Source organism: Paractinoplanes toevensis (assembly GCF_018332695.1).
Lineage (GTDB): Bacteria > Actinomycetota > Actinomycetes > Mycobacteriales > Micromonosporaceae > Actinoplanes > Actinoplanes toevensis.
This window is the reverse complement of the sequence record NZ_BOQN01000010.1, coordinates 112,190-166,547: the sequence shown is the minus strand read 5'-3', so window position 1 is coordinate 166,547 and position 54,358 is coordinate 112,190. Positions and strand designations below refer to the sequence as shown.

59 protein-coding genes (1 of these 59 only partly in view) are annotated in these 54,358 nt (G+C 71.3%); 38 read left to right on the top strand and 21 right to left on the bottom strand.

Going from position 1 to position 54,358, the window contains the following annotated elements; genetic code table 11:
• Nucleotides 1–76 precede the first annotated feature (76 nt).
• Together hrcA and dnaJ are read left to right on the top strand one after the other, a co-directional pair.
• The gene (gene hrcA / locus Ato02nite_RS04290; RefSeq protein WP_213005023.1) at nt 77–1,099 is read left to right on the top strand and encodes a heat-inducible transcriptional repressor HrcA; all 1,023 of its coding nucleotides are present in this window, start codon (nt 77–79) and stop codon (nt 1,097–1,099) included.
• Nucleotides 1,100–1,136: 37 nt separating this feature from the next.
• On the top strand, nt 1,137–2,282 hold the full coding sequence (gene dnaJ, locus Ato02nite_RS04285) for a molecular chaperone DnaJ (protein ID WP_213005022.1): 1,146 nt from the start codon (nt 1,137–1,139) through the stop codon (nt 2,280–2,282).
• 206 nt (nt 2,283–2,488) lie between these two features.
• Here dnaJ and Ato02nite_RS04280 read toward each other — a convergent pair whose 3' ends face one another.
• Nucleotides 2,489–3,121 carry an FMN-dependent NADH-azoreductase gene (locus Ato02nite_RS04280; protein ID WP_213005021.1) on the bottom strand — a complete coding sequence of 211 codons (633 nt, stop codon included), beginning with the start codon at nt 3,119–3,121 and terminating at the stop codon, nt 2,489–2,491.
• A 95-nt stretch (nt 3,122–3,216) separates the two neighbouring features.
• Here Ato02nite_RS04280 and Ato02nite_RS04275 point away from each other — a divergent pair, with 95 nt between their 5' ends.
• A complete protein-coding gene (locus Ato02nite_RS04275) occupies nt 3,217–3,744 on the top strand; it encodes a MarR family winged helix-turn-helix transcriptional regulator (protein WP_246606058.1) in 528 nt (175 codons plus the stop codon).
• The gene (locus Ato02nite_RS04270) at nt 3,741–4,139 is read left to right on the top strand and encodes a nitroreductase family deazaflavin-dependent oxidoreductase (protein ID WP_246606057.1); all 399 of its coding nucleotides are present in this window, start codon (nt 3,741–3,743) and stop codon (nt 4,137–4,139) included. The genes Ato02nite_RS04275 and Ato02nite_RS04270 overlap by 4 nt, the downstream gene beginning before the upstream one ends.
• Nucleotides 4,140–4,242: 103 nt before the next feature.
• On the opposite strand, the gene Ato02nite_RS52940 is transcribed toward Ato02nite_RS04270, so the two are convergent.
• Nucleotides 4,243–4,458, bottom strand: a complete 216-nt coding sequence (locus Ato02nite_RS52940) for an SEC-C metal-binding domain-containing protein (RefSeq protein ID WP_213005020.1) — start codon at nt 4,456–4,458, stop codon at nt 4,243–4,245.
• 323 nt (nt 4,459–4,781) lie between these two features.
• The gene (locus Ato02nite_RS04260; protein WP_213005019.1) at nt 4,782–5,093 is read right to left on the bottom strand and encodes a hypothetical protein; all 312 of its coding nucleotides are present in this window, start codon (nt 5,091–5,093) and stop codon (nt 4,782–4,784) included.
• 164 nt (nt 5,094–5,257) lie between these two features.
• Between Ato02nite_RS04260 and Ato02nite_RS04255 the strand changes: the two genes are divergently transcribed.
• Nucleotides 5,258–5,950 (top strand): GH12 family glycosyl hydrolase domain-containing protein, encoded by a 693-nt coding sequence (locus tag Ato02nite_RS04255; protein WP_213005018.1) that lies wholly within the window; start codon nt 5,258–5,260, stop codon nt 5,948–5,950.
• A gap of 738 nt (nt 5,951–6,688) precedes the next feature.
• On the opposite strand, the gene Ato02nite_RS04250 is transcribed toward Ato02nite_RS04255, so the two are convergent.
• Entirely contained in the window at nt 6,689–7,492 is an 804-nt protein-coding gene (locus Ato02nite_RS04250) for an IclR family transcriptional regulator domain-containing protein (RefSeq protein ID WP_213005017.1), read from the bottom strand.
• A gap of 21 nt (nt 7,493–7,513) precedes the next feature.
• Complete coding sequence (locus tag Ato02nite_RS04245) at nt 7,514–8,920, bottom strand: amidohydrolase family protein (RefSeq protein WP_213005016.1); 1,407 nt, start codon at nt 8,918–8,920, stop codon at nt 7,514–7,516.
• Between the two features lie 208 nt (nt 8,921–9,128).
• Here Ato02nite_RS04245 and Ato02nite_RS04240 point away from each other — a divergent pair, with 208 nt between their 5' ends.
• From Ato02nite_RS04240 to Ato02nite_RS04220, 5 genes are read left to right on the top strand one after another with little or no spacing between them, the layout of a single operon-like run.
• Nucleotides 9,129–10,256, top strand: a complete 1,128-nt coding sequence (locus Ato02nite_RS04240; RefSeq protein WP_213005015.1) for a CaiB/BaiF CoA transferase family protein — start codon at nt 9,129–9,131, stop codon at nt 10,254–10,256.
• Nucleotides 10,241–11,020: a citryl-CoA lyase gene (locus Ato02nite_RS04235; RefSeq protein ID WP_213005014.1), complete on the top strand. Its 780-nt coding sequence runs from the start codon at nt 10,241–10,243 to the stop codon at nt 11,018–11,020. The genes Ato02nite_RS04240 and Ato02nite_RS04235 overlap by 16 nt, the downstream gene beginning before the upstream one ends.
• A 2-nt stretch (nt 11,021–11,022) precedes the next feature.
• Nucleotides 11,023–11,886: a DODA-type extradiol aromatic ring-opening family dioxygenase gene (locus Ato02nite_RS04230; RefSeq protein WP_213005013.1), complete on the top strand. Its 864-nt coding sequence runs from the start codon at nt 11,023–11,025 to the stop codon at nt 11,884–11,886.
• Nucleotides 11,883–12,245, top strand: a complete 363-nt coding sequence (locus Ato02nite_RS04225) for a hypothetical protein (RefSeq protein ID WP_213005012.1) — start codon at nt 11,883–11,885, stop codon at nt 12,243–12,245. The genes Ato02nite_RS04230 and Ato02nite_RS04225 overlap by 4 nt, the downstream gene beginning before the upstream one ends.
• The gene (locus tag Ato02nite_RS04220; RefSeq protein ID WP_213005011.1) at nt 12,242–13,201 is read left to right on the top strand and encodes a quinone oxidoreductase family protein; all 960 of its coding nucleotides are present in this window, start codon (nt 12,242–12,244) and stop codon (nt 13,199–13,201) included. Before Ato02nite_RS04225 ends, Ato02nite_RS04220 begins: the two co-directional genes overlap by 4 nt.
• Before the next feature lie 6 nt (nt 13,202–13,207).
• Here the strand turns inward: Ato02nite_RS04220 and Ato02nite_RS04215 are convergent, their stop codons facing one another.
• Nucleotides 13,208–14,038 (bottom strand): sigma-70 family RNA polymerase sigma factor, encoded by an 831-nt coding sequence (locus Ato02nite_RS04215; RefSeq protein ID WP_213005010.1) that lies wholly within the window; start codon nt 14,036–14,038, stop codon nt 13,208–13,210.
• Between the two features lie 82 nt (nt 14,039–14,120).
• Between Ato02nite_RS04215 and Ato02nite_RS04210 the strand changes: the two genes are divergently transcribed.
• Entirely contained in the window at nt 14,121–14,579 is a 459-nt protein-coding gene (locus Ato02nite_RS04210) for a carboxymuconolactone decarboxylase family protein (RefSeq protein WP_213005009.1), read from the top strand.
• Between the two features lie 32 nt (nt 14,580–14,611).
• On the top strand, nt 14,612–15,286 hold the full coding sequence (locus tag Ato02nite_RS04205; RefSeq protein ID WP_213005008.1) for a hypothetical protein: 675 nt from the start codon (nt 14,612–14,614) through the stop codon (nt 15,284–15,286).
• Nucleotides 15,287–15,302: 16 nt separating this feature from the next.
• On the opposite strand, the gene Ato02nite_RS04200 is transcribed toward Ato02nite_RS04205, so the two are convergent.
• The 3 genes from Ato02nite_RS04200 to Ato02nite_RS04190 are packed head-to-tail and all read right to left on the bottom strand — an operon-like array spanning nt 15,303 to nt 18,203.
• Complete coding sequence (locus Ato02nite_RS04200) at nt 15,303–16,373, bottom strand: hypothetical protein (protein WP_213005007.1); 1,071 nt, start codon at nt 16,371–16,373, stop codon at nt 15,303–15,305.
• Entirely contained in the window at nt 16,345–16,950 is a 606-nt protein-coding gene (locus Ato02nite_RS04195; protein WP_213005006.1) for a class F sortase, read from the bottom strand. The genes Ato02nite_RS04200 and Ato02nite_RS04195 overlap by 29 nt, the downstream gene beginning before the upstream one ends.
• Entirely contained in the window at nt 16,950–18,203 is a 1,254-nt protein-coding gene (locus Ato02nite_RS04190; RefSeq protein WP_246606056.1) for a hypothetical protein, read from the bottom strand. Before Ato02nite_RS04190 ends, Ato02nite_RS04195 begins: the two co-directional genes overlap by 1 nt.
• Before the next feature lie 127 nt (nt 18,204–18,330).
• Between Ato02nite_RS04190 and Ato02nite_RS04185 the strand changes: the two genes are divergently transcribed.
• Both Ato02nite_RS04185 and Ato02nite_RS04180 read left to right on the top strand, forming a co-directional pair.
• Nucleotides 18,331–19,743, top strand: a complete 1,413-nt coding sequence (locus Ato02nite_RS04185; protein ID WP_213005005.1) for a serine/threonine-protein kinase — start codon at nt 18,331–18,333, stop codon at nt 19,741–19,743.
• 15 nt (nt 19,744–19,758) lie between these two features.
• Nucleotides 19,759–20,493 (top strand): 16S rRNA (uracil(1498)-N(3))-methyltransferase, encoded by a 735-nt coding sequence (locus tag Ato02nite_RS04180; protein WP_213005004.1) that lies wholly within the window; start codon nt 19,759–19,761, stop codon nt 20,491–20,493.
• Nucleotides 20,494–20,502: 9 nt separating this feature from the next.
• Here Ato02nite_RS04180 and Ato02nite_RS04175 read toward each other — a convergent pair whose 3' ends face one another.
• Nucleotides 20,503–21,339 carry a hypothetical protein gene (locus Ato02nite_RS04175; RefSeq protein WP_213005003.1) on the bottom strand — a complete coding sequence of 279 codons (837 nt, stop codon included), beginning with the start codon at nt 21,337–21,339 and terminating at the stop codon, nt 20,503–20,505.
• Nucleotides 21,340–21,341: 2 nt separating this feature from the next.
• On the bottom strand, nt 21,342–21,749 hold the full coding sequence (locus Ato02nite_RS04170) for an S-adenosylmethionine decarboxylase (RefSeq protein WP_213005002.1): 408 nt from the start codon (nt 21,747–21,749) through the stop codon (nt 21,342–21,344).
• Nucleotides 21,750–21,898: 149 nt separating this feature from the next.
• On the opposite strand from Ato02nite_RS04170, the gene Ato02nite_RS04165 reads away from it, so the two are divergent.
• The 5 genes from Ato02nite_RS04165 to Ato02nite_RS04145 are packed head-to-tail and all read left to right on the top strand — an operon-like array spanning nt 21,899 to nt 27,975.
• Complete coding sequence (locus tag Ato02nite_RS04165; RefSeq protein WP_213005001.1) at nt 21,899–22,927, top strand: iron chelate uptake ABC transporter family permease subunit; 1,029 nt, start codon at nt 21,899–21,901, stop codon at nt 22,925–22,927.
• Nucleotides 22,924–23,958, top strand: coding sequence for a FecCD family ABC transporter permease (locus Ato02nite_RS04160; protein ID WP_213005000.1), 1,035 nt, complete (start codon nt 22,924–22,926; stop codon nt 23,956–23,958). The genes Ato02nite_RS04165 and Ato02nite_RS04160 overlap by 4 nt, the downstream gene beginning before the upstream one ends.
• A gap of 17 nt (nt 23,959–23,975) precedes the next feature.
• Nucleotides 23,976–24,734: an ABC transporter ATP-binding protein gene (locus Ato02nite_RS04155; RefSeq protein ID WP_213005054.1), complete on the top strand. Its 759-nt coding sequence runs from the start codon at nt 23,976–23,978 to the stop codon at nt 24,732–24,734.
• Complete coding sequence (locus tag Ato02nite_RS04150; protein WP_213004999.1) at nt 24,731–26,254, top strand: ABC transporter transmembrane domain-containing protein; 1,524 nt, start codon at nt 24,731–24,733, stop codon at nt 26,252–26,254. The genes Ato02nite_RS04155 and Ato02nite_RS04150 overlap by 4 nt, the downstream gene beginning before the upstream one ends.
• Nucleotides 26,251–27,975, top strand: coding sequence for an ABC transporter ATP-binding protein (locus Ato02nite_RS04145; RefSeq protein WP_213004998.1), 1,725 nt, complete (start codon nt 26,251–26,253; stop codon nt 27,973–27,975). The genes Ato02nite_RS04150 and Ato02nite_RS04145 overlap by 4 nt, the downstream gene beginning before the upstream one ends.
• Here Ato02nite_RS04145 and Ato02nite_RS04140 read toward each other — a convergent pair.
• Nucleotides 27,972–28,964 (bottom strand): ABC transporter substrate-binding protein, encoded by a 993-nt coding sequence (locus Ato02nite_RS04140; protein ID WP_213004997.1) that lies wholly within the window; start codon nt 28,962–28,964, stop codon nt 27,972–27,974. The two genes, Ato02nite_RS04145 and Ato02nite_RS04140, sit on opposite strands and share 4 nt — an antisense overlap.
• 35 nt (nt 28,965–28,999) lie before the next feature.
• Nucleotides 29,000–31,372, bottom strand: a complete 2,373-nt coding sequence (locus Ato02nite_RS04135; protein ID WP_246606053.1) for a beta-glucosidase — start codon at nt 31,370–31,372, stop codon at nt 29,000–29,002.
• Between the two features lie 23 nt (nt 31,373–31,395).
• Between Ato02nite_RS04135 and Ato02nite_RS04130 the strand changes: the two genes are divergently transcribed.
• From Ato02nite_RS04130 to Ato02nite_RS04080, 11 genes are all read left to right on the top strand, one after another.
• Nucleotides 31,396–31,749 (top strand): HIT domain-containing protein, encoded by a 354-nt coding sequence (locus Ato02nite_RS04130; RefSeq protein ID WP_213004996.1) that lies wholly within the window; start codon nt 31,396–31,398, stop codon nt 31,747–31,749.
• Nucleotides 31,746–33,125, top strand: a complete 1,380-nt coding sequence (locus tag Ato02nite_RS04125; RefSeq protein WP_213004995.1) for a serine hydrolase domain-containing protein — start codon at nt 31,746–31,748, stop codon at nt 33,123–33,125. The genes Ato02nite_RS04130 and Ato02nite_RS04125 overlap by 4 nt, the downstream gene beginning before the upstream one ends.
• A gap of 108 nt (nt 33,126–33,233) precedes the next feature.
• A complete protein-coding gene (locus tag Ato02nite_RS04120; RefSeq protein WP_213004994.1) occupies nt 33,234–34,307 on the top strand; it encodes a PhoH family protein in 1,074 nt (357 codons plus the stop codon).
• A 23-nt stretch (nt 34,308–34,330) separates the two neighbouring features.
• The gene (gene ybeY / locus Ato02nite_RS04115) at nt 34,331–34,801 is read left to right on the top strand and encodes an rRNA maturation RNase YbeY (RefSeq protein WP_213004993.1); all 471 of its coding nucleotides are present in this window, start codon (nt 34,331–34,333) and stop codon (nt 34,799–34,801) included.
• Nucleotides 34,802–34,808: 7 nt separating this feature from the next.
• Nucleotides 34,809–36,200: a hemolysin family protein gene (locus Ato02nite_RS04110; RefSeq protein WP_213004992.1), complete on the top strand. Its 1,392-nt coding sequence runs from the start codon at nt 34,809–34,811 to the stop codon at nt 36,198–36,200.
• Nucleotides 36,193–36,576: a cytidine deaminase gene (locus tag Ato02nite_RS04105; protein WP_213004991.1), complete on the top strand. Its 384-nt coding sequence runs from the start codon at nt 36,193–36,195 to the stop codon at nt 36,574–36,576. Before Ato02nite_RS04110 ends, Ato02nite_RS04105 begins: the two co-directional genes overlap by 8 nt.
• A 210-nt stretch (nt 36,577–36,786) precedes the next feature.
• Complete coding sequence (locus Ato02nite_RS04100) at nt 36,787–37,236, top strand: hypothetical protein (protein ID WP_213004990.1); 450 nt, start codon at nt 36,787–36,789, stop codon at nt 37,234–37,236.
• 35 nt (nt 37,237–37,271) lie between these two features.
• Nucleotides 37,272–38,192 (top strand): GTPase Era, encoded by a 921-nt coding sequence (gene era, locus Ato02nite_RS04095; protein ID WP_213005052.1) that lies wholly within the window; start codon nt 37,272–37,274, stop codon nt 38,190–38,192.
• Between the two features lie 68 nt (nt 38,193–38,260).
• The gene (locus Ato02nite_RS04090; RefSeq protein WP_213004989.1) at nt 38,261–39,280 is read left to right on the top strand and encodes an acyltransferase family protein; all 1,020 of its coding nucleotides are present in this window, start codon (nt 38,261–38,263) and stop codon (nt 39,278–39,280) included.
• A 36-nt stretch (nt 39,281–39,316) separates the two neighbouring features.
• Nucleotides 39,317–39,604 (top strand): hypothetical protein, encoded by a 288-nt coding sequence (locus Ato02nite_RS04085; protein ID WP_213004988.1) that lies wholly within the window; start codon nt 39,317–39,319, stop codon nt 39,602–39,604.
• Nucleotides 39,601–40,095 carry a GAF domain-containing protein gene (locus tag Ato02nite_RS04080; RefSeq protein WP_213004987.1) on the top strand — a complete coding sequence of 165 codons (495 nt, stop codon included), beginning with the start codon at nt 39,601–39,603 and terminating at the stop codon, nt 40,093–40,095. Before Ato02nite_RS04085 ends, Ato02nite_RS04080 begins: the two co-directional genes overlap by 4 nt.
• Here Ato02nite_RS04080 and Ato02nite_RS04075 read toward each other — a convergent pair.
• On the bottom strand, nt 40,082–40,828 hold the full coding sequence (locus Ato02nite_RS04075; RefSeq protein ID WP_213004986.1) for a thioesterase family protein: 747 nt from the start codon (nt 40,826–40,828) through the stop codon (nt 40,082–40,084). The two genes, Ato02nite_RS04080 and Ato02nite_RS04075, sit on opposite strands and share 14 nt — an antisense overlap.
• Entirely contained in the window at nt 40,825–41,610 is a 786-nt protein-coding gene (locus Ato02nite_RS04070; protein WP_213004985.1) for a DUF4097 family beta strand repeat-containing protein, read from the bottom strand. Before Ato02nite_RS04070 ends, Ato02nite_RS04075 begins: the two co-directional genes overlap by 4 nt.
• A 111-nt stretch (nt 41,611–41,721) precedes the next feature.
• On the opposite strand from Ato02nite_RS04070, the gene recO reads away from it, so the two are divergent.
• On the top strand, nt 41,722–42,510 hold the full coding sequence (gene recO / locus Ato02nite_RS04065; RefSeq protein WP_213004984.1) for a DNA repair protein RecO: 789 nt from the start codon (nt 41,722–41,724) through the stop codon (nt 42,508–42,510).
• Nucleotides 42,510–43,292: an isoprenyl transferase gene (locus Ato02nite_RS04060; RefSeq protein ID WP_213004983.1), complete on the top strand. Its 783-nt coding sequence runs from the start codon at nt 42,510–42,512 to the stop codon at nt 43,290–43,292. The genes recO and Ato02nite_RS04060 overlap by 1 nt, the downstream gene beginning before the upstream one ends.
• Here Ato02nite_RS04060 and Ato02nite_RS04055 read toward each other — a convergent pair.
• Both Ato02nite_RS04055 and Ato02nite_RS04050 read right to left on the bottom strand, forming a co-directional pair.
• Nucleotides 43,285–43,959, bottom strand: coding sequence for a haloacid dehalogenase-like hydrolase (locus tag Ato02nite_RS04055; RefSeq protein ID WP_246606050.1), 675 nt, complete (start codon nt 43,957–43,959; stop codon nt 43,285–43,287). The two genes, Ato02nite_RS04060 and Ato02nite_RS04055, sit on opposite strands and share 8 nt — an antisense overlap.
• Nucleotides 43,956–44,249 (bottom strand): MTH1187 family thiamine-binding protein, encoded by a 294-nt coding sequence (locus Ato02nite_RS04050; protein WP_213004982.1) that lies wholly within the window; start codon nt 44,247–44,249, stop codon nt 43,956–43,958. The genes Ato02nite_RS04055 and Ato02nite_RS04050 overlap by 4 nt, the downstream gene beginning before the upstream one ends.
• 94 nt (nt 44,250–44,343) lie before the next feature.
• Here Ato02nite_RS04050 and Ato02nite_RS04045 point away from each other — a divergent pair, with 94 nt between their 5' ends.
• Nucleotides 44,344–45,027 (top strand): TetR/AcrR family transcriptional regulator, encoded by a 684-nt coding sequence (locus tag Ato02nite_RS04045; protein WP_213004981.1) that lies wholly within the window; start codon nt 44,344–44,346, stop codon nt 45,025–45,027.
• A 1-nt stretch (nt 45,028) separates the two neighbouring features.
• Here the strand turns inward: Ato02nite_RS04045 and Ato02nite_RS04040 are convergent, their stop codons facing one another.
• Nucleotides 45,029–45,829, bottom strand: a complete 801-nt coding sequence (locus tag Ato02nite_RS04040; protein WP_213004980.1) for a glycerophosphodiester phosphodiesterase — start codon at nt 45,827–45,829, stop codon at nt 45,029–45,031.
• A gap of 58 nt (nt 45,830–45,887) precedes the next feature.
• Between Ato02nite_RS04040 and Ato02nite_RS04035 the strand changes: the two genes are divergently transcribed.
• The 4 genes from Ato02nite_RS04035 (at nt 45,888) to Ato02nite_RS04020 (ending at nt 50,448) form a co-directional block, all read left to right on the top strand.
• Entirely contained in the window at nt 45,888–46,538 is a 651-nt protein-coding gene (locus tag Ato02nite_RS04035; RefSeq protein ID WP_307853577.1) for an aldo/keto reductase, read from the top strand.
• Nucleotides 46,539–46,654: 116 nt separating this feature from the next.
• Complete coding sequence (locus tag Ato02nite_RS04030; protein ID WP_213004979.1) at nt 46,655–48,367, top strand: histidinol-phosphatase; 1,713 nt, start codon at nt 46,655–46,657, stop codon at nt 48,365–48,367.
• Nucleotides 48,364–48,852, top strand: a complete 489-nt coding sequence (locus Ato02nite_RS04025; protein WP_246606048.1) for a hypothetical protein — start codon at nt 48,364–48,366, stop codon at nt 48,850–48,852. The genes Ato02nite_RS04030 and Ato02nite_RS04025 overlap by 4 nt, the downstream gene beginning before the upstream one ends.
• Nucleotides 48,853–49,008: 156 nt before the next feature.
• Entirely contained in the window at nt 49,009–50,448 is a 1,440-nt protein-coding gene (locus Ato02nite_RS04020; protein WP_213004978.1) for an Ig-like domain-containing protein, read from the top strand.
• Nucleotides 50,449–50,491: 43 nt separating this feature from the next.
• Here Ato02nite_RS04020 and Ato02nite_RS04015 read toward each other — a convergent pair whose 3' ends face one another.
• The gene (locus Ato02nite_RS04015) at nt 50,492–51,379 is read right to left on the bottom strand and encodes a LysR family transcriptional regulator (RefSeq protein ID WP_213004977.1); all 888 of its coding nucleotides are present in this window, start codon (nt 51,377–51,379) and stop codon (nt 50,492–50,494) included.
• Between the two features lie 78 nt (nt 51,380–51,457).
• On the opposite strand from Ato02nite_RS04015, the gene Ato02nite_RS04010 reads away from it, so the two are divergent.
• The gene (locus Ato02nite_RS04010) at nt 51,458–52,414 is read left to right on the top strand and encodes an aldo/keto reductase (protein WP_438873009.1); all 957 of its coding nucleotides are present in this window, start codon (nt 51,458–51,460) and stop codon (nt 52,412–52,414) included.
• 21 nt (nt 52,415–52,435) lie between these two features.
• Here the strand turns inward: Ato02nite_RS04010 and Ato02nite_RS04005 are convergent, their stop codons facing one another.
• Both Ato02nite_RS04005 and Ato02nite_RS04000 read right to left on the bottom strand, forming a co-directional pair.
• On the bottom strand, nt 52,436–53,236 hold the full coding sequence (locus Ato02nite_RS04005) for an energy-coupling factor transporter transmembrane component T family protein (RefSeq protein ID WP_213004976.1): 801 nt from the start codon (nt 53,234–53,236) through the stop codon (nt 52,436–52,438).
• Nucleotides 53,233–54,358: the 3' portion of an ABC transporter ATP-binding protein gene (locus tag Ato02nite_RS04000; protein ID WP_213004975.1), read on the bottom strand. 290 nt of this gene lie beyond the right edge of the window; the window shows 1,126 of its 1,416 coding nt (coding positions 291–1,416); its start codon lies off the right edge, out of view; its stop codon occupies nt 53,233–53,235. Before Ato02nite_RS04000 ends, Ato02nite_RS04005 begins: the two co-directional genes overlap by 4 nt.

The window sequence follows — 54,358 nt, the reverse complement described above, 5'->3', positions numbered from 1 at the left end:
GACTGGCACTCTGTCGCCAGGAGTGCCAGCGCGAGAGTTGCCGGGAGAGTCGGCGCGAGACGAGGGAGGGGTCACAGTGAGTCTGGATGACCGCAAGCTCGAAGTGCTGCGGGCAATCGTCGAGGACTATGTCGAGACGCAGGAGCCGGTCGGCAGCAAATCACTGGTCGAGCGCCACCAGCTCGGCGTCTCCCCGGCCACGGTGCGTAACGACATGGCCGTGCTGGAGGAGGAGGGTTACATCCGGCAGCCGCACACCAGTGCCGGCCGGGTGCCCACCGACGCCGGCTACCGGTTGTTCGTCGACCGCCTCTCCCGGGTCAAGCCGCTCAGTCCGGCCGAGCGCCGGGCGATCGAGCGGTTCCTGATCGGCGCCGTCGACCTCGACGACGTGGTGCACCGCACGGTCCGGCTGCTCGCCCAGCTGACCCGCCAGGTCGCGGTGGTGCAATATCCGTCGCTGGCCCGCTCCTCGGTGCGCCATCTGGAACTTGTCCCTATCTCCACCACCCGCATCATGCTGGTGATGATCGCCGACACCGGCCGGGTCGAGCAGCGCCTGGTCGAGCTCCCGGGCCCGGCCACCGCCGACGACGTGATGGAGCTGCGCCGCAAGGCCAACGAGAAACTCGCCGGTCAGCGGCTCTCCGACACCCCGCCGCTGGTGGCGGCCCTGGTCGACGAGTGCGCGCCGGACCGCCGCGGCACGATGGCCTGCCTGGCCAGCGTGCTGCTGGAAACCCTCGTCGAGCGCAGCGAGGAACGCCTCATGCTCGCCGGAACGGCGAACTTGACTCGGGGAGGTGTGCTGGACTTCCAGGGCACACTTCGTCCCGTGCTCGAGGCCCTCGAGGAGGAGGTCATCCTGCTCAAGCTCATCGGCGACCTGGAACCGAGCAAGACCCGGGTGCGCATCGGCGACGAGAACGAGATCGACAACCTGCGTTCGACCTCGGTGGTCAGCACCGGCTACGGGCCGGGCGCGACTATCGTCGGTGGGCTCGGCGTGCTCGGCCCCACCCGGATGGACTACCCCGGCACCATTGCCACGGTGCGAGCGGTGGCACGCTACGTGGGCGATCTGCTGGCACAGAATTGACGACGGAACCGCGCTGACATTGAGGACTCCAAACCCCGTGGCCAAGGATTACTACGGCATTCTCGGCGTGAGCCGGGAGGCGACCGACGACGAGATCAAGCGCGCCTACCGCAAGCTGGCTCGTCAGTACCACCCCGACGTCAATCCGGACCCGGAAGCGCACGAGAAGTTCAAGGACATCAACGCGGCGTACGAGGTTCTGTCCGACGACCAGAAGCGGCAGATCGTCGACCTCGGGGGTGACCCGCTCGCGCCCGGCGGCGGGGTCGGTCCCGGCGGTCCCGGTGGCGGTCCGGGCGGCCCGTTCGTGGGCTTCCAGGACATCATGGACGCGTTCTTCGGCACGGCGGCCGGCGGCGGCAACCGAGGTCCACGACCGCGCACCCGCCCCGGCGCCGACGCGATCCTGCGCCTCGAACTCGACCTGGTGGAGACCGCGTTCGGGGTCGAGGCACCGATCACCGTCGATACCGCGGTCCTGTGCACCCAGTGTTCCGGCGCCGGCACCGCGCCCGGCACCCACCTGGCCACCTGCGAGACCTGCGGCGGCCGGGGCGAGGTGCAGAGCGTGCAGCGCACGTTCCTCGGCCAGGTCGTCTCGTCCCGCCCCTGCTCCACCTGCCAGGGCCACGGCACCGTGATCCCGCACCCCTGCCCGACCTGCGCCGGCGACGGCCGGGTGCGCACCCGCCGCTCACTCACCGTGAAGATCCCGGCGGGCGTCGAGGACGGCATGCGCATCCGCCTGGCCCAGCAGGGCGAGGTCGGCCCGGGCGGCGGCACCGCCGGTGACCTCTACGTGGAGATCAGCGAGCGGCCGCACGACGTCTACTCACGCAAGGGCGACGACCTGCACTGCCGGGTCACCCTGCCGATGACCGCGGCCGCGCTCGGCACCCGCCTGACGATCAAGACGCTGGACAGCGAGGAAGCGATCGAGGTCAAGGCCGGCACGCAACCCGCCAGCACGCTGCGCATCCGCGGCAAGGGCGTGCCGCACCTGCGCGGCCAAGGCCGCGGCGACCTCTTCGTGCACCTCGACGTGAAGACGCCCACCAAGCTGACCGCGGAGCAGGAACGCATGCTGCGCGATTTCGCGAAGACCCGCGGCGAGGACGTGGCCGAGCTGAGCAAGCAGGGCGGCTTCTTCAGCCGCATGCGAGACGCCTTCAACGGCCATTAAATTCAGATCGAGTTCGTCGGACGTGACGGCCCGGAGTGGCACGGACCTGCTCCCGCCGAGGCCGGGCCGGGGCCCAGCTTCGCCGGCCCTGGCCCTTCATTCTGCGTGAGTGGGAAAACCCGGCAACGCGAACGCCGCCGGTGAGCCGCACTGCTTGGTGCGGCTCACCGGCGGCGTCCGTCAGCGGGCCCGGCTCTGTTTTCTGGTCAGCGGTCGGCGAGGGTGCGGCCGGCGTGGGCGGCGGCTTCGTGCGCGGCCTTCTTGAGCAGGTCGGCGGCGTCCCGGAGCGACTCCATCGCTGGGCTGACGTGGGCCAGGGTCAGTTCCCGCTCGACGAGGGTGAGGTCGGCGCCCCACACGTCCTCGACGATCCGCCGGATGTACGAGGTGTTGTGGTCCCAGCCCTCGCGCGGGGTGCCGGGGCTGTAGCCGCCGCCTCGGGTGGTCACCACGAGGGCGGGCTTGCCGTCGAGCAACCGCTCGCCGTTGGGGCCGCCGGCCAGGACGAGGTCGATCCAGATCTTGGCGTGCTGGGAGACGCCCCAGTTGTAGAGCGGCAGGGCCAGGATGACGGCCTCGGCGTTGCGGACCTCGTTGTTGAGCTGCTGGGCCAGCGCCACGGCGGCCTGCTGGTGCTCGTTGCGCTGATCCTCGGGCGTGAAGCTGCCGCCGATGGCGTTCTGCCAGGCGTCCGCGGGCAGCGGCTCGGCGCCGAGGTGGCGACGGACGAACTCGGTGCCCGGGCGGACCGCGAGCCACTCGGCCTCGGCCACGTCGGCAAGCTCGGAGCTGGCCGAGTTGGGCCCCTGGATGCTGGCGTCGATACGCAGAACGGTCACGGTTCTCCCTAGGTGGAGCTATTGAATGTTCAACTCGATAGTGCCACGGTTCGTGTTGAATGTTCAAGTCGCTTGGGTGGGTTACAGTTCGGTCTGTGAACAGCGCCACCCCGCCACCGGACCCCGACGAGGTCCCCTGGTTGTCGAGCGAAGAGCTTGCCGCCTGGATTTCTCTGACCGGCATGCTCATGACGCTGCCCGGAGCCATCGACGCGCAGCTCAAGCGCGACTCCGGTCTGAACTTCTTCGAGTACTCGATCCTGGTCTCGCTGGAGCGTCCCGAAGATCACAAGGTGCGGATGAGCGTGCTCGCGATGATGGCCGGCGGCTCGATGTCCCGGCTGTCGCACGCGGTGAGCCGCCTGGAGAAACAGGGCTGGGTGCGCCGCGTGGCCTCCGACGGCGAGCCGCGCTGCATCTCGGCCGAGCTGACCGAGGAGGGCCTGGCCGCGCTGGTCGCGGCGGCCCCCGGTCACGTGCGCGAGGCCCGCCGCCTGGTCTTCGATCCGCTGACCGCAACCCAGGTCAAGCAGATGCAGCGGATCTGCCGCGAGATCGTCGGCGTCACCGATCCGGCCTCGGCCGCGACGATCGACGAGATAAGCCGGCGGGTCGAGGGGTGAAAGCGGCCTGGCTCGGCCTGCTGAAACACTCGCTGAACCGCGTCACGGTCCCGCTGGCCCGCTCCGGCCGGGGCCCGTTCGCCCTGGTCCGGCACGTCGGCCGGCGCTCCGGCCGACCCTACGAGACTCCGCTGCTGCTGGCCCGCCTCGGCGACGACTTCGTGGCCGAGCTGACCTACGGCCCCGACGTCGACTGGTACCGCAACGTCGTCGCCGCAGGTCACTGCCAGGTCATCACGGGCGGCATCGTGCACGAGATCGACCGCATCGAGATCCTGCCGGCTGACGACGGCCTGCGGGCGTTCGGAAACCCCGCGGCCGTCGTCCTGCGCCTGCTACGGCGCCGCGACTTCCGCCTGCTGCACGTCGCGACGACTCAGTCGGGCATGCCGTAACGCGCATCGCGCACGCTCAGTTACGCACGCCGTAGCGCGCATTGCGCACGCCGTAGCGCCCATCGCGCACGCTCAGTTGCGGGCGCTGCAGCGGACATCGCGGTCATTCAGTCGCGCACGCCGTAGAGGTGTTTCGCGGTTGTTCGGTCGCGGGTGCCGTAGTTCGCGTGTCGCGGTCGTTCAGTCGCGGACGTAGTGGTGGCCGTTGGTGTCGTCGAAGTGGCCACCGGGGCGGCAGCATCGGCGGAAATCGCCGCCCGGAACCGCAGGGGCATGGGTCGTTGCCGCCGAGTTTCTCTACCAGTTCCTCGCCGCGCACCTTCCGGACGCCGCGTTTGACCTGCGTCTCGCTAGAGGGAACCCCCGGCGGCGCTTGCTGGTCGGCTCAAAAGGACGCCGCGGCGTCGTGGTCGAATCGCATGACTGCCTCCTCGGTCGGTGACGAGCGAGCAGACCGTAGCGAACCGCTCTCGACCGCCGCGACGGGTTTTCCGCCGGGCCGCAGGGTGATCTCGTTCGACGCGGCCGGCGATTCGCGCGAAAGGCGCGCTGCGGCCTTGCGTGGCAATGGGTCGCGTTGCGCGGCGGGAAGTGTGCCGGTTTGGCGGGGGAGGGGTCGCCTCGTACTTGAAGGATCTTTGTTTATAGGAGGGATTGGGCGCGCTCGACCAGGAGGGGTAGCAGGTCGATTCGCCAGGTGAGCAGGTGGACGTGGCCGCTGGAGGCGCCGCCGTGGGCGAACTCGGCGCGGTAGACCGAGGGCTCCAACTCGGAGAACAGGTCGACGCCGACGATGCGGTTGAAGGCGGTGTAGAGCATCGCCTCGACCTCGCCCAGGGTCGGCGGCAGGTAGGTGTCACCCAGGTGATCGCGCATCGCCTGCCACACCCAGGGATCCCCGCGCAGGCCCCACACCTGGGGCTCGGGATCGAAGAGGTCGGCCACCGTCTTCATGAGATCAGTTTGACTCCCCGCGCGGAGGTCCGCACGCCGGCGGATGAAGCAAACCTTAAATAGATTTGCATCGCTTGCGGGGATTGCGGTGGGGCGGCCTAGCGTCGATTTGTCCTCGGCGTCCGAAACAACCGGCGCGTCCGAAACAACCGCAAGGAGGCACTGTGCTCCGTTCCCTCCGCCTCGCCCTCGGGGCGTTCATCGTCGCGCTGACGCTGGTGTTCACCGCCGGCGCCGCCAACGCGGCCGTCTGGTCCTCGACCGACCGCTGGGGTACCTGGTCCAGCGGTGGTTACACGCTGTACAACAACGTCTGGGGGTCCGGTTACGGTCCGCAGACGATCTGGGCCAACTCCACCAGCAACTGGGGAGTCTGGGCCAACCACCCGAACACCGGCGGAATCAAGTCGTATCCGAACGCGACCCGCTACATCGGCCGGACGGTCAGCTCGCTGGGCACCGTGACCAGCAGTTTCAACGTGACCGTGCCGACCAGCGGGGTGGCGTTCACGACGGCCTACGACATCTGGTCGTCGGACAACGCGCACGAGATCATGCTGTGGATGAACTACTACGGCGCGGTCGGGCCGCTGGGCACACTGCAGACCACGGCCACCGTGGGTGGGCACACCTGGCGGATCTACCGCGGTTCGAACGGGTCGAACAACGTCTACTCGTTCGTCCGGACCAGTAACACCAGCTCCGGCACGGTGAACGTCGCGCAGATCGCGCAGTGGATCCGGTCGGCCGGCTGGTTCGGCAATGTCACGATCGGTAACGTCCAGTTCGGATACGAGATCACGTCGGCCTCGGGCGGCAAGGACTTCGTCACGAACTCGTTCTCGGTCACCGGCTGAGGGTTGCCGGCGGGCGCGGGGGCGTGGGAACCCCGTGCCCGAATGAGGTCTGCTCCACGCCCTGTCCTCACGGTGAGTCCACAAGATCGGGTGCGGGCCCGCCCGCAGCCGGCGCGCGGACACCGTTAACAACCGCAACCACCCCCGACCGCCGCCACCCCGCGACCAGTCTGCAACACCGGCACGTGCCGCGACTCTCGCGCAACCACACAGCCCTACCCGGCCCGGCCCTACCCGCCGCTCGGCCCGGAGGGGTTCTGCGGGTATCCGGCCCGCGGTCACGCGGTCGATGCCCTGCCGTGGCGCCCGGCATCGCAGATCTTGTGGAGTTGCCGCTCTGTCCGCGCGAAAAGTCCACAAGGTCGCGTCCGGTTGAGTGCCGACGTCGGACATAAGCGGTATGTCATGTTCTTCTGACCGCTGGGTGGCCCAGGGTGTGGAAGCGCTGCTCATCAGGCGGATGGGGGACAACTATCCGGTGTCCGAGAGCTGGCGACTCCCTGCGGGAGGTCGATGGCACTGTTCGGTGGGCCGGTTGGGGTGGCGAGCTTGGGCCGGGCCCGCCCGCAGCGGGCGCGCGGAGGGTGAGTTGCACCTGCCGGACCGCGTGCCACGGGACTGAGCCGGCGCGTACCCAAAGATCTTCCGCTCGAAAGCGTCCCGCCCTCCGTTTCAAGGACGCCTGGGCTGGGTCCCGTCCTTTTCTGGAATTGGCGGGACCCCGGCTCGAGAAGATCTCTAGACGGTGACGGCGGGGACCGCGGCGGTCAGTGACCAGTCGTGGCTGATGTCGGCGGCGGCCCGGAGCAGTTTCGGGAGGTGCTCCTCCAGCAGGGTCTCCACCGTCGTCTCGGCGGCGTGGACGGTGACGTTGATGGCGGCCACCACGTTGCCGTCGCCGTCGCGCACGCCGGTGGCGATCGAACGCACCCCCGGCGCCAGGTCTTGGTCGGCCAGGGCCCAGCCCTTGGCGCGGACCTCGCGCAGGGACGCCTCCAGCTCGGTGGCCGACGGCTGCCAGCGCGGGGTGATGCCGGAGCGGGACGCCTCCTCCACGACCTTCAGCAGCGTCGTCGGTGGGAGAGCCGCCAGCAGCACCTTGCCCATGCTCGTGGCGGGGGCCGGGAAGCGGGTGCCGATGGTGACCGACAGGGTGACGATCTTCGGTACGGCCACCCGCGCCACGTAGACGATGTCGGCCCCGTCGAGCTGGGCCATCGACGTGGACTCGTTGGTCTGGGCGACCAGTTTCTCCATGTGCGGGCGGGCCACCTCCCACATGCTCAGCGAGTTGACGTATGCCATGCCCAGCTCCAGGACGCGCGGGGTCAACGCGTAACCCCGCGCGGCCTGGCGGACGTAGCCCAGCGCCTCGAGCGTGATCAGGATGCGGCGGACCGTGGGGCGGGCGAGGCCGGTGCGGCCGGCGATCTCGCTGAGGGTCATGGCCGGCGTGCCCGGCCGGAAGGAGCGCAGGACGTCGAGGCCGCGCGCGAGGGCCTCGATGAAGTCGGGCCCGGCGCCCCTCCCAGTGTCGGTCATGACCTCATGCTTTCATTGCTTTTACTTCGTGTACTGATAGGGGTTGTGGAGAATCCGCGCCTCGGGGATCTCCGGGTTCATGCCCCGCTGCCAGAGGTCTTCGCCCATGGTCTCGCGCAGATGGTCGACCGTGGCACCGACCTTGGCCCGGGCCGCGGCCAGATCGACGCCGACCAGCTTGCCGTCCTGCTTGACCACCTTGCCGCCGACCAGCACGGTGTGCACGTCGCCGCGCTGCGCCTGGTAGACGACGTGGCCGTAGGGGTGCAGCACCGGGAACATGGCCGGGGACGCGTCGTTCTTGATCAGCACCACGTCGGCCTTGCGGCCGGGGGTGAGCGCGCCGATCTCCGAGTCCATCCCGAGGGCCTTGGCGCCGCCCCGGGTGGCCCAGTCGACGACCTGCTCGGCGCGCAGGTGGTGGTGAGTGATCGTCTCCTTGGCGGCGTGTGCCTCGAGGTGCTCGCGGGAACGGTCGGCCGACAGCGTGGTGCGCATCGCCGAGAACAGGTCGCCGCTCCACCACACGCTGGTGTCCATGGACAGCGACACCGGGATGTCGTGCTTGCGCAGCATCCAGGTGGGCGGGTAGCCCTGGCCGGCGCTCTGCTCGCTCTCGGTGGAGACCGAGACCGAGCCGCCGGTGGCGGCGATCCGATGGTACGAATCGCTGCTCAAGGTGGCCGCGTGCACGTAGACGGTGCCGGGGGTCATGAACCCGTTCTCATACATCAGGCGGATGCCGTCGTCGTTGGTGGCGCCCCAGACGCCGGCGTGCGTGGTGACCTTGACGCCCAGGTCGCGAGCCACCTCGAAGGCGGCTTTCTCCTGGAACGCCGGGTCGCCGGGGATGTCGAAGGCCAGCTGGAAACCGGCCAGCTTGCCGCCGTCGATGCGGCGGCGGTAGAAGTCGCGGAACTCGGGCGTGGTCGACCACTGCCACGGGCCCTGCTGGATGTTGCCGTAGGCCAGGACGAACCGGCCGGGCACCGCCTCGAGCGCGTCGACCGCCGCGTCGGCGTGGTCGGTGGTCTGCAGGCCGTGTGACCAGTCGACGGTGGTGGTGACGCCGGAGTCGATGGCCTCGATCGCGCCGAGCAGGTTGCCGGCGTGCACGTCCTCGGGGCGGAACAGCTTGCCGGACTCCAGGTAATACCAGACGAAATACTGCGTGAGGGTCCAGTCGGCGCCGTATCCGCGCATGGCGGTCTGCCACATATGCCGGTGCGTGTCGACCATGCCGGGCATGATGATGCCGTCGGTGGCGTCGATCTCGAGGGCGCCGTCGGGGGCGGCCAGATTGTGCCCGACCTCGGCGATCCGGTCGCCGATGACCAGCACGTCGGTGCCCGAGAGCACCGTGCGCGAGTCGTCCATCGTCAAAACGAGGCCGTTGCGGAGGACCACCGGCCGGTCGCTGTCGCTCATCGCCCATCCTTTCAGAGCTTCCGCGGTTTCTGATCTTCTGTTTTCGGACCACTGTCCGCTGGGCGGGCAGGGCGACTGGCGTCAGTGTGCTCCCGGTCACCTGCAGGGTCAATAGTGTGTTTCGGCGGGATTAACCGCCCATTGACAGGCCCGCTGTGGGGGCGGAAGCTGTTTCAGCGGACAGGTGTCCGTAGAACGGGCGGTGATGATGACGCAGGGCCCTCTGCACGGTCTGCTGGTGGCGGATTTCTCCCGGATCCTGGCCGGGCCGTATGCGACGATGCTGCTCGCCGACCTCGGCGCGCAGGTGATCAAGGTGGAAGGGCCGGGTGGGGACGACACCCGCACCTGGATGCCGCCCACCCGCGACGGTGTCTCGACCTACTATCTGGGCATCAACCGCAACAAGCGGTCCATCGCCCTGAACCTGAAGGATCCGGACGACCAGGCGGTGGCGCGTGCGCTCGCCGGCCGGGCGGACATCATGATCGAGAACTTCAAGCCGGGCGGCTTGGCTCGGTTCGGTCTTGACTTCGACTCGGTCCTCGCCGAAAACCCGAAGATCATCTACGCCAGCATCAGCGGCTTCGGCTCCGGCGCGGGGGCGAACCTCCCGGGGTACGACCTGATGGTGCAGGCCATCTCGGGCCTCATGAGCCTCACCGGTGACCCGGACGGATCGCCGTTCCGGGCCGGGATCTCGGTCTTCGACGTGATGGCCGGCATGCACGCGACCATCGGCATCCTGGCCGCCCTGCGGCACCGCAGCGAGACCGGGCGCGGTCAGCACGTCGAGGTCAACCTGCTCAGCTCGGCCCTGTCCGGCCTGGTAAACCACTCGAGTGGCTATGTCGCCGGCGGCACGATCCCGTTCCGGATGGGCAACGCGCATCCCAGCCTCTTCCCGTACGAGCCGCTGCCGTGTGCCGACGGTGAGCTGATCGTGATCGCCGGGAACGACGGGCAGTTCCGCAAGCTGTGCCAGGTGCTCGATCTGCCGGAGCTGCCGGACGATCCGCGTTTCGGCCGTAACCAGGACCGTACGGCGAATCGTGAGGAATTGCGGCCGATCCTGGTCGATCGGCTCAGCAAGCGGACCAAGGACGAGTGGTTCCGTGACCTGCTCGCGGCCGGGGTGCCCTGCGCGCCGATCAACACGATCGACGGCGGCGTGGCCTTCGCCGACGAGCTGGGCCTGGAACCGGTTATCGACGCCGGTGGGGTGCCGGCGGTCCGTAACCCGATCACGTTTTCCGAGACCCCGCCGGCGTACGAGTTGCCGCCGCCCGGTCTGGACGAGCACGGCGAGGAGATCCGCGCGTGGCTGAAGAGTTGAGTTTTCCCACCGGCCTGGGCACCTCCACCCCGGAGACGATCTCCCTGCTGGGTAAGGACCTCGCGGCCGACCTGATGGGCAAGGTCGGCTTCGGTGAGTTGGCGTTCTGGCTCGTTGCCGGGCGCCGGCCGTCGTCCTCGGAGGTGCGGCTGTTCGAGGCGGTGCTGGTCGCACTGGCCGATCACGGCTTCACACCCACCGCGATCGCGGCCCGCCTGACGTACCTGTCGGCGCCCGACTCGTTGCAGGGAGCCCTGGCCGCCGGTCTTCTCGGTGGCGGTTCCCGCTTCCTCGGCGTCACCGAGGACTGCGGGCGTTTTCTCGCCGACACGCTGGTCGCGGCCGGCACCGAGCGCGACTACGACGTGATCGCGCTGGCGGCGGTCAAGAAGGCCCGGGAGCAGAAGAAGTTCATCCCCGGCCTCGGCCACCCGGTGCACAAGGAGCAGGACCCGCGCACCCCGGTGCTGATCGCGATCGCCGAGGAGGAGGGCCTGCGCGGCCCGCACCTGCGGTTGTTCGAGGCGATCGGCCGGGTGCACCCGCAGGTGCTCGGCAAGACGCTGCCGCTCAACGGCGCCGGCGTCTGCGGCGCGGCGCTGGCCGACCTGGGCCTGCCGACCGACCTGCTGCGCGGGTTCGCCCTGCTGGCGCGGGCCGCCGGCCTGCTCGGGCAGCTGGCCGAGGAACGCCGCCGGCCGATCGCCAACGACATCTATCTCACCGTCGATCGCAACGCCGTCTACGAACCCCGGGAGGACTGACTATGGCCAGCATCGTCGCGGTCATCGCCTCGACTCACCATCCCTTCTACTACCGGGCCAGCACATCCACCGGCGAGGACCGTCCACCCTTCGCCGACGAGTGGGTCCGGAAGATCACCGCCTTCCGGGAGACCCTGACCCGGGCCAATCCCGACGTTCTGGTGATGGTCGGCTCGGACCACTTCCACCAGCTGTGGCTGGACAACATGCCGCAGTTCCTGGTCGGCAAGGCGCCGTTCTACGACGCCAACTGGTACAACGAGGAGCGCGAGTTCGGCCTGCCGAAGATGCTGCTCAAGGGCCAGGAAGACCTGTCCGCGCACATCCTGCGGTCTGGCCTCGACGCGGGCTTCGACCTGGCGTTCAGCAACGAGCTGCGGATCGACCACAGTGTCACCTGCCCGATCATCACGCTGCGCCCCGAGGCCGACCTGCCGATCGTGCCGATCTACACGAACATCTTCGCGCCGCCGCTGCCGCAGCCGTCCCGGTTCGTGCAGCTGGGCGAGGCGATCCGCAAGATCGTGGAGGAGTGGCCGTCGCACCTGCGGGTCGCGATCATCGGCACCGGGCACCTCTCGCTCGAACTCGGCGGGCCGCGGCAGTTCGGGCCGCAGGGGCCGGACCCGGAGTTCGACCGCAGGGCCGTCGAGTGGATCGCCGGCGGTGACCTCGACAGCTGCCTGCGCGAGGTGTCGCTGGAAAGCCTGCATTCACCGGGCAACGCTACCCACGGCTTCATGGACTTCATGCTGATGATGGGCGTGGCCGGGGCCGGGGCGAAGGCCGACCACGTGGACACGCTCGACCTGTTCCACACCATGGAGGCGTACTTCACCTGGTACCCGAACGGAGCGCCGGCATGAGCAAGTACCTGCTGAACAAGTTCCTGTACACGGTGGACCGCGACCCTACGCTGGTGGAGCGCTATCGGGAGGAACCCCGCGAGATGGTCACGTGGTGGGAGTCCACGCTGGCGAACTCGGTGCTCAACTGCCACGGTGGGGAAGCGTCCACCTGGCTGGCGTTCACCGACGAGGAGCGGGAAGCGCTGATCGGGCACGATCACTGCAAGCTCTTCGAGCTGGGCGCACACCCGTTCCTCACGCTGACGCTGTTCATCGCGATGTTCGAACGGGACAACACCGAGCCACTGGAATATCAGAAGGCGTACGGCGCGCGGATGGCGCACTTCTCGATGCCGTACCCGGACATCGCGACATGATCCCCGCGGCCGTGCTGCGCGTCTGCGGCCGGCCACCGTCGCTGGAGAAGCGACGGCCGCCTGTGCCGGGCGCCGGCGAGGTGCCGATCACCGTGGCGGCGGCGCCGATCACCCCGCTGGACCTGCTGTGTGCCTCCGGCACCAGCTATTTCGGTACGCCGGCCACGCCGTACGTGCCGGGTGTGCAGGGCGTGGGCTACCGCGACGACGGCACGCCGGTCTGGTTCGCCACCTCGGCCGGCATGCGCCCGGGCGACGGCAGCATGACCGCCGCCGTCTCGGTGCCGTACGTCGACGTGGTGCCGTTGCCGCGCGGCGTGCCGTTGCCGTTGATCGCGGCGCTGGGCCTGTCCGCCGTGGCGGCGCACTCGGCGCTGACCCGGACCGGCGGGCTCACCCCCGGCGAGACCGTGGTGGTGCTCGGCGCCGGCGGGGTGGTCGGACAGGCCGCGATCCAGCTGGCCCGGCTCTGCGGCGCGGGCCGGGTGATCGCCGTGTGCCGTGCGGCGGACGCCCTCGACCGCGCGGTCCGGCTCGGTGCCGACGCGGCCGTCCCGCTGCTGCCCGACGACGAGCCGATGACGCTGGCCGACCGGCTGCGCGACGCCTCCGGCCCGGCCGACCTGGTGCTCGACCCGGTGTTCGGGGTGCCGGCCGCGGCCGCGCTGCGGGTGCTGCGGCCCGGCGGCCGGCTGGTCAACCTGGGCAGCTCGGCGTCGCCGACCGCGCCGATCGACTCGGCCACCCTGCGCAGCGGCTCGCTGCACGTGCTCGGCTATACCAACAACGCGCTGTCCACGGCGCAGCGGGCGGAGTCGCTGATCGAGGTGGCCGGGCACGCGGCGGCCGGCCGGCTCACCGTGGCGCACGAGGTGGTGCCGTTCGCCGACGTCGCCGAGGCGTGGTCGCGCCAGGTGGCCGGCGACACCGAGGGCCGGATCGTCCTGATCCTTTAGCGGGCCTCAGAAGGGCTGGATCACCAGCTCGGAGAGGTGGGCCGGGCTGGTGATCGCGTCCATCGCGGTGATCCGGCCGTGGTCGACGGTGATCCGGGTGACCACCTTGACCTGGTCGTCGACGATCACCGCGAAGCCGATCGCGCCGTCGATCAGGGCGGTGCGGGCGGCCCGGGCGCGGCCGGTGAAGAACCGGGCGACGGCGTCGGCGCCCCGGTTCTGGACGACCCGGTCGACACGCATCTCGACGTCCGGGTCGAGCAGGGCGAGCAGGGTGCCCAGTTCGCCGCCGCGGGACGCGGTCAGGAACGCGTCGACCACGTGCCGGTCGGCCGGTGCGTCGTTCTCCGGCGGCGTGGCCCGCACGCGGCGGCGGGCCCGGCTGGCCAGTTGCCGGGCGGCGTCCGGTGAGCGGCCGACGATCGGCGCGATCTCCTCGAACGAGACGGCGAACAGGTCGTGCAGCACGAACGCGAGCCGTTCGGCCGGGGTGAGTGTCTCCAGCACCACCAGCAGCGCGAGCCCGACCGAGTCGGCCAGCAGCGCCCGCTGCTCCGGATCGTCGCCGGTGGCGGGCGGCTCCGCCGAGAACTCGTCCTCGCGGCGGGCGGTGCGTTGCCGCAGCAGGTCGAGACACACCCGGCCGACCACCGTCGTCAGCCACGCACTGAGGTTGTCCACGCTGTCGTCGCCGGTGCGGCTGAGTCGCAGCCACGCCTCCTGCACCGCGTCGTCGGCCTCGGCCGGCGAGCCGAGCATCCGCAGCGCCACCGCACGCAGCCGGGGCCGGTTCTCCTCGAAGCGTGCTGCGAGTTCGTTTTGTGTCCTATGCCACATTGGTCACATTCGCCTTCCTGGGTTCGTCACCCCTTCGACGGATGAGAACGCGCCGATGTGACGGCGTCGGAAGGAGCACATCATGCAGGCTCGGATCGAGAACCCGGCGTACCTGCTGCCGGAGTCCGTGAAGGCGATCAACCTGCTCTACAAGGAGGCCCACTCGGCCGGTGTCGAGCCGGCCACCCTGGAGCTGGTGCACCTGCGGGCCAGCCAGATCAACGGGTGCAGCCCGTGCGTCGACTCGGGTGCCCGCACCGCCCGCAAGAACGGCGAGACCGAAGAACGGCTGTTCGCGGTGGCCGTGTGGCGGGAGACGCCGTACTTCACCGAGGCCGAGCGGGCCGCCCTCGCCCTGGCCGAGGCGGCCACCCGGCTGGCCGACCGGCCCGACCCGGTGCCGGACGACATCTGGGCCGCGGCCGCCGCGCACTACGACGAGAAGCAACTCGCGGCCATCGTGCTGTGGATCGCCACCACCAACTTCTTCAACCGGATCAACGCGGCCACCAAGCAGCCCGCTCCGCAGAATTGGGGATGAGGTCGCGTCGCCACGTGACTAGCATCCCCGGCATGACGGGGATTGATACGCCTACACCGGCACCGCGCGTGGTGCGGGCGGCGGCCTGGCTGACGCTGACATTGGCGCCGGCCGGGCTGCTGCTCGTGCTCGACGGCATCCTGGAACTGCGATGGTGGGGCAGCGACGAGTCGAAACACCTGCTCGCGCTGCTCGACAACCTCAACACCGAGTACGGCATCGAACCGCCCGCCCTGCTGCGCGGCCGGGAGGGCGCCGTCGAGCTGGTCGTCCTCGGGATCCTCTGCCTCGGCTACGCCGCTCTGGGGGTCTGGCTGCTGCGCGGCCGGCTCTGGGCCCGCACCTGGGCGATCGGGGCCGGAGTGCTGACTCTCCTGCTCGGAGTGATCGGCGTCGGCTCGGACGCCACCGAGTCGCACACCGTGGCCAACTATTTCGAGCAGCTGACGGGCTCGGCGATCGGCGATCGTGTCCCCGAGGTGCGGGAGCTGCTCTTTCCCGGGTGGTACCCGTGGGCCGAGGACATCATCCAGGGCGCGCAGGTGCTCCTGACGCTGGCCGCGCTCGTCGCGCTGGCGTCCGCGGTCATCTCGCACGGCGACTACTTCACCGGCGGCCGGGAAGCGGACGCCCCACCGGACGAGTGGGACTCCGCACTGTCCCGGGTGCGCGAGCAGTCCCGCCGGCAACGCGAGGCCGACTCCTGAGCGACCCGGCCGGCGGTCAGCGCCAGGGCACCCGGGGCTGTCCTCGGGTGCTCCCGGGCACCGTGGCGCGCCCGGTGAAGACGCTGGTCAAGCCGGGCGGGCCGGCCGGTGGGCGGGGGCGTCGCCGGCGGGCCGCCAGCAGGATGGCCAGCGCCACCGTGGTGGCCAGCGCGAGCGCGAGCAGCAGCGCCCGGATGAACGGCCGGCCCCGGTCCGCGGTTCCCGGGCCGGGCAGCACGGTCTCGGCGGTGAGGGTGCCGACGGTGATCGACACCCGTGCGGGCAGTGCTGCCGGGGTGGGGAAACGCACCAGGTAGCGGTCGCGGAGGGTGGACTCGACCTGATCGAGGGCGGGCACCACGACGGGCTCACCGACCGGGGCGAAGAAGCCGCCGGTGGCCGTGGCCGCCGCCGACCAGTAGTCGCCGGCCGCGGCCGTGCCGACCACGACGAGCAGCGTGCCGTCGCGGCGGAACTGCTCGGCGATCCGCCCGGCCTCCTCGTCGCCGGCGCCGGGCGCCGACGTGTACATCACCACCAGTCGTCGGCCCGGTGCGGCCGGCGGGAACTGGCCACGGGCCAGGGCGAGTGCCGCGGCGGTGTCCCGTTCGCCTTCGGGTCGCACCGTGGCGAGCGCCTCCACGACGCCGGACGGGCCGCGCTGCGGTGCGGTGAGCGCGGCGGCCGGCCGGCGGTCCGGGACCACCACGGCCTCGGTGCCGACCGGCGCCTCCAGGATGAAGCGGGCGGCCGCACTCAGCCAGGCCGGCAGCGTCCCGGCGCCGGCCGCGGCGGCGTCCACCACCAGCACCACGCTCAGACCCTCCGACATCACCGGCATCAGGTCGGCGTCCACAGCGCGACCGTCCACCTCGACCCGGGCCGCGCGCCGGTCGGCACCGGCGAGGGCGGCCAGGTCGACCACCGCCGTGGTCTCGCCCGCCCCGGAAAGCACCCCATCGACCGGCAGCGGCACCGTGGCGGCCGGTGGTGGGGCGGCGTGGGCCGGGGCGGCGCACGTCAGGGCCGCGGCCAGCGCGGCCAGGGCGGCGGCGACCCTATGCCGGGTCGGCGAACGCGATGACATTGTCCCGGTAGCTGCCGCGGGCCCGGTCGAAGCTGCCGCCGCAGGTGACCAGCCGGAGGGTCGGGTCGAGGGTGGGCGCGTAGACGACGTCGGTGGGGAACTCGACCTTCGGCACCCGGGACACGTGCGTGATCCGGAAGGCCGCGTAGGTGCCGTCGGAGCGGTCGATGCGGACGGTGGCGCCCGGTTGCACGGCGGCCAGGCCGATGAAGATGCCCGGGCCGGTCGTCGAGTCGACGTGGCCGAGGATCACGGCCGGGCCGGGCTGGCCGGGGCGGGGACCCTGGTCGTACCAGCCGGCGACGTCGGTGCGGTCCGGCACCGCGATCGTGCCGTCGGTCCGCAGGCCGAGACGCTGCACCTTGCTGTCGACGTGCAGCGCCGGGATGCGGAGCCGGACCGGCGCGGCGACGGCGTCGTAGGTGCGGTCCGCGTGAAAGGCGGGCCGCGGGTGGCCGGCCGCCGCCGCCTGGCCGGCGGGCGAGGGCTGTCGCGCGGGTGCCGGCCTGGTGCCCAGGCCGGCGAGCAGACCCAGGGTGAGTGCGGCAAGGGCCGAGATCCGGGCGTACGGCGGCATCAGCGGCCCGGTCCGGACGACGAGGAGCCGGGCAGGGACGACACGATCGCGGCCATCCCGCCGTGGCCGGTCTGTGCCCCGCCCCGGGGCAGCTTTGCCGCGACGCTCGCGCCGAACGCGTCGGCCATCGTCCGGGCCAGGTCGAACATCTCCTGGTAGGTCTGGTAGGCCACGTCGTGGGCGGTGGCGTAGTCCTTGGCCGCGTACGCGTCGGCGTGGCGCATCAGCATCATGTCGTGCTTCTGCAGCGCCGCCGTCAGCGCAGCGGTGCCGATTCGCTCGCCGGTCGCGCCGGACAGGAAGGCGCCCAGTCGCCGTTCGATGCCGGCCATCGCGGTGCTCGCGGTGTCCTGGTGGCCCTGGGCGTAGGCCACCAGCTGCTCGACGTGGTCGGCCCACAGCGCCTGGAACTGCCGGGCCGCCGCCGGGCCGAACAGCGTGTCCATCGCCGCGGCGAGATCCCGGGTGTTTCCGTTGATCATGTTGCCGGAGGCGGCGAAGTCGGGGGTTTCCGTCACGGCCGCCCGGGTCAGGTCCTCGACCAGCACGGCGTGCTCGGCCAGCAGCCTGCCCAGCTGGGACCGCAGCCGCCACAGCGGCTCGCGCAGGGTGGCGGCGTCGGCGGCGGGCAGCAGCGCCTCGGCGAGGGTGAGCCCGAGGTCGTACGTGTGCTGGTAGCCCATCCGGTAGAGGTCGTCGGCGGTGGCGTAGTCCCCGGCGGCGTACGCGTCGGCCTGCCCTGTCAGATGTCCGACATGCGCGACGACCGCCTGCCGGGCCGCCGCGGGGCGGAGCCGGCCCTGGGAGGCGCCCGCGAAGAAGTCGCCGAGCTCCACTTCGTACTCGGTGAGCTCGTGCAGGGCGTCACCCTTCGCCGTGTCGTCCCGGGCGGCGAGCGCCCCGGCGTACGCGAAGAGCTCGACGATGTGCTCTGACCAGAGTGGACTGAACTTTTCCGCGGTCCCGGTGCCGAACAGCTGCCCGACCAGGTCGGTCATGTCCTTGGTGTTGCGGCCCAGGGCGGTGTTGGCGGCCTGCACGAAGTCGTCGTCGCCGCGGATGCGGCTGCGCATCAGGTCGGCCGCGAGCACCGAGTGCTGCCCGAGGAGCGCCTCGAACCGGATCGCCAGGTCGGCGGGTGCGAGGGCGGTGTGCGCGACCGGCACCCGAGGGTGCACGGGCATGAGAAAGAGCAGGCCGGTGCAGAGGATCGGCAGCGCCCGCCAGAGCTGACCTTTTCCGCGTTTCCACATATGCGCGTCGCCAAGACCAGAGGATTTACGGATCAGAGGAAGTCACGGATCAATGGGATGCCGCCGACCCTACGCTCGCCCGTCCAGCGGGTCGAGTCCGGTGTATCGATGCAGTAGCGTCCGGTACATGGTGACGGTGGGGCAACTCATCGCCGGTCGCTACCGGGTCCTCCACCCGATCGCCACCGGCGGGATGAGCCGTCTCTGGCTGGCCCACGACGAGGTCGAGGACGTCGGGGTGGCGCTCAAGAAATGCGCCCTGCCGCACGGCCTGAGCCCGGACGAGGAAGACGTGTTCCGGGTGTGGACGGCCCGTGAGGCCCGCTCGTTCACCCTGGTCGACCACCCGAACGTGGTGCGGGTGCTGGACGTGCTGCCGGACGACGACGCGCCGTGGATCGTGATGGAGTTCGTGCCGTCCCGGTCGCTGCAGCAGGTGCTCGACGAGTCCGGCCCGCTGCCGCCGGCCCGGGTCGCCGGCATCGGCCTGGCCGTCATGGAGGGCCTGCTCGCGGTGCGCCGGGCCGGGCTGCTGCACCTCGACGTCAAACCGTCCAACGTGCTGATCGCGAACGACGGCCGGGTGATGCTCAGCGATTTCGGCCCGGCGGTGACCGCCGAGGGGGTCCGGGCGCTGGCCGGGGCCGGCATCATTCTCGGCTCGCCGAAATATCTGGCGCCGGAGCGGCTGCTCGACGGGGTGGCGCTGCCCGAGTCGGACCTGTGGTCGCTGGGCGCGACCCTCTACCACGCGGCCGAGGGCCGGCCGCCGTTCGTGCGGGCCACCACTACCGAGACGCTGCTGGCCCTGGCCGAGGAGACCCCGGAGCCGCCGCGGCACGCGGGGCCGCTCACCGAGCTGATCGTGGCCCTGCTGCGCCGCAACCCGGCCGCCCGGCCCGAGCCGGCCATGGTGGAGTCCGCGCTGCGGTCGGTGACCGGGCAACCGGCCGACCGGCCGTGGCCGGCGACGGCCGCCGTCCCGGCCGTCCGGCGGAGGCGGGTCGCCGTCCTGGCCACCCTGCTCGGCGTGCTGGTCGCGCTGGTCGCCGCGGTTCTCGTGCTGCGCCCGGACGACGGCTCCGGCACCCCGGCCGTGGCGGCGAGCCCGGCCGCCCCGCCTCCGGGTTGGTACTGGCACGTCAGCGGGATCGGGCTGCGGGTGATGCTGCCGGTGGAGATGACGGCCACCGAGTCCGGTCTCGGCTTCCAGGCCGGTGACTACGAGAGCGGCCCCTGGATGCTGGTCGAGCCGGTGCGCCCCGCCCCGCAGAACCTGCTGGAGGCGCTGACCGAGATGGAACGTGCCCACGCCGGCGGCTGGCCGGAGTACCGGCGGCTGCGGATCGAGCAGGCTCCCGGCGCGGCCGGCGCCGACTGGGAGTACACCACCACCGACCGGCACAGCATCGAGCGGATGATCGAGCGGGACGGGCAGGTGTACCTGTTCCGCTGGGACGCGCGGGCCTCGCAGTGGGCGTCCGAGCTGCCCCGCTTCGCCGAGGTGATGGACAGCTTCCAGCCGCCGCCCGGGGGCTGACGATAGGGTCCGGGGGTGTCCGCACCCCTGTTCCTGGTCGACGAGCTGCCGGTCGGTTCCGCCTACACCCTCGACGGGCCGGAGGGCCATCACGCCGCCACCGTGCAACGGCTGCGGGTGGGCGAGGCGCTGATCCTCGCGGACGGGCGGGGCGGCAGCGCGACGGCCGAGGTCACCGCGGTCGGCCGGGGCAGTGTCGAGGTCACCGTCACCGGGCGGGCGGCCGTGCCGGCGTCCGATCCGCGGCTCGTGGTGGTGCAGGGCATCGCCAAGGGCGACCGGGGTGAGCTGGCTGTGCAGGCGATGACCGAGATCGGGGTGGACGAGATTCTGCCGTGGGCGGCGTCCCGGTCGGTGGCGCAGTGGCGTGGCGATCGCGGTTTCAAGGCCCGGGACAGGTGGGCGACGACCGCCCGGGAGGCGGCCAAGCAGGCCCGGCGCTCGTGGCTGCCGATGGTGGCCGGCGATCCGGACTGCTCGACGAAGCAGGTGGCGGCTCGGCTGACCGAGGCCGCGGCATCGTTCGTGCTGCACGAGGAGGCGGCCGAGCGGCTGACCACCGCCGCACTGCCGGCGAGCGGCGAGATCGTGCTGGTGGTGGGCCCGGAGGGTGGCATCAGCGACGGTGAGCGGGCGACGTTCGAGCAGGCCGGTGCGACCGCCGTGCGGCTGGGCCGCGAGGTGTTGCGCACCTCGACGGCCGGGGTGGCCGCGCTGTCGGTGCTGTCCGCCCGCCTGGACCGCTGGTAGCGGAGAACGTCAGCGCTGGCGGATCAGCTGGCGGCGGTCCAGGCCGGGCAGCGTGATGTGCTCGTCGAGACCGTCGCCGGTGGCGATCTGCCCGGCGACGCGGGCCGCGATGCGGCGGGTGACCAGCCGGCGCACGCCCCGGGCGCGGATCTCGCCGTGGAATTGGCCGGTGAGCCGGCCCAGGCGCTGGGCCTGCCGGCCGATCGACGGGATGAGCTCGGCGAACGGCACGTAGAGCGCCTCGGTGGCGGGCGAGCCGAGGTATGCGAACGGCTCCGAGCCGGCCATCGCCGCGAAGTGCACGCCGATCAGCTTCATGTTGCGGTGGGCGCGGTGGTCCAGCATGGCGACGACGTGGCGTACGCCGGCCAGCCGTCCCGCGTTGAGGAAGGTGCGGTAGAGCAGCGAGCTGACGGCCAGGCCGGACCGTCCGCCGCGGTAGGCGGGCAGCACCGCGAGGGTGGCGAAGTCCCAGATCCGGCCGTTGCCGAGGTTGTGCAGGGCGACGATGGCGGACAGCGGAGTGTCGATGCGGCCGGGCGCGTCGTCGAGGGTCTTGCCGCCGCTGTCGATCACCCGGCCCGCGCCGGCCGGCATCCCGGTCTTCCGGTCGAGCACGATGAAGAACAGGCTGTCGTCCTCGTATCGGCGGTACTCGGCGGCCATCTGGCCGGCGTCGTTGCCGAACGACTTCTCGAAGACCTGCCGTTCGAGGTCGCGGGCCACGTCGGCCATCGGGGAGGCGGCGCCGACGGCGAGGGCCACGAAGCGGCCGGCCGAGGGGTGGGCGGCGAGGGCCGCGGCGGTGCGCAGCCGGACCGTGCTCGCGGCGAGGTCGTACGTCACGATCAGAACCCCTTCGCCACGATCTCGGTGGTCCGGAAGTACTGCTCGGTGAACTCGACGACCTTGGCCGGGTCGAACGCCTTGCAGGTGTAGATGTCGACGCTGAAGAACGAGAGCGGGCGCTCCCAGGAGTAGAAGTGCGCGCCCGAGGTCTCCCAGTGGATCCAGCCGGCCCAGCCGTACAGCTCGCTGACGTGGGTCACCGGCTCGATGATCGTGATCATGTCGGTCACCACCGAGAGCTTGGACAGATAGTCCTTGATGTGCTCGTCGGTGATCACGAACGTCGGGTAGCCCTCGACCACCAGTCGCTGCCGGGTGATCATCGGCGCCAGGTCACGGTACGCAGTGGCGTCGCCGGCGACGATGTCGTTACGGAGAGTGGTGGCGGTCGGGAGCGCGAGCGTCATGTTCAACTCTTCCTAGCAGGCATATCTGGGTGAATCGGACTCATCCGACTATAGCCAAAAACTACGCAGCGTCAAAGTGGTTGTCATTACAGAGAGTTAAACCACATACGGATCATGACCGCCGGGGTTGGTTAGGCTAACCTCCGGGAATGGTCTTGACGCGCACCGCGAGCGATGCGCGCCCGGCCCTCCGGCGAGGCACCGTCCTGGCCGCCTGGCTCGCCGTTCTCGGCGTTGTCTGCCTGCTGAGCGTCGCGATCGGCACCCGGGCGATCGCCCCGGCCACGGTCTGGGACGCCCTCGTGCACCACGGCGCCGGCGCCGATCAGACCGTCGTGCGCGATCTGCGGGTGCCACGGACAGTTCTCGGTCTGCTGGCGGGTGTCGCCTTCGGACTGTCCGGCGCCGTCATCCAGGCGGTCACCCGTAATCCGCTCGCCGACACCCAGATCCTCGGCATCAACGCCGGGGCGGGGCTGTTCATGGTCCTCGCGATCGGTTTCCTCGGGCGCACCGACATCGACCAGTACCTGTGGTTCGGTTTCGGCGGGGTGGCGTTCGCCCTGGTCGGCGTGTATGCGCTCGGTTCGGCCGGCCGGGGCGGCGCCACCCCGATCCGGCTCACCCTGGCCGGGGTCGCGCTCGGCGCGGTGCTGGACGGCATCTCGGCCGGTGTCCGCCTGGTCCGCCCGCGCGCCTTCGACTACCTTCGCTTCTGGGATGCCGGCACGATCGCCGGGCGGCCGATCGAGGTGGCCCGCACGATCCTGCCGTTCGTACTGGCCGGCGCGGTCCTGGCGCTGCTGGTGGCCGGTTCGCTCAATGCCGTGGCGCTCGGCGACGACCTGGCCCGTTCGCTGGGCGCCAACATCGGCCGTACCCGTCTTCTGGCTGTTCTGGCGGTCATGCTGCTGACCGGGGCGGCCACCGCGGCGGCCGGGCCGATCGGTTTCATCGGCCTGATGGTGCCGCAGGTGGTGCGCCGTTTCGCCGGGCCGGACCAGCGCTGGATCTTCGCGTACACCGTGGTGTGCGGTCCGGTGTTGCTGCTGTCGGCCGATATCGTCGGCCGGGTCGTGATCCGCCCCGGCGAGCTGCCGGTCGGCATCGTCACCGCGTTCGTCGGTGCCCCGGTCTTGATCTGGTGGATCCGCCGGGCCAAGGTCGGTACCCGATGAGTCTCGACTTCGGCCGCCGCACGATCGTGCTGCGCCCGGTCACCCGTGTCCCGGTCCGCCCGCTGGTGGTCTGCGGCGGGCTGGTGCTGGCCGCGCTGGCCACCGCCGTGCTCGCGCTCGGCACCGGCGAGGTCGACATCCCGCCGGCGGCCGTCCTGCGGGCGCTGGCCGGGTCCGGTTCGGGGGCCGATCACCTGGTGGTGGTCGAGTGGCGGCTGCCGCGGGTGCTGCTCGCGCTGATCCTCGGCGCGGCGCTCGGCCTGGCCGGGGCGATCTTCCAGGCGCTCACCCGCAATCCGCTGGGCAGCCCCGACGTGATCGGGTTCAACACCGGCTCGTTCACCGGGGTGCTGGTCGCCACCGCGACCGTCGGCACCGGCTACTACGTCACGGTGGCCGGCGCGCTGGCCGGTGGCCTGCTCACCGCGGCCGCCGTCTACCTGTTCGCCTACCGGCGCGGAGTGCAGGGCTTCCGGCTGATCATCGTGGGTATCGCGGTCGGTGCGGTCCTGACCTCGGTCAACGAGTGGTTCATCATGCGGGCCGACCTGACCGTCGCGCTGGCCGCCTCGATCTGGGGGCAGGGCACGCTCAACAACGCCGCCTGGCGCGGTGTCGGGCCGGCCGCGATCGTGCTCGGCGTCCTGGCCGTGGTGCTGCTGGCAATGGGTCCCCGGTTGTCGCTGCTGGAGATGGGCGAGGACGCGGCGGCGGCGCTGGGCGTACGGGTGGAACGTGCCCGTCTCGCGTACCTCGTCATCGGGGTTGCCCTGACCGCGGCCGTGGCCGCGGCGGCCGGGCCGATCTCCTTCGTCTCGCTGGCCGCCCCGCAGCTCGCGCGGCGGCTGACCGGCACGCCGGGCGTCGCGCTGGTGCCCGCCGCGGCGATGGGCGCGCTGCTGCTGATCGTCAGCGACTGGCTCGCCCTGCACGCGTTCGCACCCACCCAGCTGCCGGTCGGCGTGCTGACCGTGGCGGTCGGCGGGGTCTATTTCGTCGGGCTGTTGCTCCGGCAGGGGAGGAAGCAGTGAGTCTCGCCGCGCGCGACATCACCGTCGGGTACGACCGCAGGATCATCAGCGAGCACCTCGACCTCCAGGTGCCGGACGGCCGGTTCACCGCGATCATCGGGCCCAACGCCTGCGGCAAGTCCACCCTGCTGCGGGCGCTGTCCCGGCTGCTGAAACCGAAGGGCGGGACGGTGCTGCTGGACGGCGCCGACATTCACGGCAAACCGGCGAAGCAGGTGGCCAGACGGCTGGGACTGCTGCCGCAATCGTCGATCGCCCCGGACGGGATCATCGTGGCAGATTTGGTGGCCCGCGGCCGTTTCCCGCATCAGAGCCTGATTCGGCAGTGGACCGCGGCCGACGAGGAGGCGGTGGTGTCCGCGATGGCCGCGACCGGCGTCAGCGAGCTGTCCGGCGAACTGGTCGACACGCTGTCCGGCGGTCAGCGGCAGCGGGTCTGGGTGGCCATGGTGCTGGCCCAGCGAACTTCGATCGTGCTGCTCGACGAGCCGACCACGTTCCTCGACATCGCCCACCAGATCGACCTGCTCGAACTCTGCGTTCGGCTCAACGCCGAACAGGGCACCACGATGGTCGCCGTGCTGCACGACCTCAACCAGGCCGCCCGGTACGCCGACCACCTGGTCGTGATGAAGGACGGCCGGATCGTCGCGCAGGGCGAACCCGGCGACGTGATCACCGCCGAGCTGATCGCCGACGTGTTCGGTCTGCCCTGTGTGATCATCACCGACCCGGTGGCGGGCACTCCCCTGATCATCCCGGGGCGGCTTCGGTGAACATCCTGTGGCGGGCGATGGCCCGCAACCGCTGGCGGCTGCTGACCGGAAGCCTGCTGATCGCCCTGCACCAGGCGTGCGAGACGTTCGTGCCGATCGTGATCGGCGAGACCGTGGACCTGGCCGTGGCGACCGGCTCGGTGTCCCGGCTGATCACCTGGGTGGGCCTGCTCTGCCTGCTGTTCCTGCTGCTCACCACCGCCTACCGGAACGGGGCCCGGCAGCTGATGCGGGCGCTCGCCGACGAGTCGCACGCGCTGCGCCTGGAGGTGGCGGCGAAGGTCCTCGATCCGCGGGCCGAGGTGCGCACCGGAGACGTGCTGACCATCTCGACGACCGACGCCGACCATGCCTCCTACCTGCTCGATTACGTTCCGCGGATCGTGGGCGCGCTGGTCGCGACGGCGGTGAGTGCGGTCGGGCTGTGCCTGATCTCCGTACCCTTGGGTCTGGTCGTTCTGATCGGCACCCCGCTCGTGCTGGTCGCGCTGCAGCGGGCCGCGCCCCGCATCACCCGCCGCGTCGCCACCCGGCAGGAGGTCGCCGGCCGCGCCTCATCGCTCGCCACCGACCTGGTCACCGGCCTGCGGCCGTTGCGCGGCATCGGCGCGCAGGAGGCCGCCGACACCCGCTACCGCGAGGTCAGCGGCGAGTCGCTGCGGGCCACCCTGCTCGCGGCCCGCACCCAGGGCCTGTTCCAGGCCGCGTCGACCAGCATCAGCACCCTGCTGGCCGGCGGTATCGCCATCCTGGCCGGCTGGTTCGCGCTGACCAGCCGGATCAGCGCGGGAGAGCTGGTCACGGTGATCGGGCTGGCCGCGTTCCTGGGCGAGCCGTTCGGTGCGCTGTCCGCCGCGCCGGGCTGGATCGCGACGGCGCGGGCCTCCGCCGACCGGATCTCCGACCTGCTCGGCACGTCCCCTGCGCCGACGGCGGCCGGTAACCCGCCGATCCTGCCGGCCACCGGCGAATGCCTCGGCGTGGTCGCCGAGTCCGACGCCGCCGACCTGGTCGGCCGCTACGACGACGGCTCGCCGGACGTGCTGGTCGCGCCGCACCACCCGGAGCTGTTCTCGGGCACGATCCGGGAGAACATCGTGCTGGCCGGCGACCGCAAGCTGGACGAGGTGCTGCGGGCCTCGTCGGCCGACGACGTGGTGGACGCCCACCCGGACGGGCTCGACCACCCGATCGCCGAACGCGGCTCGGCCCTGTCCGGCGGGCAGCGGCAGCGCCTCGCCCTGGCCCGGGCGCTGCTCGCACACCCGAGGCTGCTGGTGCTGCACGATCCGACCACCGCGGTCGACGCGGTCACCGAGCACGCCATCGCGCGCGGCATCCGCGACCTGCGGCACGGCCCCGGCTCCGAACTCGGCACCCTGATCGTCACCACCAGCCCGGCCCTGCTCGCGGTCACCGACCGGGTGGTGATGCTGCGCGACGGCCAGATCGTCGCGACCGGCACGCACGCGTCACTGGCCGCCATCGATCCCGCCTACCGGGCGGCGGTCTTGCGATGACCGCCCTGCCCGTCGCCACGCCGGCGCAGACCGGTGGCTGGCTGTTCGCCCAGCTGCGCACCCGCCGCCTCGAACTGGCCGTCACCATCTCGGCCGGGCTGGTCGCGGCGACCGCGTCGGTGGTGCCGGTGACCGCGCTGGGCCTTCTCGTCGACCTGGTCCGCGACGACGCCGCGCCGTCGGCGCTGCTGCCCATCGCCGTGGTCGTGGTGGTGGCCGCGGTCATCGGCGGGGTCGCCACCGGCGCGACCAGCACCCTGGTGAGCCGGCTCGGCGAGCGCATCCTGGCCGCCCTGCGCGAGCAGACGGTGGCCATCGCACTGCGGCTGCCGGCCACCGTGCTGGACCGGGCCGGGCGCGGTGACCTGCTGTCCCGGGTCGGCGCGGACGTCGCCGCGATCGGCACGGCCGCGGCCGAGGTGCTGCCCACGGTGATCTCGGCGGTCCTGCTGGCCGCGCTCAGCGTCACCGCCATGTTCGGCCTGGACTGGCGGCTCGGCCTGGCCGGGGTGGCCTCGCTGCCGCTCTACCTGGTGGCGCTGCGCTGGTACCTGCCGCGGTCGGCGCCGGTCTACGCCCGGGAGCGGACGGCGATCGCCGACCGGAGTCAGTTGTTGATGGAAAGCCTTCAGGGGGTACGCACCGTGCATGCGTACCGCCTCGAGCAGCGGCATCTCACCGGCATCGACGACGCGTCGGCCCGGGCCCGGGACCTGTCGATCGGCGTGTTCACCCTGTTCACCCGGTTCGTCGGGCGGATCAACCGGGCCGAGCTGGTGGGGCTCGCGACGATCCTGGTGGCCGGTTTCTGGTTCGTCCGGTCCGGGTGGGTCACGGTCGGCGAGACCGCCGCGACGGCGGTGCTGTTCCACCGGCTCTTCAATCCGATCGGCATGATCTTGTTCACCTTCGACGAGATCCAGGAGGCGGGCGCGGGCCTGGCCCGGCTGGTCGGGGTCGGCACCCTGCCGGTGGCGCCGGCCGGCACCGTCCGCCTGGACAAGGCCGACCTGACGTTGAGCAACGTGTGCTTCGCCTATGACGAGCGGGTGCCGGTGCTGCAGGACATCAACCTGCGGGTCGCGCCGGGCGAGCGGGTCGCGCTGGTCGGTTCGACCGGCGCGGGAAAAACCACGGTGGCCTCCATCGCGGCCGGCATCCTGCGGCCGCGATGCGGTACGGCGTCGGCGGGCGGTATGCCGGTCGACGAGCTCGCGCCGGGCATCGTGGCGATCGTCAGCCAGGAGACGCACGTGTTCGCCGGGCCGCTGATCGAGGACGTCCGGCTGGCCCGCCCGCACGCGCCGGCCGAGCTGGTCCGGGATGCCCTGGCCACGGTCGGCGCGCTGGACTGGGCCCTGGCCCTGCCGGACGGTCTGGACACGGTGGTGGGGGAGGGCGGTCATCCGCTGACCGCCGCGCAGGGCCAGCAGCTGGCCCTGGCCCGCCTGGTGCTGCTCGACCCGGCGGTGGCCATCCTGGACGAGGCCACCGCCGAGGCCGGCAGTTCGGGCGCGCGGGCCCTGGAGGAGTCGGCGCTGGCCGCCACCCGGGGCCGCACCACGCTGCTGGTGGCGCACCGGCTGACCCAGGCCGCCTCCGCGGACCGCATCGTGGTGCTGGAACACGGCACGGTCCTGGAGGAGGGCACCCACGACGAGCTGGTGGCCGCCCGCGGCCGGTACGCCGAGCTGTGGGAGGCCTGGCAGTCGCGCGGCTAGAGCTCGCCGACCTTGGTGTTCGGGTCGCCGTCGGTCGCGTTCCTCAGCTCCGGCAGCAGCTTGTCGAGCGCGTAGAGCAGGGCGTCCGGACCCGAGTAGGACAACGCGCCGGCCAGCGGGGTGTCGAACGACGTGTAGAGGGTGCGGTCCTCGACGACCACCTTCAGCCTGCTGAAGACCGGGGACTTGACCATGTCGGCCTTCGTGGCGCCGTTGACGAACAGCACGTCCTGGTCGGCCAGGTCGAGCCGTTCTTCACTGACGTCCTCGCCCTGCTCCTGGGTGGCGAAGCCGAGCGCGTCGAACAGTGACCGGCGCGGGTCCTTGGCCGGGATCAGCCAGTGCTCGCCCTTCTCCGGACCGTAGTCCTCGACCAGGACCTTGCCGGCGAACTGCGGGTTGGCCTTCTTCGCCTCGTCCACCCTGGCGTCGACCTGATCGATCAGCGCCCGCGCCTCTTTCTCCTTGCCGAGGGCCTTGCCGGTGGTCAGCGTCTGCACGTCCCACGGCGTCTCCTCGTCGGAGTAGTCGGCCGACTGGACGACGGTGGGGGCGATCGCGGAGAGCTTGTCGTACGTCTCCTTGGTGATCGTCTCGTAGATGGCCAGGATCAGGTCGGGCCGCTGCTTGACGATCGCTTCGAAGTTGATCTCGGCGGAGAAGGTGGGCAACGTCTTGCCGCCCAGTTTCGCCGACACCCACGGATACGTCGGGTACTCGGTGAACCACTCCCGGGTGCTGACCGGCACCTCGCCGAGGGACAGCACGAAGTCCTGGTCGTTCCAGCCGACCGTGACGATCCGCTGCGGCTTGGCCGTGATCGTGGTCGAGCCGAACTTGTGGGCGATGGTGACCGGGAAGCCGGTGGCGGCCGACGCGGCCGACGCGGGGCCGGCGTTGTCGTCGCTGCCGCCACCGCACGCGGCCAGGGCGCCGATGAGGATGGCGGCCGCGGCGGTGGCGAGCACACGTTTGACGGGCAGATTCATCAGGTTAGGTTAGCCTCACCTGCCCGCCTGGAAGATCACGAGATCGTCACCGTCGACTCCAGACGATCGTCGTCCAGGGCGTGCGCGACGACCACCCGGTAGTCGCCGGGAACGGTCTTCCAGCCGTCGTCCCAGATCTGCCAGGTGCGGGCCGGCAGCGGAATCCGCACGGTGACCGTCTCGTCCGGGTGCGCCACCACGTTGGCGAAACCCGCCAGCCAGCGCGCCGGCCGCTGAGCCTCCTCGTCGGCGGGTGCGACGTACACCTGCACCACCTCCCGCCCGGAGCGCCCGCCCGCGTTGGTCAGGGTGACCACCGCCTCGGTCGCGTTGACCGCCAGTTCCTCGTAGCGCCAGCTGGTGTAGCCGAGGCCGTGGCCGAAGGCGTAGAGCGGCCGGTGTTCCGCCCGCAGCCAGCCGCGGTAGCCGACGAAGACCCCCTCGTCGTAGGACACGACGCCGTCCTTCGGGGCGATTTTCAGCACCGGGCAGTCCTCTTCCCGCCGAGGCCAGGTCGTCGGCAGCCGGCCGCCCGGCTCGGCCGCCCCGAGCAGCACGTCGGCCAGCGCGGCACCGCCCTCCTGGCCGGGGAACCAGGTCAGTAGCGTCGCCGCGACCTGTTCGGCCCACGGCATCAGCACCGGCGAACCGGCGTTGACCACCACGATCGTGCGCGGGTTGGCCGCGGCGACCCGGGACACCAGCTCGTCCTGCCGGCCGGGCAGGGCCAGCGACGTGCGGTCGAAGCCCTCGGACTCGACCTGCTCGGTGGTGCCGACCACGACGACGGCCACGTCGGACTCGGCGGCCAGGGCCACCGCATCCTCGATCAGCCCGTCCTCGTCCGGTGACGGCGGCCGGTACCCCAGCGTGGTCGCGACCGAGTGGGCCTGGCCGGGCACGATCGTCTGGTCCAGGACGACCCGCACCGGTTGCCCGGCCTCGAGCCGGGCCGTGACGCGTTGCTCGCGGGGCGACAGCAGCAGGTCGGCGCGGCCGGTGCCGGGCGGGTGCAGGGTGCCCTCATACCGCACGGCGCCGTCGATCGACAGGCGGAACGTGCCGAAGCCGGAGACCGCGAACGTGTGCTCGCCGCTCTCCGGCGCGGTGAACGTGGTCTCCAGGCGCAGACCGTCCACCGACTCCATCGGCAGACCGCCCGGCAGCGAACCGATCCACCGTACGGCCGCCGGCTCGACCTCGAACTCGTGGGCGCCGATGGTGACCCGGGTCGGGCTGGGCAGGGCCGGCAGGAACGGGCGCGGGTCGGCGCCCACCGCGTACTCGACGTCCACCCCCGGCAGCGCCCGGCGCAGCCCGTCCAGCGGGGAGATGGTGTGCGGCGGGGACACCTGGGCGCTGCCGCCGCCGAGCACCCGCGCGTCGATCGCGAGGGCGCCGATCACCGCGACCTTGGTCAACCCGGCCGGCTCCAGCGGCAGCGTCCAGTTCTCGTTGCGGACCAGCACGAACGAGCGGGCGGCCACCTCGTGCGCGACCTGTTCCCCGTCCAGCTCGGCTTCGTCCGGCTTCTTCGCAGAGCCGACGGCGCCGACCCGCAGGGCGAGACGCAGCACCCGGCGTACCTTCTCGTCGATCACCGCTTCCGGCACCTCGCCGGCCTGGACCGCCGCCACCAGCTTTTCCCCCCACGGGTTCTCCAGCTGCGGCATCGCGATGTCCAGGCCACCCAGCGCCGACCCCACCGTCGAGCGGGCGGCCCGCCAGTCGGACACCACCACCCCGTCGAAACCCCACTCGCCCTTGAGTACGTCGTCCTGCAGTCGCCCGTTCGACGCCATCGGTGACCCGTTGACCCCGTTGTAGGCGCTCATCACGCCCCACCCGCCGGCCTCGACGACCCGCTCGAACGGCGCCAGGTAGATCTCCCGCAGCGCCCGCTCGCCGATCCGGACGTCGACCTCCATCCGGTCGGTCTCGAAGTCGTTGCCCACCAGGTGCTTCACCGTCGTGCCGACGCCCTGCCGCTGCACGCCTCGCACGAAACCGACCGCGATCTCCCCACTGAGCAGCGGATCCTCCGAGTAGCACTCGAAGTGCCGGCCGCCCAGCGGGGTGCGCTGCAGGTTCACCGTCGGCCCCAGCAGCACGTGCACGCCCTTGCGTCGTGCCTCCTGGCCGAGGAGCAGGCCGGCGGTCTCGGCCAGTTCCGGATCCCACGCCGCCGCCAGTGCGGTCGGGCTGGGCAGCGCCACCGACGGATCGTCCGGCGCCCATCCCGTCCCACGAACCCCGATCGGCCCGTCCGACATCACCAGCGAACGCAGCCCGATCCGCTCGATCGCGGGCAGCGACCAGAAATCCCGCCCGGCCAGTAGGGAGACTTTCTCGGCCAGGTCCAGTTCGCCGAGTAGGTGTTCGACATCGGCCATCGCTCGCGCACTCATGTCCTCACCCTAAGATCGTCGGGGTGGACAACGACTGCCTGTTCTGCCGCATCGTGGCCGGTGAGATCCCCGCGACCGTGGTGCACGAGACCGACACGACGCTCGCCTTCCGCGATATCGACCCGAAGGCGCCCGTCCACGTACTGGTGATTCCCAAGGAACATCACCCCGACGTGGTCACCCTCGCGCGGGACGATCCGGCCGGCTCCGCCGCCCTGCTGGCCGCGGCCGCCGCGGTGGCCGAGGCCGAGGGCCTGCTCACCGACGGGTTCCGGTTGCTCTTCAACACCGGGGGGTACGCCGGTCAGGAGGTTTTCCATGTGCACGCCCACGTGCTCGGCGGTGCCCCGCTCGGCCCGATGCTGACGCCTCGATGACCGTCACCGCCCGATACGCCCGTGCTGCCCGTGAGGCCCAGGCCACCGGCCGGATCCCGGCCCTGTCGGTGGCGCTGCGCCGGGCCGACCGGGAACCGTGGATTCTCACGGTCGGTGATTCCGGCAATCCGGACTTCCCGCTCGACCGGGACACTCGGTTCCGGATCGGCTCGGTCACCAAGACGTTCACCTCGGTGCTCGTCCTGCAGGCCCGCGACCAGGGGCTGCTCGACCTCGACGAACCCATCTCGGCGTACCTCGACGTGCCCGCGCACGGGGACGCCACGATCCGGCGGCTGCTCTCGCACACGGCCGGCCTCCAGCGGGAGGCTCCCGGCGACATCTGGGACACCCTGCTGCCTCCGTCGTCCGCCGAGATGCTCGCCCAGCTCGACCGGGCCGAACGGGTGCTGCCGCACGCGCTCCGCTTCCACTACTCCAACCTGGGCCTGGCCGTCCTCGGGCACCTCGTCGCCCGGCTGCACGGCACCACCTGGGAGAAGCTGCTCGCCGACCGCATCCTCGACCCGCTCGGCCTGGCCGCCACCACCGTGCAGCCCCCGGCCCAGGCGGCCGTCGGCTACATCGTCGACGCCTACTCCGACGCCGCCCGCCCCGAGCCCTACCTCGACGCCGGCGGGGTGGCACCGGCCGCCCAGCTGTGGAGCACCGCCGCCGACATGGCCACCTGGGGTGCCTTCCTGGCCTCGCCGGAGACCGTCGACCCGGACGGTGCCGTGCTCGCGGCCACGACCCTCGACGAGATGCGCTGGCCGCACACCACCCGCGACGAGAGCCTGTGGGCCAGCGGCTTCGGCCTCGGCCTGATGCTCGCCCCGCAGGGCCGGCGCGCCATGCACGTCGGCCACAACGGCGCCATGCCCGGCTTCCTGGCCGGCGTCTACGGCCGGCGCGGCGGCGAGGGTGTCCCGGCCGGGTTGGGCTGCGCGGTCCTCGGTTCCTCGACCACCGCCGCGGAGACCCTCGACCTGGTGCACGAGCTGCTCCGGCTCGCGGTCGAGCTGGACCCGGCCGACATCGAGCCGTGGCGCCCGGCGCCGCCCGCGCCCCGCGACTACCGTTCCGTGCTCGGCACCTGGTGGAGCGAGGGTTCGCCGTTCACCTTCTCCTGGCACGGCGGTGCGCTGCAGGCCCGGGACGCCGACGCGCCCGCCGACCTGCCGCCGTCGGTCTTCGCGCCGATCCCGGACCGGCCGGGCGTGCTGCGTACGGTGTCCGGGCGGGAGACCGGGGAGTTGCTGCGGCTTACCCGGGACGAGCACGGGGCGGTCACCCGGATGCACTGGGCGACCTACCGGTTCACCCGGCTGCAGGACGGCTTCGACGGCGGTCTCGCGTCGGACGGGCCGGAGTAGGCGAACCGGCGATAATGGCATCGGCGACAGGGCGGCCGAGCGGATACGATGGCACGACCCTTCGACCTCGAGTATGAGAGCAGGTGGCGGAGGCCTCCGGGCCGCCCTATGACCGGTACGCCGAACCCTTCCAGCGCGGGCTCCAACGGCGCGGCGCGGGTACAAACCAAGATCTCGGTCTCCGACCCGAAGATCATGGTCAACCTGCTGGGTGCCAAGGATGAAATCCTGCGGCTCATCGAGCGAACCCTCGCCAGCGATGTGCATGTCCGCGGCAACGAGATCACCATCACCGGTGATCCGGCCGAGAACGCTACCGCCGAGCGACTCTTCTCCGAGCTGATCGAGCTGATCGAGAAGGGTGAGACACTCACCGTCGACTCGGTCCGGCGCACGGCCACCATGCTCGAGGAGGGCACCACCGAGCGGCCGGCCGACGTGCTGACGCTCAACATCCTCTCCCGGCGCGGCAAGACCATCCGGCCCAAGACGCTGGGCCAGAAGCGGTACGTCGACGCCATCGACCAGAACACCATCGTCTTCGGCATCGGCCCGGCCGGTACCGGTAAGACCTACCTGGCCATGGCCAAGGCCGTGCAGGCGCTCACCGCCAAGCAGGTCAGCCGGATCATCCTGACCCGCCCGGCGGTCGAGGCCGGCGAGCGGCTGGGCTTCCTGCCCGGCACTCTGAACGAGAAGATCGACCCGTACCTTCGGCCGCTCTACGACGCGCTGCACGACATGCTCGACCCCGAGTCGATCCCGCGCCTGATGGCGGCGGGCACGATCGAGGTCGCGCCGCTGGCCTACATGCGCGGCCGCACGCTCAACGACGCGTTCATCATTCTCGACGAGGCGCAGAACACCACGCCCGAGCAGATGAAGATGTTCCTGACCCGGCTCGGGTTCGGCGCCAAGATCGTGGTCACCGGCGACGTCACCCAGGTCGACCTGCCCGGCGGCACCACCAGCGGCCTCAAGATCGTGCGCGAGATCCTGCAGAATGTCGAGGATGTCCACTTCGCGGAGCTGTCCAGCAGCGACGTGGTGCGGCACCGGCTGGTCGCCGAGATCGTCGACGCCTACGCGCGGTACGACCACGAGCAGGAACAGGTCACTCAATCCGTCCACGCCGTGCCGGGCCGAGCCGCATCCGGCGGCCGCACCGGGCGTCGGCGCTGATACCAAGGGGTAAAGAGCGCCACATGTCCATCGAGATCGCCAACGAGTCGGGAGTCGAGGTCGACACCGACGCGATCCTCGCGGTGGCCCGGTACGCCCTCGACGAGATGGGGGTCAACCCGCTCGCCGAGCTGTCGATCCTGCTCGTCGACATCGACTACATGGCCGAGCTGAACCACCGCTGGATGGGTGGTGACGGCCCCACCGACGTCCTCGCGTTCCCGATGGACGAGGGCAGCGTCGACCACGGTCCCGGCGAGGCGGGCACGGGAGAGCCGGCACTGCTCGGCGACATCGTGCTCGCCCCCGAGGTGGCCGCCAAGCAGGCCGCCGCGGCCGGTCACTCGCCCGCCGACGAGCTGCACCTGCTCACCGTGCACGGTGCACTGCACCTGCTCGGTTACGACCACGCCGAGCCGGAGGAGGAGCGGGAGATGTTCTCGCTCCAGAACCGCCTGCTGCAGAGCTGGCGATCCAGCCGGCAGACGGGCTGATCCCGTCGTGGACCCCGCACCTCTACTCGCGGCAGGCCAGGCCTCGGCCGGCCTGCCGGACCTGCAGTTGATCATTCTTGCGGTCGTGCTGGTCCTCCTGGCCGGCCTGGCCTCGATGGCCGACGCGGCCCTGGGCACGGTGTCGCCGGCGCGGGCCGCGGAGATGGCCCGCGAGGGCGAGCGTGGCGCCGCCGCCCTCGCCGCCGTCGCCGGCGACGTGGTGCGCCACCTCAACCTGCTGCTGTTGCTGCGGCTGATCTGCGAGCTCACCGCGACCACGCTGGTCGCTCTGGTCGCGGTGGACAGCTGGGGGATCGGCTGGCGGGCCGCGCTGGTCACGGCGGGCGCGATGACCCTGGTGAGCTTCGTCGTGGTGGGCGTGGCCCCGCGCACGGTGGGCCGCCAGCACGCGTACGCGGTGGGCCGCGCCGCGGCGCCGCTGGTGCGCTGGCTCGGCAAGGTGCTCAACCCGCTCGCGTCGCTGCTGATCCTGATCGGTAACGCGGTGACCCCGGGCAAGGGCTTCCCGGAGGGCCCGTTCGGCAGCCAGGTGGAGCTGCGCGAGCTGGTCGACCTGGCCGAGCAGCGTGGCGTCGTGGAGCACGGCGAACGCGAGATGATCCACTCGGTGTTCGCGCTGGGTGACACGATCGCCCGCGAGGTGATGGTGCCGCGCACCGAGATGGTGTGGATCGAGGCACCGAAGACCCTTCAGCAGGCGCTCTACCTGTTCCTGCGGTCCGGTTTCTCGCGCATCCCGGTGATCGGCGAGAGCGTCGACGACGTGCTCGGCGTGCTCTACCTGAAGGACGTGATCCGCCGCACCCAGTCGGGTGACGCCGCGGCGACCGCGCAGGCGGTGGCCGAGCTGATGCGGGCGGCGACGTTCGTCCCCGAGTCGAAACCGGTCGACGACCTGCTGTCCGAGATGCAGGCCGCGCGCACCCACCTGGTGATCGTGGTCGACGAGTACGGCGGCACGGCCGGCCTGGTCACGATCGAGGACATCCTCGAGGAGATCGTCGGGGAGATCACCGACGAGTACGACGTCGAACGCCCGCCGGTCGAGCACCTGGACGACGGCGCGGTGCGGGTGACCGCCCGCCTGCCGATCGAGGACCTCGGCGACATCTTCGGCGTGGAACTGCCCGCCGACGAGGTGGAGACCGTGGGTGGCCTGCTCGCGCAGACACTGGGCCGGGTGCCGATCCCCGGCGCCGGCGCGGACGTGGGCGGCCTGCACCTGGTCGCCGAGGGCACCACGGGCCGGCGCAACCGGATCGACTCGGTGCTGGCGCGCCGCGCCGAGCCCGAGCCCGAGCCGTCCGACGAAACCGCTGATTCACCCGATAAATCGGGTGAGTCCGAGACTGAGGAAAGACAAACCGCAGATGCCTGACCCCACCTTTACCGGCGCCGCCGTGCCGGCGACCGACGGCGGCGCGCTCAGCGCCGAGGACAACAAGTTGGTCACCCTGGCGCGCAGCGCCCGCGCCCGGGTGGCCGCGGTCGAGGGTGCGGCGGTACGCGATCAGGACGGCCGCACCTACAACGGCGCGACCGTGTCGCTGCCCAGCCTGTCGGTGACCGCGCTGCAGCTGGCGGTGGCCCTGGCCGTGTCGTCGGGCGCCACCACGATCGAGGCGGCCGCGGTGGTCACCGAGGCGTCGGAGCTGGACGGCGCCGGCCACGCCGCGGTGCGCGACCTGGCCACCCACGCCCCCATCCACGTGGCCGCCCCGGACGCGACCCTGCTCGGCACGGTCAGCGTATGACGCAGGCGGGTGGCGACGGCGAACGCCGGCTGACGCCGGGGGAGCGCAACGAACTTCGCCGCCAGGAGCGGCGGGCGGCTCGCCGGACGGCTGAGTCGCCGGGCGGCACCGCCGGCCGGGGCGGTCAGCGGACCGGCAGCCAGCAGGGCGGCAGCCCGAAGGCCGGCGGTCGGTTCGGCGGCGGCCAGCCGGGCGGCGGTCCGAGGAGCGATGGCCAGAAGGCCGGCGGCCAGCGCGGTGCCGGCTCGCAAAGTGGCGGTCAGCGTGGTGCCGGCCAGGGCGGCGCTCAGCGTGGTGCCGGCCCGCAAGGTGGCGGTCAGCGTGGTGGCGGGCAGGGCGGCGCTCAGCGCGGTGTCAGCCCGCAGGCCGGCGGCCGGCGCGGTGCCGGGGCACCGGGTGGCGGCCCGCGTGGTGCTGGCGGTCAGCCTGGTGCTTTTGCGCCGGGTGGTGGCCCGCGTGGTGCCGGCGGTCAGCCTGGTGCTGAGGCGGCCGGTGGTGGCCAGCGTGGAGCCGGCGGTCCGCGTGGGGCGGGGGAGCCCGATGACGGTCGGGTGGCGGGGGCTGGACAGGATCGGGGGCGGGGTCGGTCTGCCGGTTCTGCGGGACGGTCAGGACCGTCCTCCGGCGGGCCCACGCGTACGTCGAAAGTGCGGGACGTGACCGCCAAGAGTGACCCTCGTCCGTCGGGGCCGCGGGTGCACCGGCATGCCGAAGCGGCGCGCAGCGGCGCGAGTGACGGCGTCTACCGGGCGGGTTTCGCCTGTTTTGTCGGGCGGCCGAATGCCGGGAAGAGCACCCTGACGAACGCGATCATCGGGCAGAAGATCGCGATCACCTCGAACAAGCCGCAGACCACCCGGCACGTGATCCGGGGCATTCTGCACCGCGAGGACGCGCAGCTCGTGCTGGTGGACACGCCGGGTCTGCACCGGCCGCGGACCCTGCTGGGGGAGCGGCTCAACGATCTCGTGCGGGAGGTGTGGAGCGAGACCGACGTGATCGGCATCTGCTTCCCGGCGGACGAGCCGGTGGGGCGGGGTGACCGGTTCATCTCGGCGGAGATGGCCGAGTTGAAGGCCACCGTGATCGCCGTGGTGACGAAGGTCGACCTGGTGGGTCCGCAGCGGCTGGCCGAGCACCTGCTCGCGGTGAGCGAACTGTACGACTTCGCGGAGATCGTGCCGGTCAGTGCGGTGTCCGGGCATCAGGTGCAGCAGCTGGTCGACGTGATCGTGCGGCATCTGCCGGAGTCGCCGCAGCTGTACCCGGACGACGTGCTGACCGACGAGCCGGAGCAGGTGCTGATCGCCGAGCTGATCCGGGAGGCGGCCCTCGAGGGCGTGCGCGATGAGCTGCCGCACTCGATCGCGGTGCTGGTCGAGGAAATGATGGTCGAGGGCAGTCTGACCAAGATCTACGCGGACCTTTACGTGGAGCGGGACAGCCAGAAGTCGATCGTGATCGGCGCGCGCGGAACGCGTCTCAAGGAAGTTGGGAGCAAAGCCCGAGGTGAGATCGAGCAGCTTCTGGGTACGAGGGTGTACCTAGATCTACATGTTCGTGTCGCCAAGGAGTGGCAGCGTGATCCCCGTCAATTGCGCAAGCTCGGATTCTGATTTTTCCGATTATGGGATAATTCACGCTGGTTTGCGGGGACGTGCGGTGCTTCGGTAACTGAAGAGCTATGCGGAACCAGTACCTGGACCTGCTTCGTGCCGTCGCGACCGTTCGAGTGGTGGTCTACCACTCGACCGGCTGGGCGGCACTGACCATCGCGTTCCCGGCCATGTCGGTGATGTTTGCCCTGGCCGGCTCGCTGATGGCGGCCTCCCTCGACAAGTATGGCCCGTGGGCCGTGGAGCGCCGCCTGCACCGGCTGCTGCCCTCGCTGTGGGTGATCGTCGGTGTCGCGGTGCCGGCCATGTTCGCGGCCGGGCTGGTCTGGGACTGGAAGGTGCTCCTCTGGGCCTTCCCGCTGGAGGACCCGCCGGCCACCGGCTTCTGGCTCGAGGGGCTCGCCGCGATGTGGTACCTGCGGGACTTCCTCTGGATGGTGCTCCTGTCGCCGCTGGCGCTGCCGCTGTTCCGCCGGGCGCCCCTCCTCTGCGTGGTGACGCCCTACGTGGCGCTGGCGGTGATGACCTTCGCCGGCATCAAGCCGCCGGCGGTGATCCACGACCTGGCCCTGTACGGCGGTGCCTGGCTGCTCGGCTTCGCCCACCACGACGGCATGCTGAAGCTGACCGCCCGCCGCTGGTGGCTGATCGGCGCGCTGGCGGTCGCCGGTGCCGCCTGGACGCTGACCCACCCGGGGCCGCGCGGTTTCGACCTGAACGACATCCCGCTCGGCAACGCCCTCTGGTCGGCCGCGTTCATCCTGGTCGCGCTGGGAGTGTCGCCGATGGTGCGGCCGCGCCGGGTGCTGACCGTGCTCAACGCGCGGGCCCTGACGATCTACCTGTGGCACGTACCGATCATCGTGGCGCTGTCGCACTTCGCGGCCTGGTCGGGCCTGCCGATCTTCGGCTGGGTCGGGATCAGCTGGCGTCTCGTGGTGGTGACGCTCGCCCTCACCGTCGTGGTGCTGGCGGTCGGCTGGGTCGAGGACTGGGCGGCCGGACGGCGGCCCCAGCTCGTGCCGGGTGTGTCCCGGCGGCGGATCCCGGTGTCGCCGGCGCCGGCCATGGCCACCACCCGGGTGTAGCCGCTCAGATCTTCGGAGTTCCGGTCGAAGTCATCGATGATGGAGACCACGCATCCGGTCGAGGCCCCGACGCTCGCGTCGGCCCATGAGGCGCTGCGGCGGCTGTACGGGCCGCACACCGAGGACCTGTGGAAGACGCTGCTGTTCAGCGCCGGGCTGACCGGGGCCGAGACCGACCCCGGATCGTTCGGGCGGATGGTCGTGTCGATGCAGGCCGCCGGCGGGGTCACCGGGCAGTGCGGGCGTTCGCTGGCGATGCGGGCCGCCGCCTACCAGCGGCTGGCCGCGGTCGTGGTCGTGGGTGCCTCCGGGGAGAGCGAGTGAACGACTTCCAACGGCTGGCGGCGCTGGCCGAGATCGACATCGACAACCCGGAGCTGCGCGGGAAGCTGGATGCGCTCGCCGAGCGGGCCGCCTCGCGGCTCGGGCGGCCGGTCGGGCTGATCAGCATGGTGCTGGACAGCTCGCAGTTCTTCGCCGGGTCGCACGGGCTCGAGGGGTGGCTGGCTGAGCTGGGCGGCACGCCGATCGAGTGGTCGTTCTGTGTGAACGCGGTGCGGTCGGGGCAGCCGTACGTCGTGCCGGACGCCCGGGCCGACCCGCTGCAGTCGTCGAATCCGCTGGTCTGCGCCGACGGGGTGCGCAGTTACGCGGGGGTGCCGATCGTGCTGGACGGTGAGGTGCTCGGGGCACACTGCGTCCTCGGTTACGCCCCGGGGGACTTCTCCCCGGCGGACCTCGAGGAGCTCCGCCGAGGGGCCGAGGAGATCGTCGCGCTGCTGGCCGAATATCGCCTGCCGGTTATCGCTCCCTGACGAGCAGCGGCTGAGCTACCTGGCCGATTTTTCCCAACATGTCGAACATCTCGCCCTCGGCCAGGCCCAGGCCGTCCTCCGAGACGATCGTGCGGGCGGCCAGGTGCACCCAGTCACCGGTGGGTTCCCGCAGCAGGGTCGCCGTCATGGTCGGCGGGATGGACAGCCACTTGTCGAACGGCAGGACCGCGGACAGCCCGTTCGCCGAGTCGGCCACGATGAGTGCGCGGTCCTGCCCGGTCAGCTCGACACCGTCGATCAGCGGGGTGCGCACCCGGCTCCACACGTGCGTCTCGCCCAACTCGTCGAGGCCGCCCCGGGTGCACCGCCACTCGATCGCCCGCCCGTAACCCCAGTCGCCGCCGAACCGGTCCTCCCGATCGGGCAGCAGCTCCGCCCGCTCGTCGCCGGAGGTCACCGGCGGGGGCGGCCCCGGCGCGATGTGCCAGGCCCGCGCGCTCACCGCGACCCGGCCGTCGATCACCATCCGGGCCTCGTTGAGCGCGGTCAGGCGGCCCGGTTTCACCTCGGACACCTCGACCTGGGACGTGCGGCGCGGGATGGGGCCGAGGAAATCCACCGAGAGCCGGGCCAGGCGCAGGCCGTCGAGGCGCATCACGTGCCCGAGCAGGGCGGCCGGCGGGCCACCGTGCTGCATCGCGCCGTCCCACGGGCTCTCGGTGAATTCGGTCGGTTCGTAACGGTCGTCACCGAGTGGTAGGTAAAAGCTCACGACGTCGAGGCTACGGTTATGTCCCCGCTCGTCACCCGTACGTCGATCACATTCTTTGCCGTGGCGTCGCTGGTCAGGCCGTTGAGGGTCTCGTCGCCGGAGCCGCTGTGCGACAGCACCTTGTACTTGCCCGGCGGCACCATCACCGCCATGTCGCCGCTGGTCGTCTGCGCGGTCACCGAGTTGGGCGCGGTCAGCTCCACCTCCACGTCACCGGAGGTGAGCTTGACGTCGACCGGGCCGGCCACCCGGGTCGCCCGGATGTCGCCGGAGGTGGTGTGCACCTTCACCGAACTCTTCGCGTCGACCACATCGATGTCGCCGGAGGTGGCCTGCACCGCGACCGCGCCGGTCGCGTTGGCCACCGTGACGTCACCGGAGGTCAGCTGCAGGTCGGTGGCGGCCACCCCGTCCACCCGGATGTCGCCGGAACGCTCCTTGCCGTGCACGTTCACCCCGGGCGGGGTCTGGATCTCATAGGACACCGAGCAGTTCGGACCGCACGACGTGTCGATGTTCAGCGTCGTGCCGTCCAGCCGGTAGGGGTTGCCCGGGTTGGTCGAGCGGTGGATCACCCGATGGATCGTGGTCTCGGTGACGTTCCCGGTGGTGATCACCACGTCGCCGCTGCCCCCGGTGAGCACGATGTCGGTGATCTTGGCCTTCTCGGTGTCGTCGTAGGTCATCTTCGCCCCGATCACACCGGCGCAGCCGGTCAGGGCGGTCGTCGACGCGGCGATGACGGCGAGGACTCCGGCGCGCCGGATCAGGGTGGAGGTCATGGCTCAGACGCTATTCGCGCGGGTTACCCCGGCACTATCCGTCCTCCCACTGAGCCACCCCGGAGATGACCCTGAGATCCGGGTCAGGGTATGTCGTACCCCCGGGGCAGAATGATTGCCGTGCCCACCGGATCCGGCTACCGCCGACAGCTCTACCGCGACGACGCGGTCGTCCTGCGCGTGCAGAAACTCGGCGAGAGCGACCGGATCATCACGCTGCTGACCCGCCGCAACGGCCGGCTGCGCGCGGTGGCCCGCGGCGTGCGGCGCACCAACTCCCGGTTCGGCGCCCGGCTCGAGCCGTTCGGCCACATCGACCTGCAGCTCGCCGGCTCGCCCGAGGGTGTCGGCAGCGCGCTGCACTCGGTCAGCCAGGTCGAGGCCGTCGCGCTCTACGGCAAGACGTTCCTCACCGACTACCCGCGTTACACGGCGGCCAGCGCCATCGCCGAGACCGCCGAGCGGCTCACCCCGGTCGAGCGGGAGCCGTCGCTGCGGCTGTTCCAGCTCACCCTGGGCGCGCTCAAGGCCCTCGCCGCCGGCGACCACGCCGGCCCCCTGGTCCTCGACGCCTACCTGCTGCGGGCCATGGCCACGGCCGGCTGGGCGCCCGCGATCAGCGAGTGCGCGGTCTGCGGCACCGCCGGCCGGCACGCGGCGTTCTCCGTCCCGGCCGGTGGCGCGGTCTGCCCCGACTGCCGCCCGCCCGGCGCCGCCCACCCGAGCCCGGCCACCCTCGGCCTGATGCGGGCGCTCACCGACGGCGACTGGCAGGTCGCCGACTCGTCCGAGTCGCCCATCCGCCGGGAGTGCAGCGGTCTGGTCGCCGCCCACCTGCAATGGCACATGGAGCGGGCGCTGCGCTCGCTGCCGCTGGTCGATCGACGGGAGAGTTCCTGATGCCGCGCCCACCCACCCCGCACCTGTCCGGGGTGCGCCCGCCCGAGCTGCCGAAAGCCGCGCTGCCGAAACACGTGGCGATCGTGATGGACGGCAACGGCCGCTGGGCCAAGGACCGCGGGCTGTCCCGCACCAAGGGCCACGAGCAGGGCGAGTTCTCCCTGTTCGACACCATCGAGGGCGCCATCGAGCTGGGCATCCCCTACCTCTCGGCCTACGCGTTCTCCACCGAGAACTGGAAGCGCTCACCCGAGGAGGTGCGCTTCCTGATGGGCTTCAACCGCGACGTGATCCGCCGCCGCCGCGACCAGCTGGTCGACCTGGGTGTGCGGGTGGTCTGGTCCGGGCGGGCCGGCCGGCTGTGGAAGAGCGTCATCTCCGAGCTGCAGACCGCCGAGGAGATGTCCAAGGACAACAAGACCCTCACCCTGCAGTTCTGCGTCAACTACGGCGGCCAGGCCGAGATCGCCGACGCGACCGCCGCCATCGCCCGCGACGTGGCGGCCGGCAAGCTCAAGGCCGACAAGATCACCGAGAAGACCATCGCGAAATACCTGTACCACCCCGAGGTCCCCGAGGTCGATCTCTTCCTGCGCCCGTCCGGCGAGCAGCGCACGTCCAATTTCCTGCTCTGGCAGACGGCGTACGCCGAACTGGTCTTCCTCGACACCCTCTGGCCCGACTTCGACCGCCGTCACCTGTGGTATGCGTGCGAGCTCTACGCCTCGCGGGACCGCCGGTTCGGCGGCGCCGTGCCCAACCCGGTCGCCCCCGCTACGTAGTGAGGATCCGCACCGTCGCGTCGGTGTCGGAAAGATCCGGGAGTACGGCGTGGGCGCCCGCGAGCACCAGGTCGGCCATCGTGGTCGACCCGGTCGCCACGCCCACCGCGAGGGCGCCGTTGGCCAGCGCGGCCGTCACGTCGTGCACCGTGTCACCGACCACCACCGGGGTGAACGACTCGCCGTACTTCGCCTCGGCGCGCTCCAGGCTCCGGCGGACCAGGGTGGCGCGCACCGCGTCGTCGGTGCCGTAACCACCCACCTCGGCGTCGAAGGAGCCGCTCAGCCCGAACGCGGCCACCTTCGCCGCCGCCACCTCCGGCACGTTGCCGGTGACCAGCGTCTGCACGACCCGCGGGTCGCCACCGAGGCGTTCCAGCACGTCCCGCACGCCGGGCATGAGCGCGCCCTGCTCGCCGAACTCGTGCTGGACCGCGCGCACGTGCTCGACGTACCGCACGAAGAAGACCTCCGGTGTGCAGTCGGTCACCCCGTGCCGGGCGAACACCTCGGCGCAGATGTCCATGTCCGTGCGCCCGCCGAAGATCGGCGTCTCCAGCCACGCCCGCCCGGTGAGCTCGGTGAAGGCTTTCATCCAGGCGCGGGCCGCCACCCCGCCGCCGCGCAGCAGGGTGTAGTCGATGTCCCACATGACCAGGCGTCTCACTCCCGCAGGGCCCGTTCGATGTGCTCGACCTTCGCGGTCAGCGCACCGGTGACTCCGGGCCGCACGTCCGCCTTGAGCGAGAGGCTGACCCGATGCCCGCCCTTGGCCACGGCTTCCACGGCCTCCTTCACCACCGCGAAGCATTCGTCCCACTCGCCCTCGATCGTGGTGAACATGGCGTCGGTCCGATTGGGCAGGCCCGAGGCCCGCACCACCCGCACGGCCTCGGCAACGAGATCTCCCACGGCTTCGCCGGACCCGATCGGCGTAACAGAAAACGCAACCAGCATGGGGCCATGGTTGCAGCACTGTCCCGGTGCGGCGCAACCCCGCGTCGACTTTTCCCGTTGACGGAGTGAGTACTCACTCCGTAGATTGAGGCGCATGACAGAGACATCGCCCCGGCGTCGAGCGCCGGGAATGAGCCCCGAGCGGCGGCGGGAAATGATCGTGGGGGCGGCCGTGCCGCTCCTGTTGGAGCACGGCGCCGGCGTCAGCACCCTGCAGATAGCGAAGGCCGCCGGGATCGGTGAGGCCACGATCTTCCGCGCCTTCACCGACAAGGACGAGTTGCTCGACGCCTGCGTGGCTGCCGTCCTGCGCAACGACCAGGTCCTGGCCGAGCTGGACGCCGTGCCGCTGGACCAGCCCCTCGCGGCCCGGCTGGTGGAGGCCGCCGCGACCCTGCGCGCCTACCTCGACCGGATGGGCGCGGTGATCGGCGCCGTGCACGCCGCGGGCCGTCGCACCGAGCGCCGCGCGCCCGCCACGGGTCGCCCCGCACCGGGCGGCGACGGCGGCGTGGGCGTGGGTCGCTCCGCACCGGGCCGCGTTGGTGACGCGGGCGTTGGCCGGGAGGAGGCGGCGGAGCGGACCCGGCAGGCGATCATGCGGCTTCTCGAGCCGGAGCGGGCGGCGCTCCGGCTGCCGGTCGAGCAGCTCACGGACATCTTTCTCGGCCTGCTGGTTCCCGGGCGAGGAATGCCGGGTGGGCCGCACGTCCCGACCGAAACCCTCGTCGACGTGTTCCTGCACGGCGTCGTCGCCGAAGTCGGGCCGGCCGCCTAGCTCAGCAGGTGCGGCTGCGCTTCCAGGCCAGGAACGCCCGCGGCTTGTCGGTGATGATGCCGGCCATTCCCGCGTACGACGACATGCGCTTCCACTCGGCCGCGTCGTTGACGGTCCACGAGTAGACCCGCAGGCCGCCGCCGGTCCACTTCGCCATCCGGGCGGCGGTGATCGCGTCCTTGTTCTTGATCAGGATGGACGCGTGGGCCTTCACCGTTGCCGGGTCCACGTCGCCCACGCCCTGCACCAATGCTCGCGCGTAGGTGGGCAACCGGGTCTTCGCCTCGTCCAGGGTGGCCGCGTCGAACGACGAGATCACCGGCAGCGGAGACGTGCCGGGGCGCGACTTCAGGGCGGCCTCCAGCGCCGACCACTGGGTCGCGTTCGGGTTGATCTTCAGCTCGACGAACGCGTACGCCGCATCGACGACCTGGTCGTTGATGAAGTCCCGCAGCGTCGGCACCGGCTGGTCGTCGTCGGTGCGCAGCTCGCTGAGCTCGGCGTAGGTGAAGTCGGCGACCGGGCCGCTGCCGTCGGTGGTGCGGTCCACCGTCTCGTCGTGCATGAGCACCGGAACGTTGTCCCGGGTGAACCGCACGTCCGTCTCCCAGAACCCGACCGTCTGGTTCGATGCGTCCCGGTACGCGTTGCGGCTGTTCTCCACGTATCGTTCGTTGCCGCCGCGGTGCGCCAGCGGCGACGGGGTCACGCACGCCGCGGCCGACGCCGACAGGCTGGTGCCGACGGCCACCCCGGCGGCAACGGCGCCGACCACAATGATCGATACGACTCTTCGATTCATCGCAGCATCATTGCATCGTCCCGCCAGTGCGGTTGCCCCGTCGAATAGGGTTCGCCCAGTGACGGATGCGGCAGCGGCGGGGACCTGGGTCCTGGGCGATCAGCGGGTCAATCGGATGGGCTTTGGATCGATGCGGCTCACCGTCGACCCCGATCCGGGCACGGCCGTCCGGGTGCTGCGGCGGGCCGTCGACCTCGGCGTCCAGCACATCGACACGGCTACGTTCTACTTCTCACCAGGCGGAATTCTGGACGCCGGCGACGGACCCGCCCGATACGCGACCGAGCTCATTCGGCGCGCTCTCAGCCCGTACGCGGAAAGTCTTTTGATCGGCACCAAGGTCGGACCGGGAATCCTGCCGGACGGCAGCTGGGGTGCGGCCCGCACCGCGGGCCAGCTGCGGTTCAGGTCGAGGAGAATCTGCGACGGCTCGGCCTGGACCGGCTCGGCCTGGTCAATCTACGGCGAGCGGGGAATCGCCTTCGTGCCGTTCTTCGCCATCGCCGGCCCGGGGAAGGAAAACGGCGCGAGCGCCGAACAGGATGCGGTGGTCGAGGCGGTGGCGGCCCGGCACGGGGTTACGGCCCATCAGGTACGCCTCGCGTGGACGCTGCACCAGGGGGGCGCACGTGCTCGCCATTCCGGGCACCGGCAGCGAACGGCATCTGGAGGCGAATGTCGCGGCGGCCGTGATTCGGCTCACCGATAGCGACCTGTCCGAACTGTTCGCCGTCCGGTCATGAGATCGACAGAGAGCGTTGAGGTCACCCCGCGAATGTGTCGACGGAACCGCATGAGTCGATCTTTCGTCGGGAGCACACCAACATGGGTCACGGCCACGATCACGATCACGACCACCCGCAGATCAGTGCCGCCGGTGGCCTTCCGGCGGCGGAGGACCTGAGCATCCCGGACAGCGAACTGTCGCCGTCCGACGTGTCCCGCCGCGGCTTCCTGCGCGGTGCGGGCCTGCTCGGCGCCGGTGCCGCCGCGTCCGTGCTGGCCGCACCCGGTGCGGCCGAGGCCGCCGGCCTGTCGCACGCGCACGGCCCGATCGGCGGTGGCGCCGACAAGGGCGGGTTCCAGTGGCTCGCCGGTGACCACCACATCCACACCCAGTACAGCTCGGATGCCCAGTACCGGGTTCTCGACCAGGCCAAGCACGGTCACGCCTACGGCCTCGACTGGCTGGTCATCACCGACCACGGCAGCAACGAACACGCCAAGATCGGTGTGGAGAAGGTCAACCCGGATATCCGCAAGACCCGCGAAGAGCTCAAGGGCCTGCTCACCTTCCAGGGTCTGGAGTGGAACATCCCGGCCGCCGAACACGCCACCGTGTTCGTGCACCCGGGCAAGAACGAGGTGGCCGTTCTCAAGCAGTTCGAGCAGACCTACGACGGCTCGCAACTGCCGGCCACCAACACCGAGGCGCAGAACGAGGCCGCCGCGATCGCCGGCATCAAGTTCCTCGCCTCGCAGGTGAAGGCCCGCAAGGTCGAAGGCGCGCTGTTCCTCGCCAACCACCCCGCCCGCCGCGGCATCGACTCGCCGCACGAGATCCGCAACTGGCGCGACGCCGACCCCAGCGTCGCCATCGGCTTCGAAGGCGCGCCCGGCCACCAGGCCGCCGGCATTCCCATCGCGTACGGCCGGGGCGGCGCCCGTGGCTACTACGACAACAACCCGTCCGCCGCCTCCTACGCCGGTTACCCGCTCGAGAGCTACCGCACCTGGGGCGGCTTCGACTGGATGACCGCCACCGTCGGCGGGCTCTGGGACAGCCTCCTCGCCGAGGGCAAGGCCTGGTGGATCACCGTCAACTCGGACTCCCACGTCAACTACCTGGACCAGTCGGAGCGCGGCCCGGGCAGCGACTTCGCCGCCAACGGCAAGTACAACGACCCCGTCTACAGCGGCAAGACGCTGACCACCGCCGGTGACTTCTGGCCCGGCTACTACGGCCGCACCAACGTCGGCGCCACGTCGTTCGCGTACAAGGCGGTCATGGACGGCCTGCGGGCCGGCCGCGTCTGGGTCGACCACGGCCGGCTGATCAAGGGTCTGGACGCCCGGGTCCGGGTCGCCGGCGACCGCCGCGGCAGCACCGGCACCCCGCTCGGCGGCGTCGCGCAGGTCAAGCGCGGCACCTCGACCGAACTGACCCTCGAGATCGACCTGCAGGACGTGCCGAACTTCGCCGCGTTCGTACCCGTACTCAAGCGGGTCGACGTGATCGTCGGCACGGTCACCGGCCCGGTCGCCGACAAGGACACCTTCAAGGCGCCCGACACCAAGGTGGTCAAGTCGTTCGAGATCTCGGCCGGCGCCAGGAGCGTCACGCTGACCCACTCGCTCGGCCGCCTCGACAAGCCGTTCTACGTGCGCGTCCGCGGCACCGACGGCAACCGCACCCAGCCCGGCCTGATGGGCGCCGCGGTCGACCCGTACGGTCCGAAGCTGGATGTTGTCGGCGACGCCGACCCGTGGGGTGACCTGTGGTTCTACACCAACCCGATCTGGGTCCTGCCGCGGTGACCGTGTACCGCTCGGTGACCGCCTCCGGTGTCAGCCTCGGTCACCCCGACCTGGCCTCGGCGGACCACTGGATCCTCTCGCTGGATCCACCGCCTCGGCTGGCCTGCACCCACCTGGTGACCACGCCGCACCGGCACGTGGCGATCAGCCTCACCACCACCGGGACCCACGAGACCGCGCCCGAACTGCAGGCCGCGGCCGACGCGGCGGCCGACGGCAGGTTCGGTCGCGCGGTCCTCTTCCCCGGTGTGGAGAAGCTGACCGGCACCCTCACCGTCGCCTCGATCCTCGAGGTCAGTGCCATCGACCGGGTCGAAGTGCTCGGCTCGGGCGTCGCGGCCGGCGACGACCGGGTCGACACCCGCGACTTCGTCCGCCCCCAGTTCCGGGACGGCGAACTGGTCCTCACCACCACCCCGGCAGCCGGCGGCGTCCTGGTCCCGTTCGAAACGCGGGATCCCACCCCCTGCTGCGCGAACCACTGACCCCTAAGCCGGGCCGGTGTCTCTCCACGCAAAACTGGCGCAGGCGGGCGGCGGGGTGCTGCTCTTCGGCATCACCCCGCCGCATCGCTTTGATCCTTTACGATACGTGCCACATCGATCTCCGGAGGAAACGTGGCACGGGCGTGGCGTACTGCCTTGACGGTCACGGCGCTGGTGACCGCACTGGTCGCCGGCGTCGGTTCGGCACCCGCACATGCGGCCGAGTCGCCGGTGGTGAGCCTGGGCCTCACGCCCGGACAGCGGATCAGCAAGACCGTGGTCGTCAGGCCGGTCATCGCCGACGGCGCCGACGTCACTCGCATCCTGCTGTACGCCAACGGGCAGCCCGTCGCCTCGGACGTCTCGGCGCCGTGGTCGCTCCTGTGGGCCACCGCCGGCATCGTCGACCAGGACGTCCGCGTCGACTTGGGCCTCCTCGACTCCAGCGGCACCTGGACGCGTAGCGAGCCGGTGAGGGTACGGGTCGACAACTACGCGCCGCTGGCCGACTTCCCGTGGCCCAGCAGCACGTACGCGAACCAGCTCAACAGTTTCACCGGCGTCAAGGAGTTCAACCTGACGCCCCGTCAGGATCCTGAGACGGTCGCCCGGATCGACCTTCTGAGCGACGGCCATGTGATCGACTCCGCGACCATGGCGCCGTGGACCGTCACCTGGGATACCGGCGGTTCCGCAGGCTTGGTGACCCTCCAGTCCCGGACCTTCGATGACCTCGGAAATGTCACCACGAACCAGGTGTACGCGCACGTGGACAACACGCCGCCCACCCTGGCCGTCGGTTTCGACCAGGTGGACGGTTACGTCAGCCGGACCGGCGGGATCCTCGTCGACTCCCAGGACCCGGCTCTGGTCGACCGGGTTGAGCTGCTGGTCAACGGCAAGCTGATCCGTACCGATCGGTCGATCTGCTGCAACGGCTTCGGGGCCGTCCGTCTCGGGTGGGACGCCACCGCGGTCAACGGCCCGGCAACCATGACGGTCCGCTCCTACGACTCCCTCGGCAACGTCGCGGAGTACACCCGCTCGGTGATGGTCGACAACGACGGCCCAGCGATCACGTTCGGTCCCGCGGCGAACGCCTATGTGCGCGGTACCTTTACGGCCGCGGTCAGCAGCGTCAAAGACGCTACCGGCCTGATCTACATGAGCGGCTATCTCGGTGAGCTCGCCTACACCCATCGAGCGCCGTGGAGTGTCCGGCTCGACAGCCGTCGCGTCGGCGACGGACGCCGCACCCTCCGGGTGGACGTCATGGACAAGGCGGGCAATGTCACCACTGCCGGCCACACGATCACGATCGACAACACGCCGCCCTCGGTGAAGTTCGTGCAGGCGCCGAAGAACGGGGCGAAGGTGACCAAGAAAGTCAAGGTCACCGCCGCGGCCTCGGACAGGTTCGGCATAGCCCGAGTGCAACTGCTGGTCAACGGCAAGGTGGTCGCCTCTGACACGCGAGTGGCGTACGTCTTCACGATGAACCCGAAGAGCTACGGGAAGAAGTTCACCGTGCAGGTACGCGCCTACGACAAAGCCGGCAACGCCAAGTACACACCCAAGCGCACCTACCGCCGCTGACGCCGCGACGCGGCCCGGGAAAGCCGGTGAGCATGCGCAGGTCTTAGACGCCCGCGGCGAGCTCGATCAGCTGGCGCCGGCAGGCTTGGGCGGCGGCGGGCAGGCGGTGGTCGCGGTGGTGGATGACGGCTATGTCCGGGTGCGGCGGGGAGGGGCGTAGCTGCCGTATCGCTACGGCCGGGCCGGGTCGCTCGGCGGCCGTGCGGGCCAGCAGCGCCACGCCGAGGCCGGCGGCGACCAGATCGCGGATGCTTGCCGGGGTGGCCGTCTCGAACGGGACGTGCGGTTCGAAGCCGGCGGCGTGGGCGGCGTCGTCGAGGATGGCGCGAAGACCGCTGCCGGGTGGCAGGCAGACGAACGGTTCGTCGCGCAGCTGGGCCGGCGGGAGGGCGGCACCACCGGCGAGGCGGTGACCGGGCGGGACGATCAGCACCAGCTGCTCGCGGGCGATGCGGTGCGCGGAGAAACGGGACGGCAGGTCGGCGTGCGCCGGGCCGACGACCAGGTCGACGGTGCCCGCGTCCAGTTCGGCGAGCAGGGCCGCGATCAGGCCGGAGCGCAGGTTCAGCGTCACCCCCGGGAAACGGGTGTGGAACCGGGACAGTGCCCCGGGCAGGTCGAATCCGCCGAGCACCGCGGTCGCGCCGAGGGTGACCCGGCCGGTGAGCACGGCGGCGAGATCGGCCAGGTCGTGGCGGGCGCCGTCGATCTCGTCCAGGGCGCGCCGGCTGCGGGCCAGGAGCATCTCGCCGGCCTGGGTCAGTGAGACCCGGCGGGTGGTGCGGGTGAACAGCTCGGCGCCCAGCTCCGACTCCAATGCCCGGATCTGCGCGGACACCGCCGACTGGGCGACGTGCAACTGCTCGGCGGCCCGGGTGAAGCCGCCGAGCCGGGCGACCGCCTCGAAGTAGGTGAGTTGGCGCAGCTCCACGGATTCATCTTCAGCGCAGATGAATGGCAGCGCAACTGTGTCTTGGACATCTCAATGTGGGCGGGTCAGGCTCGAGTCATGGAACAGCGCAAGCTCGGAAACTTGACCACTTCCGCGATCGGGCTCGGCTGCATGGGCTTCTCCCAGGCGTACGGGCCGGCCGACGACGACGAGTCGATCGCCGTCATCGGTGACGCTCTCGACCACGGCATCACCCTGATCGACACCGCGATGAGTTACGGCCAGGGCCACAACGAGCGCCTGGTCGGCCGGGCCATCGCCGGCCGCCGCGAGGAAGTGGTGCTGGCTACCAAGTTCGGCATCGTGCGGGGCGCGGACGGGATCCGGCTCGACGGCCGCCCGGAGAACGTGCGCGGCTACTGCGACGCCTCCCTGGAGCGGCTCGGCGTCGACACGATCGACCTCTACTACCTGCACCGGGTCGACCCCGAGGTGCCGATCGGCGAGACGATCGGGGCCATGGCCGAGCTGGTGGCCGCGGGCAAGGTCCGCCACCTCGGCGTCTCCGAGGCCAACCCGGTGCAACTGGAGCAGGCGGCCGCGGTGCACCCGATCGCGGCCGTCCAGTTCGAGTGGTCGCTGGCCTGGCGGGAACCGGAGGACGACGTGGTGCCGGCCGCGCGGCGCCTGGGTATCGGCCTGGTCCCGTACAGTCCGCTGGGCCGTGGCCTGCTCACCGGTGCCCTGCCGGCCGAGCCGTTTCCGGAGGGCGATTTCCGGCGGGCCGATCCGCGGTTCGGCGGCGAGCACCTGGCCGCCAACCTCGAGCTGGTGCGGGCGCTGGCCGCGAGCGCCGAGGAGCGTGGCCGCACGCCGGGGCAGATGGCGCTGGCCTGGCTGCTGGCGCAGGGCGACGACGTGGTGCCGATCCCGGGCACCCGCAGCCGGACCCGGCTGGCCGAGAACGCCGCCGCGGTCGGCGTCGCCGTCGACGCGGACGCCATCGTGCCGCGCGGGGCATGGCAAGGCGACCGCACCTCCTTCGCGGCGCGCGGCACGGCCCGCACGAAATGACGCGCGCGGCGCCGGCTCGCACTAGATGATCGGGCGGAACAGGCCCAGCGTGATCGTGGTGGCCAGCACGGCCGCGGCGAGCCCGATCGCGCCCACGACGAGCAGCGTGTCCGCGCCGGTGAAGGTCTGCCGCCGCGCGTAGGTGCGCGCGATTCCGGAGTCGAATCCGCGTGCGTCCATCGCCACCGCCAGCCGGCCGCCCCGGCGTAGCGCCCCGACCAGCAGCGCGAACGCGGTGGCCCCGAACAGCCGTACCTTGGCGATCGGGTTGCGGCCGGCGTCGACGCCGCGGGCCCGGCGGGCCAGGGTGAGCATCTGCCATTCGGCGTTGAGCAGCGGCAGCAGCCGGAACGCGGCGAGCGCCCCGATCGCGAACCGGGCCGGCGCCTTGGCGTTCTGGACCAGGGCGTCGGCCAGGTCGGTCGGGTCGGTGGTGGCGAAGACGATGACGCCGGGCAGGGCGATCGCGAACAGCCGCAGGATCAGCCCGAGCGCGGTGGTCAGCACGCCGGTGGTGACGTCGAACGGCCCGAGTCCGACCAGGAGGGTGCCGCCACGGTCGGCGGCGAAGAGCACCATGGTGATCAGCACGCCGGCGCCGGCCGCCAGCAGCGGCCAGACCTGCCGGGCCAGGATCGTGTGGCGCAGCCCGAACAGCGGCAGCAGGGCCAGCTCGACGGCCAGGGCGATGGCCGGGGTGAGCGGGTCCAAGGTGCTGATCAGCGGCAGGGAGAAGAGCAGGGCAGCGGCGAGCTTGGCGACCGGGTTGCGCCGGGCGAGCGGAGCCGACGGGTCGCCGATCGGCTGGGTCGTGAAGGTCATGACGGCCGCCGGGAAAGACGCCCGAGCGAGACCGTCCGGTCGGCGAGGGTCTGCACGAAGTCGTCGTCGTGGGTTACCGCCACGATCGCGTGGCCCTCGTCGCGCAGCGCCGCCAGGAGCGTGACCAGCTCGGTCCAGGTGCGCCGGTCCTGGCCGAAGGTCGGCTCGTCCAGGACGAGCAGGCGGGGGGCGGTGGCCAGGGCGGTCGCGACGCTCAGGCGGCGTGCTTCGCCGCCGGAGAGGGTGTAGGGGTTGGCCGCCGCGAGCTTCTCCAGGCGCAACCGTTGGAGCAGCGCGTCGACGATGCCGGCCGTTTCGTCTGCGGATCGGCCGAGACGGCGCGGGCCGACCGCGAGTTCATCGGCGACCCGGCTCGTCACGAACTGGTGTTCGGGGTTCTGGAAGACGGAACCGATGCGCGAGGTCAGCGTCGCGGCGCGCCACCGGTGCGGCGGTCGCTGGTCGCCGAATGCCGACACCCGGCCGCCGGTCGGGGCCAGCAGCCCGCCCAGGACCAGAGCGAACGTTGATTTGCCGGCGCCGTTCGGCCCGGTCACGGCGAGGACTTCGCCCTCATCGGCGGTCATCGATACGTCGTGCACGCGCTGGTCGACGGTCACGTTCTCGGCGCGGGCCACCGGTGGGCCGGTGGGCGGGGCCGCGGCTTTCCGCGGCGAGATGCGGAACCCGGGCACCCACACGCCCTCCTCGGCCAGGCGGTTGCCGTAGGCGGTGAACACCATCTCGGGGGTGCCGTCGGCACGGATGCCGCCGCCCGCTTCGAGCACCACCACCCGGTCGACCAGCGGCAGCGCCTCGGCCACCCGGTGTTCGACGAGGATCAGTGTCGTGTCGTGGTCGCGGGAGCGGGTGATCGCGTCGCGGACCAGGTCGGCGCCGGCCGGGTCGAGGTTGGCGGTCGGTTCGTCGAGGAGCAGCAGGCCGGGCCGGAGGGCGAGCACCCCGGCCAGCGCGAGCCGTTGTGCCTCGCCGCCGGACAGGGCCGCCGTCGACCGGGTGATCGGGTAGGGGAAGCCGACCCGGTCCAGGGCGTCGCCGACCCGGGGCCAGATCTCGGCGGCCGGCACGCCCCGGTTCTCCAGGCCGAAGGCGACGTCGTCA

What these genes read in the sequence shown, in the direction of transcription:
- Ato02nite_RS04260 (WP_213005019.1), bottom strand. Translation starts at nt 5,093, where the DNA reads ATGAAGACGGTGGCCGACCTCTTCGATCCCGAGCCCCAGGTGTGGGGC.
- Ato02nite_RS04250 (WP_213005017.1), bottom strand. Translation starts at nt 7,492, where the DNA reads ATGACCGACACTGGGAGGGGCGCCGGGCCCGACTTCATCGAGGCCCTC.
- Ato02nite_RS04245 (WP_213005016.1), bottom strand. Translation starts at nt 8,920, where the DNA reads ATGAGCGACAGCGACCGGCCGGTGGTCCTCCGCAACGGCCTCGTTTTG.
- Ato02nite_RS04240 (WP_213005015.1), top strand. Translation starts at nt 9,129, where the DNA reads ATGACGCAGGGCCCTCTGCACGGTCTGCTGGTGGCGGATTTCTCCCGG.
- Ato02nite_RS04230 (WP_213005013.1), top strand. Translation starts at nt 11,023, where the DNA reads ATGGCCAGCATCGTCGCGGTCATCGCCTCGACTCACCATCCCTTCTAC.
- Ato02nite_RS04225 (WP_213005012.1), top strand. Translation starts at nt 11,883, where the DNA reads ATGAGCAAGTACCTGCTGAACAAGTTCCTGTACACGGTGGACCGCGAC.
- Ato02nite_RS04220 (WP_213005011.1), top strand. Translation starts at nt 12,242, where the DNA reads ATGATCCCCGCGGCCGTGCTGCGCGTCTGCGGCCGGCCACCGTCGCTG.
- Ato02nite_RS04215 (WP_213005010.1), bottom strand. Translation starts at nt 14,038, where the DNA reads ATGTGGCATAGGACACAAAACGAACTCGCAGCACGCTTCGAGGAGAAC.
- Ato02nite_RS04210 (WP_213005009.1), top strand. Translation starts at nt 14,121, where the DNA reads ATGCAGGCTCGGATCGAGAACCCGGCGTACCTGCTGCCGGAGTCCGTG.
- Ato02nite_RS04205 (WP_213005008.1), top strand. Translation starts at nt 14,612, where the DNA reads ATGACGGGGATTGATACGCCTACACCGGCACCGCGCGTGGTGCGGGCG.
- Ato02nite_RS04200 (WP_213005007.1), bottom strand. Translation starts at nt 16,373, where the DNA reads ATGTCATCGCGTTCGCCGACCCGGCATAGGGTCGCCGCCGCCCTGGCC.
- Ato02nite_RS04195 (WP_213005006.1), bottom strand. Translation starts at nt 16,950, where the DNA reads ATGCCGCCGTACGCCCGGATCTCGGCCCTTGCCGCACTCACCCTGGGT.
- Ato02nite_RS04190 (WP_246606056.1), bottom strand. Translation starts at nt 18,203, where the DNA reads ATGTGGAAACGCGGAAAAGGTCAGCTCTGGCGGGCGCTGCCGATCCTC.
- Ato02nite_RS04185 (WP_213005005.1), top strand. Translation starts at nt 18,331, where the DNA reads ATGGTGACGGTGGGGCAACTCATCGCCGGTCGCTACCGGGTCCTCCAC.
- Ato02nite_RS04170 (WP_213005002.1), bottom strand. Translation starts at nt 21,749, where the DNA reads ATGACGCTCGCGCTCCCGACCGCCACCACTCTCCGTAACGACATCGTC.
- Ato02nite_RS04165 (WP_213005001.1), top strand. Translation starts at nt 21,899, where the DNA reads ATGGTCTTGACGCGCACCGCGAGCGATGCGCGCCCGGCCCTCCGGCGA.
- Ato02nite_RS04160 (WP_213005000.1), top strand. Translation starts at nt 22,924, where the DNA reads ATGAGTCTCGACTTCGGCCGCCGCACGATCGTGCTGCGCCCGGTCACC.
- Ato02nite_RS04145 (WP_213004998.1), top strand. Translation starts at nt 26,251, where the DNA reads ATGACCGCCCTGCCCGTCGCCACGCCGGCGCAGACCGGTGGCTGGCTG.
- Ato02nite_RS04140 (WP_213004997.1), bottom strand. Translation starts at nt 28,964, where the DNA reads ATGAATCTGCCCGTCAAACGTGTGCTCGCCACCGCCGCGGCCGCCATC.
- Ato02nite_RS04135 (WP_246606053.1), bottom strand. Translation starts at nt 31,372, where the DNA reads ATGAGTGCGCGAGCGATGGCCGATGTCGAACACCTACTCGGCGAACTG.
- Ato02nite_RS04125 (WP_213004995.1), top strand. Translation starts at nt 31,746, where the DNA reads ATGACCGTCACCGCCCGATACGCCCGTGCTGCCCGTGAGGCCCAGGCC.
- Ato02nite_RS04120 (WP_213004994.1), top strand. Translation starts at nt 33,234, where the DNA reads ATGACCGGTACGCCGAACCCTTCCAGCGCGGGCTCCAACGGCGCGGCG.
- ybeY (WP_213004993.1), top strand. Translation starts at nt 34,331, where the DNA reads ATGTCCATCGAGATCGCCAACGAGTCGGGAGTCGAGGTCGACACCGAC.
- Ato02nite_RS04105 (WP_213004991.1), top strand. Translation starts at nt 36,193, where the DNA reads ATGCCTGACCCCACCTTTACCGGCGCCGCCGTGCCGGCGACCGACGGC.
- Ato02nite_RS04100 (WP_213004990.1), top strand. Translation starts at nt 36,787, where the DNA reads ATGGCCAGAAGGCCGGCGGCCAGCGCGGTGCCGGCTCGCAAAGTGGCG.
- Ato02nite_RS04090 (WP_213004989.1), top strand. Translation starts at nt 38,261, where the DNA reads ATGCGGAACCAGTACCTGGACCTGCTTCGTGCCGTCGCGACCGTTCGA.
- Ato02nite_RS04085 (WP_213004988.1), top strand. Translation starts at nt 39,317, where the DNA reads ATGATGGAGACCACGCATCCGGTCGAGGCCCCGACGCTCGCGTCGGCC.
- Ato02nite_RS04070 (WP_213004985.1), bottom strand. Translation starts at nt 41,610, where the DNA reads ATGACCTCCACCCTGATCCGGCGCGCCGGAGTCCTCGCCGTCATCGCC.
- recO (WP_213004984.1), top strand. Translation starts at nt 41,722, where the DNA reads ATGATTGCCGTGCCCACCGGATCCGGCTACCGCCGACAGCTCTACCGC.
- Ato02nite_RS04060 (WP_213004983.1), top strand. Translation starts at nt 42,510, where the DNA reads ATGCCGCGCCCACCCACCCCGCACCTGTCCGGGGTGCGCCCGCCCGAG.
- Ato02nite_RS04050 (WP_213004982.1), bottom strand. Translation starts at nt 44,249, where the DNA reads ATGCTGGTTGCGTTTTCTGTTACGCCGATCGGGTCCGGCGAAGCCGTG.
- Ato02nite_RS04045 (WP_213004981.1), top strand. Translation starts at nt 44,344, where the DNA reads ATGACAGAGACATCGCCCCGGCGTCGAGCGCCGGGAATGAGCCCCGAG.
- Ato02nite_RS04040 (WP_213004980.1), bottom strand. Translation starts at nt 45,829, where the DNA reads ATGAATCGAAGAGTCGTATCGATCATTGTGGTCGGCGCCGTTGCCGCC.
- Ato02nite_RS04030 (WP_213004979.1), top strand. Translation starts at nt 46,655, where the DNA reads ATGGGTCACGGCCACGATCACGATCACGACCACCCGCAGATCAGTGCC.
- Ato02nite_RS04010 (WP_438873009.1), top strand. Translation starts at nt 51,458, where the DNA reads ATGGAACAGCGCAAGCTCGGAAACTTGACCACTTCCGCGATCGGGCTC.
- Ato02nite_RS04005 (WP_213004976.1), bottom strand. Translation starts at nt 53,236, where the DNA reads ATGACCTTCACGACCCAGCCGATCGGCGACCCGTCGGCTCCGCTCGCC.